Here is a 55,916-nt window from a genome sequence, read left to right on the forward strand (position 1 = left end):
TTAGGATAAAGACCACTCACAAAATAATCAAGACTTTTTACGTTATTACAACCAAAAAAACGCATACAATCGCAAAGAAAAAATTCATTATTACCATTATAAAGAGGAAAAGAAAAATCTTTAACCATCAAAGCATCAGTATCGGTGTTTTGATAAAATTGAGGTTCATTAGTTTTATAAAAATAGGGATCAGTAGTATCTGGAGAAAAAGAAAATTGAATTACATCCCCACCGATAGCAGAATTAGAACGAAGTAATTTAAGTTCATTAACAAATTTTAAATGCAACATAACAAAAACCCCTTATTTAAAATAAATCTAATTTAAATTGCTTAATAGCAAATATATACTTGCGACCATTTCGCAACGAATAACCGTGATCTTCTAAAAGCTTTTTTAAATTTGTCTGTTTAAAAAGCTCGTTTAACTCATCAAAAGCAGAATACAAAGATCGACGACTACCAACAACAATGTCAGCCCAAACAAAGCCCAACTTTTTAGCATAAAGCCTTTTAATAAAAGGGCTTTTAACATCAATGCAATAAATTTCATCGCCACCATGCAAAAGATCACTTATTAAACTACCATAAGCATTTAACTTCTTCATTGAATAACCTTTAAAGCCGTTTCAATAGGACGTTTATAATCATCATTTCTTATTTGAGAGATTGCAACAAAAAAATCATTTAAAGAAGTAGCAAAAACATCAAAAAGCGGATTATCAACATCTAAATTTTGATTTTTTATAGTCTTTTCATTTTTTAAAAAATTGCCTGCAAGCTTTGATAAACCATATTCGTGGAGAGTTAAGCCGTCCTTTTCAAGGTCTTTTAATGTTTCGGTAAATACATATAAAAAATTCTCACCACTAACACCTAAATTTGTATAAACCGCACTAACAAAAGCCTTTAAAGCCATTGTCGCTTTTTTAATATCTCTTGACTGAATGAGATCATGCATAGTAAGAGCTTTAAATTTATCATCGCCCCAAGTAGAGATAAAATCCCAAATTTTAAGCCGATTAGTATCAAGATCACATCTTTGGTAAATTTTACGAACACTTTCAGACTGAATAACCCCAGCAGTTAAGCGATTGACTTCATCATCAGTTAGATCATACCATTTACAAATACTAAGCCCTTGCGACCAGAACGCCCCTAAATGGCTAAAAATATATCTTATCTCGTTTTCTTCATTGATAGGAAGTAATCTTTTTATCGCTAAACGTCCAAATTCTGCTTCGTGTCTGAAAACAAAAAGATCGATTTTTGGATTAAAGCCGTTAATCTCCCACTTTGTGAAAATTAGAGTAGATATATTTTTGCTTTGAACTTGTTTAATTTTGTCATAAACCCTAAACATGTGCGGATTTTTACCAAAACTTACACCTTCAAAACGAGTAAAACGCATAAAATTATTTACATTTATTTCGGCGATATCGCTAAAAGTCGCCGAATTTTCATCAATTATTAAATCATCATCATCTTTTTTATATTGATCGGAGTAATTAGAAATTCTCTTTAAACTTCTAAATTTTAAGAAATCTTGTGGAGTATATTTTATCCCAGTTACGTCAGTCGCTAGATCAAGCCTTAGCACGCTTACACGAAAATTAACCCCAAATATATCATTTAAAAATTTATTTACAAACTCATAAGCCCTAATATGCCCATATTTGAGCAAAAACACACTTCTAAACTGAATTTTTAAATGATATAGCCCTTTTGGCTTAAATTTTGTGTCCGAAATAGTGCAAAATATATCATCATTTGCAAAATAACCAAAATATTGCCCCAAACCCTTACTTGATACTTTGAAATTACCATATTCAAAACCCAAATCATCAAGCACATATTTTTCGCCAAACGTGCGTAAATTTTGCGCCTGCTGTTTAAGCATAGCTATCTTGCGAATAAAAGCCGAAAATTTAGTATCAAAATATTTTTCATCGGTGCAATTAACCCCAACAACTAAAGTGTCGATACCTTGGTGAAGTATTTTAAATCTATCGTCTTTATAAATCATTTTCTTTAACCTTAAGAAAAACTTAGCTTGTCCCGCCTAACCTTGCTGATAGTCTAGGCGTGGGGCTAAGTTTTAGCCCCTATTTTTCAAGCATTCGAGCCGTTTTTAATACTCTCCATTTTTAGCATTGCCGTGACAAAGCTATCAATGGCGGGAACAAATTTGCTAAAAATTACAACTGGAGTTGAATTATATGCATCCTTATAAAGTCTATACTCGATCTTGCCACTAGCAATATATACTTCATCTTCTTTTAAGTCTAAGTATTGCTCTTGTGTTATTCTTGTTGTATGCTCGCCACCGCTATTTAAAGCCACAAAAGTAACGACATAACTATCATCCCACCTTTCAAACTCGCCAAACTCATTTACAACAGGATTATTATCCTTATCAAATTTTTGTTTGCCTTCAATCTTCTTAACCTTGAGAACCTTTATCTTTTGCTCGAAATAATCAGCACTCTGGTTAAGCGACTGGTAAATTTCGCGATAAAGTGTTTCGTTTGTGCTATCCATTAATGGAGCTGTGCTTTTTGCCATTGTTTATCCTTTTTGAAAAAATTTGATTTTTTATTAAATATCTATTACCGATGATTTGCGAAAGATAAGCCTTACTAATCTTTAAATGATCGCAAAGATCAGCCCTTGTTAAAGTTGTTTTAGTTGATAAAATTTCAAGGACTGAAAGAATAAGCTTGTAATGTATCTTTCGCACTAAATAGCCTTTATCTCAGCGTTAAACGGAAACAAGCTTTTTAAATAGCGAACTATCGCGCACATAACAGCAACAATAGCAACCATTTTCTTTTTACCATTAGCGATTAAACGATCATAACGTGCTTTAAATTTCTCATTAAAGCGAACGGCACACAAAGCAGACATAAATAAAATACGTCGAATATTAGAACTACCCATTTTATTTATCTTTTGGCTTTTATACACGCTTGAACCACTTTGAAAAATTCTAGGGCTAAGACCGAGAAAGCTAACAAACTGCTTTTCAGACTTATCACGATTAAAATGCAGTTGTGGGAATAAATTTAAAGCTAGGTCAATACCAAAACCCTTATTACTTTTAATAATTTCTTCGGTTTCAGGAATAGTTTTTTAACAAGATCGAAAGCCAATTTTTGAAGCATAGATTGAAGCTTTGCGATCTCTTTTATAAGATTTTCAATGACTTCATCAACAACGCTATTATTTACATTTTTTTGAGATTGTTTAAAATTTTTAAGTTGAGTATTAAGCTTTTGAAGTAAATTTAAAGTCGAATTATAGCTTTTGATTTGTAAATATTCGGCGTTATATTTATCAGGCAAAATTTCGCTTTTAAAAGTCCGAGCATAAACAGCCAAGCCATAGCTATCATTTACATCAGTTTTGATAGCACTAAGATGTTTTAAAAACAAAGAAGTCTTATATGGATTTGTAACGCTATATCTAATATTTAGATCAGATAGAGCTTTTTGAAGTGATAAATGATAATTTGAAGTTGCTTCAAAAACAACTAAAATTTCATCATTTTTAAAACTATTGAAATAAACTTTAATAAGATCATAATTGTTAGGAAGTGTTTCAAACTTAGCTTTTTCACTTGCAATAGAAGTTAAAAAACAAACGTCGATTTTATCTTTAGAAACATCAACACCGCAAAAAAACGCTTTTTTCATTTTGATACTCCGAAATAAAATTTAGGTTATGTTTCTTTCTTGTATTCAGTGTTAAAACACTAAGATTTTTAACCGAAACATCAACCATAAGCCCTAAATCTAAGGCACAGCGTAAAAAAAACCGCTTAATTTAGTAACAGGGACTTATGGAAAATTTTATAAAATCAAAAGAGAAAGACGAAACGAGATGTGTAAATTCTCTTTGATTTTATGGAAGTATCATACAAAATTTAGTAGTTTTTGTTAAAATCACGAAAAACTTAAGGATAAAATTTGCAAGAGCTAAACAACGAGATCAAAAAAGTCCATTTCATAGGCATAGGCGGCATTGGTATCTCGGCCATCGCTAGATTTTTACACGAAAAAGGCCACAAGATAAGCGGCAGCGACATCAAAGAGAGCAAGACGACGCTTGAGCTTCAAAATGAAGGCATCGAGGTCATCACGCCGCACTGCAAAGAGGCGATAAAAGACCAAGACTTCGTGGTCTATTCAGCCGCGATAAAAGAGGACAACATCGAGCTAGTGGAGGCTAGAAGAAAGGGCATAAAGTGCTTTTCAAGAAAAGAAATTTTGCCCTATGTGCTTGAAGATAAGTGCGTCTTTGCAGTTGCTGGCGCGCACGGCAAGAGTACTACTTCAGCGATGCTAGCAAGCCTTATTGAGGGCTCAGTCATCATCGGCGCCATATCAAAGCAGTTTGGCTCAAATATGCGCTATGCCAAAAGCGACAACGTCGTATTTGAGGCTGATGAGAGCGATTCAAGCTTTCTAAACTCAAACCCATATCTAGCCATCGTCACCAACGCAGAGCCAGAGCACATGGAGCACTACGACTATGATCTAGCTAAATTTTACGCAGCCTACAAGGGCTTTTTGGAGCGCGCAAAAGTTAGGGTGATAAACGCTGAGGACGAGTTTTTAAGCACGCTTAAGCTTGATGCGATCAGACTTTATCCAAGCAGTGATATCACCGAGCTTACGATGGTGGTAAGAGACTATCAGCCATACACCAGCTTTAACCTTAAAAATTTAGGCAAATTTGAAGCCTTTGGCATGGGCGAGCACATCGCTATAGACGCATCTTTGGCTATTCTTGCTGCGATGCACGAGACGCCGCTTAAAGATATCAGAGAAAATTTATTAAATTTTAAAGGTATCAAAAAGCGTTTTGACATACTTAGCGCAAACAAAAATTTCGTCCTAATCGACGACTACGCGCACCATCCAACCGAGATAAAAGCGACACTAAAATCAGTCTTTGAATACGCCAAAATTTTAGGCATAAAGAGCGTCACAGCGATATTTCAGCCACACCGCTACACAAGACTTAGCACAAATTTACCTGGCTTTAAAGAGTGCTTTAAAGGCGTTGATGAGCTTGTCATCTTGCCAGTTTATGCAGCCGGTGAAAATCCGATCGAAGTTGATATGAAGAGTGAATTTAGCGAGTATAATCCAATCTTTACAGACAAGGTCGAGAGGGTTGAAGAGGGGATAGAATTTACAGATGAATTTGGTGTGAAAAACCGCCTAAGTGACGGCATCGTAGTTGGCTTTGGAGCGGGCGATATCAGCGTGCAACTAAGAGGCGGATATTAATGGATCTAAACAACTTTAAGCCTCAAGATGAAAATGAAATTTTAAAAGAGATAAAAGAAAAAGAGCTTAGCGAAGAAGAAATTTCAAGCCTTATAAATTTAGGCAAAAAAGATATCTTGATCGCGCTTGCAAGGTCACAAAAGCTAAGTAGCGCCCAGATAAAAGATATGCTGCCAAATGCCCCTTATCTTGCCGTTTGCTTGCTAGTTGAAAAGCAAGATATCAGCGAGGTTAGAGCTGAAATTTTAGAAAAGATCAAGCCTCATGCTGAGCTTTACAAAGAGCTTATCGCAAAGTATAAAGGCGTGAAATGGTAAGAAATTTGATAATAATCGCCGGTGTGATGCTACTTTTTGGAGCAATCTGGGCGATAAAAGATGAAAAGATCAGCAAAGGCGTTAAAGCGCTCGTTAGCGCAGTGCTTGTAGCGATCCTTGTTTGTGTCTATTTTTACGAAGAGAATTTATCAAAAAACGAGGACGCCATCTCAAAGCTAGTGACTGACTTTAAGCAGGGCAAAACACTAAAATGTGGCGAATACAACGTGAGCGCTGAGAAATTTAACTACGAATTTGGCACGGCGTCATTTTTACCAAAACGAGAATTTAGCGATCTCTCAGGCGTCATCGTGCCTATAAAAAGTTGTGAGCAATGACTGAAGAGATATTTTTAAAGCTCGATCTTGGCGAGTATCTGGATAAATTTAACTCATTTTTAGCAAGGCAAAAACCGCTATTTTTACAAGGCGACAGCAAAATCCATTTTGAAAACATTAGCGAGCTTTCAAAGTATGATTTTAAGGCACCTGAGGAGATAAAAGAGCTTGATGACGCGCTTATGAGACTTAGCAAGCAAGCAGTGCTTCACATCAGCGAAATTTACGAGTTTGCAAAGATCATTAAGTATTTTTCATATCTAAAAAAGCAAAAATTTGAAGGTAGGCTTGGCGAGTGGATCGCAAAGGTTGAAATCCCTGAAGCGATGAGCCATATGGCAAACAGCTTTGATGAAAACGGCGAGTTTAGCGACAGCGTGGATGAGAGATTTTATGCGATAAAGCAGGCTTTTAGCGAGAAAAAGCACCAGATCGACGCCGAGCTTAAAAAGCTCATCTACTCAAAGCACATCACGCCCTATCTAGTCGATACTCAGACGCACTACATCAACGCGCAAGAGGCACTTTTGGTGCGTGGCGGCTTTAATCACGCCCTAAAAGGCACCGTGATCGCTAGAAGCTCAGGCGGCTACTTCTATGTCGCACCTGCAAGCACCGAGCGCCTAAAAAAGGAGCAAAGTGAGCTGCTTGATAGAAAAGAGGAGATCGTTTTTGAGCACTGCAAGAAATTTAGCCTACAGATGAGCAAGAGCCTACTTTTTTTGAAATTTATAAATAACGCTTTTGATCAGTTTGACGCATATCAAGCGCGTGTAAATTTGGCTAGATCACGTGATTATGAGTTTGTTTTGCCAAATAGCTCGCACGTTATAAAGCTTGAGAAATTTGCCCATCCAGCGCTAAAAAATCCAAAGAGCGTGAGTGTGGATTTTAGTAAAAAGGTGCTTTTGATAACCGGCGTAAATGCTGGCGGTAAGTCGATGCTTTTAAAATCAATAATCTCAGCCACGCTGCTTGCAAAATATCTGCTGCCTATGCGTATCGACGCAAACCGCTCAAGCATCGGCTCTTTTAAAGAATTTGATGCGATCATAGAAGATCCGCAAAGTGTGAAAAACGACATCTCGACCTTTGCTGGCAGGATGGTGCATTTTGCAAGGCTTTTTACTAAAAAATCGATCATCATCGGCATCGACGAGATCGAGCTTGGCACCGACTTTGAGGAGGCTGCGAGCTTGTATGGCGTCATGATAGAGCGTCTCATCACTCAAGATATCAAAATGATCATCACGACCCACCACAAGCGCCTTGCGATGTTGCTAGCTAAAAATCCAGAGGTTGAGCTAGTGGCGGCACTTTACGACGAGGCGGCTCAAAGGCCTAAATTTGAGTTTTTAAAGGGCACGATCGGCAAGTCTTATGCCTTTGAAACGGCGGCAAGATATGGCATATCTCAAAATTTAGTGGCGCAGGCAAAGAAAATTTACGGCGAAGATAAAGAGAATTTAAACGAGATCATCACAAAGACGCTAAATTTACAAACCAAGCTTGATGAGGGGATAAAAGAGGTCACGGCAAAAGAGGAGCGGTTGGAGCGCTTGCTTGAGGAGCAAAAAGAGCTAAAAGAGAAAAATGAGATCAAGCTAAATGCGACTATTTCGCGCCTAGAAAAAGAGTATTTTGACGCGATAAATGCGGCAAAAGCTGTTATAAATTTCAAGGACATTAAAGACAAGCAAAGAGCGCTAAACGTGGCAAATGAAAAAAAAGCTGCCATCGTTAAGCCTAAAAAAACTGAGCGCGAGAGCCTAAAAGTAGGCGATAGAGTGAAATATGAAAATATAAAAGGCACGGTTTTAAGCATCTCTAAAAATGACGCAATGATCGAGTCAAATGGCATAAATTTGCGTGTACCACTTGAGCTTTTAAGAAAAAATGGCAACGAGGTAGTCTTGCCTAAAAAAGGCGGCGTAAGTTTAAGTGTCGATAAGCCAAAAACGGCCTCGCTCTCGCTTGATCTGCACGGCATGAGAGCTGACGAGGCGATAGCTAAGCTTGATAAATTTATCTCAGATAGTCTTGTTATGGGATTTGACGAGGTTAGCGTATTTCACGGTATCGGCACTGGTAAGCTCGCCTTTGCTGTTAAAAATTTCTTAAAAGAGCATCCAAGCGTGAAAGAATTTCACGATGCACCGGCAAATCAAGGCGGATACGGTGCAAAGATCGTTAAGCTTTGAGCTAAATTTTTAATTAAAAAATGAAAGAAAATTTTTATTTAGCTTGGATATAATCCAGTAGAAAAATTTAAATTTAAGAAAGGAAGTTTAAACTTTATGCCAGGTGACGAATCGCAAAAAAAGCACTTTAGTATGGTTAAAACCGTCACTTTGGTCGTGGTTTTGCTTTTTGCATTTTTCTTAACTGAAAATTTAATCGTCTATTCGTATAAATACAACAACGCACTCTCTACAAACAACTTTGGCCTCAAAAAAAAGACCGAGTATCTAACATCTCAATATGTAAATTATCTTAAAAATATAAGTAAATTTAATATTATAGATTTTCAAAATTATATAACCGATAACGCTTTTGGCGAAGTCTTTTTGCTAAAAGAAAATGGTAAAAATGGCTTTAAGATAGAAGCGTCTTCAGAAACTAGCCTCGTAAATAAAGACTACGAAGACAAGAGCTGTGGCGACATCTACTCGCATGATTTTCAAAAGGATTATTTCAAGGCTGAAATTTTGCCAGAAAACAGCGCCAAAGTATGTATGTTTGTCGCCGTAAATGACTATATTTTAGGCTTTAAAGCGCATATCGATCAAAGGATAACTGGCACTAGCGACCCATTTTATTTTCAGTGGCTGATGAAAAACATGACTGTCACTTTGATCTTAAGCTCGATTGGTCTATTTTTAGGGCTTGCGGTCTGTCTTTGGTTTGTATTTAAGTATCTAAACATCAAATTTGACTATCTAAAAGTAAAAGAAGAGAGCACTACTAAGATCGCCCAGCTACAAGAGAAGCTATATATCGATCCGATGACTGGGCTTTTTAACAAGGCAGCACTCATAAAAGATGTGAGCGAGTATAAATATCCAAAAGTGATACTTATGGATATCGATGATTTTGGCAAGATGAACGACTACTACGGCAAATACGTGTGCGATCAGATCTTAAAACAGATGGCAAATCTCATCAAAGAATTTGCAAAAAATGAGAATATGAAGGCTTATTGTATCGAGGCGGACAGATTTGCTTTGGTCGAAGATAATAACGACTTTATCGACAGATACGAAGAGCTAGCTGAAAATTTACTAGATATCTTTAAAGGCAGGATGCTTAGTATAAAAGATGAAAATGGCGTAGAGGTCGATGATATAGAAATTCACAACACCATAGGCTTTGCGCTTGATAGTGACCAGACTTTAAGAAAGGCAACCATCGCGCTAAAATCAGCTAAGACGCTTGATAAAGACTATGTTTGCTACTTTAAAGGGCTAAGTCAAAAAGATGAATACGCAAATCAGATCGAGCGCTCAAAGCTGATCCAAAACGCTACGATAAACGACAACATTGTGCCGTATTTTCAGCCGATATTTGACGAGAAGAAGATCCCTATAAAATATGAATGCTTAATAAGAATTTTAGACCGCGACGACGTCATCTCACCAAGCGTATTTTTGGATATCTCAAAGCGTATCAAGCGTTACGCAGACCTTGAAAAGCAGCTCATTAAAAAGTGCTTTGAGCACCTCACTGAAGATCCAAATTTGGTTCTTTCTATAAATTTAAGCAGCCGAGATATGATAGATGGCGACGTCTCTGCGCTGGTTTTAAATTTACTAAACAAGCACAATGTCGCTGGCAGGATAGTCTTTGAGATAGTCGAAGACGAGGAGCTAAAGAGTGCTGAGCGCGTCTCAGTCTTTATCGAGCGAGCAAAGAGCATGGGCGCTATGATAGCGATCGACGACTTTGGCTCTGGCTACTCAAATTTCTCTTACATCATAAAGATCAAGCCAGACTACGTGAAGATCGATGGCTCTATCATCAAAGACATCGATATCAATAAAGACTCATACGCCATCGCAAGCGCGATCGTGGCATTTGCAAAGGATCTTGGCATAAAAACGATCGCAGAGTATGTTCATTCTAAAGAAATCTTTAACGTCTGTAAGGAGATAGGCATCGACGAATTCCAGGGATTTTACTTGGGAATTCCTTCTAAAAAGGCGTTTTAGTGGTAGTTAGCTTTTTAAAAGAGCTTTTAAAATTTCGTTCTATCACGCCAGATGATGCAGGCAGTTTGGAGTTTATCGCTAAATTTTTGCCTGATTTTGAGGCTAAATTTATAGAAAAAAACGGCACAAAAAATCTCATACTTTCTAAAATTTATGGAGACGGCGAACATCTAGCTTTTGCAGGACACGTTGATGTCGTGCCTCCAGGAGATGGCTGGGAGAGCGAGCCATTTACCCCGCTAGAAAAAGATGGCTACATCTACGCAAGGGGTGCGCAGGATATGAAAAGTGGCGTGGCTGCCTTTGTTTGTGCTGCTAAAGAGGCTAAATTTGATGGCAAGCTAAGTCTTATCTTAACAAGTGACGAAGAGGGCGATGGCACTTATGGCACGCCTTTGGCACTTGAATATCTGCGTGAGATAGAGGATCTGCCCAAATTTTGCGTCGTGGCTGAGCCAACTTGTGATAAGAAATTTGGTGATAGCATAAAGGTCGGCAGACGTGGCTCGATAAATGGCAAGATCGTGATAAAGGGCGTTCAAGGCCACGTGGCATACCCAGAAAAATGCGTAAATCCAGTAAATTTAATAGCTCCACTTTTAAGCAAGATAGCTGACCATGATATGGACGGAGGGAGCGAGTTTTTTAGCCCAAGTAAGATCGTGGTGACGGACATTCGTGGCGGCATGCAGGTTTGCAACGTCACGCCAAGCGAGCTTAGCATAATGTTTAACGTTAGAAACTCAAATTTAACTGACGCAAATGACGTTGAGAGCTATCTTAGAAGCGTTTTAGATGGGCTTAGTTACGAGCTTAGTATAAAGCAAAGCTCAAAGAGATTTTTAACGAACAAAGATAGCAAGATCGTAAGAAATTTAATGGCATCTGTCACAAAGATCACCGGTGTTGCACCACTTTTAAACACAAAGGGCGGCACGAGCGATGCTAGGCACTTTGCTGAATTTGGCGTAGATGCGATAGAATTTGGCGTCATAAACGACCGCATACACGCTAAAAATGAACGAGTTAGCATTGATGAAATAAATAAACTTTATGAAGTTTTTAAAGACCTCATAGAAAATTTTTACTAATCTCATTTGTTATTAAATAGTTAAATTTAAACGCCATCGCTGGTGTCTTTGTAGGACAAGTTTTTAAGAAAAATGGCTACATTTTGCCTGAGAGCAAAACCACTGCAAAGGCTATCTGGTTTTTGCCACTAATTATTGCTATTTTACTTTTGATAGCACTTATCTTTGGTCTAAAACTTGGCGAAAATAGCGCACTTATGCAAAGAAGTAAATTTTGCTCAGTGGGAGCTATCGGCAAAATTTTCGAGCGTGACTTCTCGATGTTTTATGGCATAGTCTCTATCGTTCTTTTTGTAAGCATCACAAATTTAGTGCTAAATCAATACAAATTTGGCTTTGAAGCTCAGCTCATTTTGTTTTAGGCATGGGCGCAGGTGCTGCGATAAGTCATAACTTTATCTTAGCAAGCTCAGGAGCTGGCATCACACCTTATGCCCCGTATGCCGTAGTGATAGGCTTTATTTATGCCATCTACGTTGGATTTTTCACTAAAAAAGTTTAACTGAATTTGACTGCTTTTGCAGGTTTTTGCTTATAAATTTTAAATTTAAATTTTAGAGAAATTTAGCCACCAAAGTGGCTAAATTTGAAGTTATCTTAGGATTTGAATTTTGGCTTTAGCGCGGAGTTTTTCGAAGTAATCACTCATTAATTTTTCTTGCTCGCCTTGGTAAAGCTCGTTTATAACGTTATCTTTTACATCAGCAAAGCTTGGTGTGTATGAGCCGATCTTCTCTTTTACTAAAAACATATCAAAGCTATCAGGTCCTTGCAAAGGCTGTGTGTAGTCGCCGTTATTTGTGCTTGAGATGATCGCAGCAAGTCTTGGGTCTATGCTTTGATAGTCCAAACTCACCTCTTGTGTTTGCACGCCGTCTAGTAGCTTCGGACTTGTCTTTTGAGCTTCAAGCAGATTAGGGTCTTTTGCTCTATAAACTACGACTCTAGCGGTGCTAAAAACCTTAAATTTGTCTGGATTAGCGTCAAAATACGCCTTTGCTTTTTGCTCATTTATGTTTTTGCCAGCCTCAGCAGCTATGCTTTTATAAAGCTTTTCTTGAAGCATCTTGTGCTCTAAGTTGTTTTTAAAGTCCAAAAAGTCCATGCCTTGAGCTTGGATAGAGCTTCTAAACTGCGAATTTGTCATGCCATTTTGCTTTGCGATCGCCTCGATCCTGTCGTTTAGCTCAAAAGGTGTCACGCTTAAATTTAAGTTTTTTATCTGCGCATCTTCAAGCCTATCTCTGATAAGCAAATTTAAAGCGTCCTGCTCTGTTGTCTTTAGCTGTTCCTTCAAGCTATAAACCTCGTAAAGCGTGATAGGCTCGTTCTCCACGATAGCTGCGATGCCGTTTATCATCTGAGCTGAATATAAATTTAAGGCACTTAACACGCCAGCAGCCAAAAAGAGCAATTTTTTCATAATGAAACCTTTGTTTAAGTATTTAGTAAATATAATTTTGGGCAATTATAACATAAAAATAAGGCACAAAATGATAGTTACTAGATTTGCTCCGTCGCCTACTGGATACCTACATATAGGCGGACTTAGGACAGCTCTTTATAATTATTTATACGCAAGAGCTAACAATGGAAAATTTCTGCTCCGCATCGAAGATACTGACTTAAAACGAAACTCAGAAGAAGCCACGCAAGCCATAAAAGAGGCATTTGCTTGGTGCAAGCTTGATCACGACGGCGAAGTGACCTATCAGTCAAAGAGATTTGACATATATAAAGAGTATGTTAAAAAGCTTCTTGATGAGGGCAAAGCCTACAAATGCTACATGAGCAAAGAGGAGCTTGAGGAGCTTAGAGCTAGTCAAGAGGCTAGAAAAGAGCGCCCAAAATATGATAATAGATATAGAGATTTTAAAGGCACACCTCCAGCTGGCATCGAGCCAGTCATCCGTATAAAGGCTCCGCTTAGCGGCGAAATCGTCATACATGATGGCATCAAGGGCGAGGTTAAATTTAAGGTTGAAGATATCTTAGACGACTTCATCATCGCAAGAAGCGACGGCACACCGACATATAACTTCACAGTTGTGATAGACGATGCACTAATGGGCGTAACAGACGTTATTCGTGGCGATGATCACCTCTCAAATACCCCAAAACAGATCGTTCTTTACGAGGCGCTTGGCTTTAAAACACCTAAATTTTACCACGTTGCGATGATAAACGGCGAGGACGGCAAAAAGCTTAGCAAAAGACATGGCGCGACTGACGTTATGGAGTATAAAAAGATGGGCTACTTGCCTGAAGCGCTCTTAAATTTTCTCGTTCGTCTTGGCTGGAGCCACGGCGATGATGAGATTTTTACTATCGAGGATATGCTTAAATACTTCAATCCAAACGATATCAACAAAAGCTCAAGCACCTACAACGCTCAAAAGCTTGACTGGCTAAATTCTCACTACATCAAGACCTTGCCTTACGAGAGACTAGCGCACGATATGCTCGAGTTTGGCGTGGATTTTAAGGCTTTGGTAAAGGGTGAGCTACTGCTAAATTCTCTCCGTGAGAGGTCAAAAACCTTAATCGAGATGGCAAACAGCGCAAATGCGATAATCAACGCTCCAAAAAGCTATGACGAGAAAGCTTGGGCTAAATTTATAAATGAAAATAGCAAAGAAATTTTGGCTAAATTTGCTCAAATTTTAGACCGCGACCTTGACGCAAAGGGCTACGAGGAGCTAACTAATAAATTTTTGGAGCAAAATGGCTTAAAACTAAAAGACCTGGCTCAAGCCTTGAGGATAGCGCTAACTGGCTCAAGCGTGAGCCCAAGTATCTTTGAAGTGCTTGAAGTAGTAGGCAGTAACGAGATCAAAAACAGAATACAAAATTTATTAAAGGAAGAGAAATGACACATGTAACTAAAGAAGAGGCACTAAACTACCACATCGGCGGTAAGATCGAGATCAGGGTAAAGACGCCTTGCGAGACTTCAAGAGACCTTTCAATGGCCTATACACCAGGCGTTGCTGAGCCATGCCGTGAGATAAATGCAGACACTGAACTAGCTTATAAATATACAAATAAAGCAAATTTAGTAGCTGTTATCACTGATGGCACGGCTGTTCTTGGACTTGGCGACATCGGCGCTATCGCTGGTAAGCCAGTTATGGAGGGCAAGGCGGTGCTATTTAAGAAATTTGCAAACGTTGATGCCTTTGACATCGAGCTAGATGAGCATGATCCTGATAAGATCGTTGAGATTTGCAAGGCTCTAGCTCCGACATTTGGCGGTATAAATTTAGAAGATATCCGTGCTCCAAAGTGCTTTGAGATAGAAAGAAAGCTTCAAGAAGCAGTCGATATCCCTGTAATGCACGACGATCAGCACGGCACAGCTATGATAACAAGCGCTGGCATTATAAATGCGATGGAAATTTCTGGCAAAGATATATCTAAGATAAAGATCGTAGTTAGCGGCGCTGGTGCAGCTGGCATCGCTTGCGCAAAGATGTATAAAGCACTTGGCGCAAAACACATCGTGATGATAGATAGCAAAGGCGTCATCCACTCAAAAAGAACAGACCTAACTCCAGAAAAGGTTGAATTTGCGCTTGAGACCGAGGATAGGACACTAGCTGATGCGATGAAAGGCGCTGATATGTTTTTAGGTCTTTCTAAGCCTGGCGTTGTGACAAAAGAGATGGTCGCATCAATGAACAAAGAGCCTATCATCTTTGCTTTGGCAAACCCAGTGCCTGAAATTTTCCCAGAGGACGTCGTAGCTGTAAGAGATGACGTTATGATGGGCACAGGCAGAAGCGACTATCCTAACCAAGTAAATAACGTTTTGGGCTTTCCATTTATCTTTAGAGGCGCGCTTGATGTTAGGGCTAAAAAGATCACTGAAAATATGAAAATGGCTGCAGCTAGAGCGCTTGCACAGCTTGCAAAAGAGCCAGTGCCAGCTGAAGTTTTAAAAGCAAGTGGCGTTAGTGAGCTAAAATTTGGCAAAGAGTACATCATCCCAAAACCATTTGACAAGCGCGTGCTAACAGCGGTCGCTCCAGCAGTTGCAAAAGCTGCTGTTGAAGATGGCGTAGCGAGAGTAAAAGATTTTGATGTAGAGGCTTACAAAGCCAAACTTGCAAAAGGTTTTTAATCAAATTTAGCCCAAATTTGGGCTAAATTCTTCTCTTGGCATTTTGTAAAATATAAACCTTGTAAAAATAGTAAATTTAAGGACAAAAAATGCAAAACGTGAAGCTCATCTCACACCCATTGATCGAGCATAAATTAACCATTTTACGTGATAAAAACACTCAACCTTTTCAGTTTCGCATGTTAGTTGATGAGATCAGCTATCTTATGATCTTTGAGGCGACTAGAAATTTAAAGGTAAAAGATGTCAAAGTCCAAACCCCAGTTGCGCTGGCAGACGCAAAAAGGCTTACTACAAAGGTGATGATATGCCCTATCTTAAGGGCTGCTCTTGGCATGCTTGATAGCGTCTTTACTATCATCCCAGACGCGAGTGTTGGCTTTTTGGGCTTTCAGCGAAACGAGGAGACAGCGCAGGCTGAGTTTTTCTACGCAAAGCTTCCAAAAGACGCAAAAGAGCGCATGGCGATCATCATCGACCCTATGTTTGCAACTGGCGGCACGGCGATAGATGCGGTCAAATTCTTGCGTGAAAAAGGCGTTAAAGAGATCAAATTTATCTCTATCATCGCTGCACCTGAGGGGTTAAAGAGATTTAGCGAAATTTACCCAGACGTCGAGGTCTATACGGCATCGATCGACGAGAAATTAAACGAGAAAAACTATATCGTTCCAGGTCTTGGTGACGCTGGCGATAGAGTTTTTAACACACTTTAAGGGCAAAATTTGAACAAAAGACTTTTTCCAGCCTTAGTTGCCTTTGTAATAGCTATCATCATTGGCACCTTCTTTTTTTCAAAAGAGGGCGGCGAGGCAAACAAAAACGCTCAAATTTTACTTGAGCAGCTAAACAAAGAGGGGCAAAAGAGCCAGAGCCTCGCAGAAAACGGCTCATACACCTCAAAAGATGAGGTCGCACTTTATATCTATAAATTTAACAAGCTACCAAAGAATTTCATAACCAAAAAAGAGGCAATGGCTCTTGGCTGGGACGCAAAAAGCGGAAATTTATGGCAGGTAAGTGGCGGCAAAAGCATCGGTGGAGATAGATTTTCAAACCGAGAAAAGAGGCTGCCTGAGGCTGATGGTAGAAAGTGGTTTGAGTGTGATGTGAATTATAATGGCGGCAGACGTGGTGCTGAGAGAATTTTATATTCAAACGACGGACTTATCTACTACACGCCCGATCACTACGAGCATTTTTACCTGCTTTATGAGAAGAGGATGCAATGAAAATCGTGATCTTAGATGCCAAAAAGATGGCTGAAAAAGAGAAGATGCATGAGTATTTTGCAAAGAAATTTGACCTGCCAGAGTACTACGGCAGAAATTTAGACGCGCTCTTTGACTGTCTTTGTGAGATAAATGAGCCAACGCTTATAAAGCTAAAAAACGAAGATGCCTTAGAAGCAGGGCTAAAAGAGAGCTTGGTAGCGCTATTTTACGACGTTTGTTCGGAAAACGAGATGGTTAAATTTGAGCTTATAAAAGATGAAAAATGATATTTGGAAAGATTGATTATCTAAATTTACTCCCATTTCACGTATTTTTAAAATCAGCTCCACTCAAAACTCAGGTAAAAAAGGCGATCGAGTTTAAAAAGGGCGTGCCAAGCAAGCTAAATAGAGCCCTAAACGCTAGAAAGATCGACGCTGCGGTGATCTCAAGCATAGCAAGCAAAAAGGCAAATTTAAAGAAGCTAAATTTTGGAATAGTTGCCAAAAAAGATGTAAAAAGCGTGCTTGTACGCAAAAACTCCGCTATGAAATTTGACCCAGCTTCAGCTAGCTCAAACGCCCTAGCAAATATACTTCATCTAAAAGGCGAGGTGATTATAGGCGATAGGGCGCTAAAGGCATATTTAAGCGATGGCAAAGAGTGCTTTTACGACCTTGGTAAAATTTGGCACGAAAAGACAAATTTGCCATTTGTTTTTGGTAGATTTTCTTACGTAAAAAACGGCTCGTTTTACAAAAGGCTGGTCGCAAAATTTTTACAAAAAAATGTAAAGATCCCAAACTATATCTTGGCCAAGTACGCTAAAAGCCGCGGTATAAGCGAGCAAGATATCAAGTGGTATCTTAAATTTATAAGCTACAAAATAGGCCCAAAAGAGCAAAAATCACTCCGCAAATTTTTTAAAGAGCATAGGTTTTTAAGAGAGGCAGTATCGCAAAACTAGATGAATTTAGAGTTTTATATAAATGTTTAAAGTTGTGATGCAAAAAAAATCCTCTAAGATAAGACTTTGCTTTATTTTTGACAAAATCACAAAAGCATTTTAGAGGCAAATTTCATCATATTTAAGATCTGCTCCGCCAAAATGGCTTTTGGAGCAGACTAAAGTGCTAGAGTGTGTAAATTTATCTTACGCTCTCCAGCCAAGTTTTTCTCGTTTTGCCTTCATGTCAGCTACGATATTTTCAGCAAGTGCGACAGGATCAAGATTTACTACCATTTTTGAGCCAAGGATCGGCAATGTGCCATTTGCCATAAATTCTTCAACATTTTTTGAGCCTTGAACTGGGGCAAATACGCAGTGGTAAGATGAAATTCCAAGTAGTCTAAAGCCAAGTGCGGCATCTATGCCCTTTTCATTTGACCACTCAGGGCTTGAAAATGCGTATGGCAGGTCTTTGATATTAGTGTCTAAGTTTTGACTAAGCGCATTAAACATAGCTGAAGCCCTAGCATTGTCCAGGCACTCGCCCATGTGCCAGATCGGCGGGATCTTATAAGGGGCTAAAAATTCTCTCAAGCTATCGCCGCAGTATTCAAGCGCATTTGCATTGCAAAGTCCTGTTTTTAGTAGTGGAAATGAGGCACAGCCGTTTGTCATGATTAAGACATTGTTTTTTAGAAGCGTTCTAGCTACGTTTACGACAGCTTTTTCATAAACTACGCGTGGATTTGAGCAGCCGACTAAATTTACAAGTCCAAGTATCTTGCCCTCTTTTATCGCATCAGCGATAACCTGCGTTGAGCCAAAAATTTTATTTACATTTTCTAGTGAAAAGCCCATTTTAGCTTCGACTTCGTATTGCGGGATATGCACTGGTATGCCTTTTCTAGCTTCGTGGCTCTCAAGTGCTCTATATAAAATTTTCTCTGCGATCTCGTGAATTTCACTCATATTTGAGTGATGATGATCAAAACCGATGTGTTCAGCCCCAGGAAGCCTTGCAGAGTCGCTTGTAGTGATGACTGTCGTTTTAAAGCACCTTGCTACCTCCATAACGGTAGGATAGACATCTTGCACGTCAGCTAGCCAAAGATCAAGCGCTCCTGTGCCAACAACAAGCTCTGCGCCAACTGCGTTTGAAAGCGGTATAACGCCGTCGTAGCGATACATAGCCGAAAGTCCGTTACAGCAAACACCATAAAACTGAATGCCTAACGCACCCTTTTCTTTAGCTAAATTTTGAAATTTCTCACTCTTGCCAAGCTTAACGACGACACTTACTAAAAGTGGAGAGTGTCCGTGAAGTGCGATATTTACGTAGCCTTTTTTGATAGCGCCTAAATTTATCTTAGAGTCATTTAGCTTTGGCAGGCCAAATAGACAATCCATCGCAATAGACGTGCCAAGCGTGCTTGACCAAGCGTAAGCTAGGCCTGTTCGGAAAAACTGCTTCATTACATTTCGCCAGTCGCCATCTGTGCCTGTGCTCGTTCTGTGAAGGCTCTCTGTAACCTCGTGATAGACGCCTATTGGCAAGATATCAAGCTTTTTCCACACCTCTTGGCGCTCTTTTGGAGCAAAGGTCTTTATGGCTTTGTGCTCTTGGGGCAAGGTGCGAGATAGATCTTCAAGCAAGATATCAGCGATCTGCGAGGCAAGCTCGTTTATGCTTTTGCTCTCATCAAGTCCAAAAGCCTTTGCGACTGCGCGCACTTTCTCTTCGCCTTCTATTGGGATATTTAGCTTACCAGTTGCTGCGTTTTTAAGAGCTAGCATGTTTTCTCTGCCTCTTGCGCCGTGAGCCGCAGCACCGCCAGCTACGTGACGGAGTAAATTTCTAGCTACGATGACATCTGCATCAGCGCCGCACACGCCACGAGTTGCCTTTGATGTTATCTTACATGGTCCCATAAAGCAGATCTTACAGCAAATTCCAGCCATGCCAAATGTGCATTGTGGCTTTTGCTTGTCAAATCTATCAAAAACAGTCTCGATCCCCATATCTTGCATTTTTAGGAGCATTTCGCTAACGGCTGGATCAGGTGTCTCTTCGATTACTTTTTGCTTATTTGGAAAGGTTTTTTTATAAAGTGAGATAGCATTTGAGTAGTCTGTAAATTCTGCCTCGTCTTTGTAGTCATAAAAGCCTTTTTCGTTTGGCTTAGCCTCTTTATCAAGTCCGTATTTTTGGATCTTGATGCCTAAAATTTCGTCGTTTGTTTGCATTTTTGCTCCTTATGCAAGTAAATTTTATCTTTTGGATAAGTCTTGGATTATATCATCAAAAATTTTCACAGAGATTGATTTAGGATAAATTTAGTGTAAATTTTAGCTTTGGCTACTATAATTACACACTTAAAATAAAATTCAGGAAAATTTATGACCAGGCGTTACGCTTTACAAATTTTAGGCTCTTTCTTGGCTCTTAGTAGCCAAAAAGCTCTAGCAAGCACTCCAAAGATCGGCGTAAAAATAGGCTTTGTGCCGATAAGTGATCATCTATGCATAATCGCTTCAAAGCTCTATAAAAGTGAAAATTTCATGATAGTGCCTATTAAATTTGCCAGCTGGGTTGATCTAGCTGAGGCGCTTAGGGCAGGGGCGATTGACGGGGCTTTTATGCTAGCTCCACTAGGTCTTATGCTAAGAGCAAATGGCGCAAAGATAAAGACAGTGCTATCAGCTCACAAAAATGGCTCAGCCCTTGTGGCTAGAAGCGACGTGGCCGGTCTTAAGCAGCTTGCTGGCAAAAAGATCGCTGTGCCTTCAAAATTTAGCATGCACTATTTTTTACTTGATACGATCTTAAAGCGTGAAAATATGAGTGCAGATATCATTGAGATGGCGCCACCTGAGATGCCTTTTGCGCTCCTTAGCCATCAAATAGACGCTTATATCGTGGCTGAGCCATTTGGGCAAATGGCGGTAAATTTTAAAAGCAGGGCGAAAAATTTACTCTTTTCAAAAGATATAAAGCCAAACCACATCTGCTGCACACTAAATTTTCAAGAAGAGATCCTCTTAAAGCCTTATTTTAACGAGCTTTTAGATGCTTTTAGAAAAGCAGCAAGCTTTATCACAAAAGATCACGAAAAAAGCGCACTTTTGGGCAATGAGATCTTAAGTCAAAATGCAAATTTATTAAAGCTAGTGCTTGATAAAGAGATCGTAAGCTACGACGATCTAAGCCTAAGGACAGAGGAGTTAGAGGAGCTAAAAGAATTTCTAATCAGCAAAAATTTAGGCAATCAAAAACTAGCAAATTTAGAGATAAACTCATACTTGGAGCAAAGATGAAATACCTTTTTCAAATTCTCGTTTTAGCCCTAGCTTTGCTTATCTGGCAAGCTTTTAGTGGGGACTTAGTACCAAGCGTAAAAGAGGTGGTAGGTGCATTTTTTGAGCTTGCAAGGAGTGGCAAACTGCTTCTTGGCGTCACTGACTCACTCATTAGATACGTCATAGGACTTGCCATTGGTTCGCTTGTTGCGGTTTTGGTCGGACTTATATTTGGACTTTTTCCAAAATTTGCAAATGCATTTGAGCCACTTATCGGACTTTTGCGTCCTATTTCGCCGATTGCGTGGATACCTTTGATAGTCCTTGCCTTTGGTATCGGCGATAAACCGACCATTTTCATCATCGCTTATGCGATATTTTTCCCTATGCTGCTTCTTACTATAAATGCCGTAAAAAGCGTGCCAAATGAGCTTGTTTTAGCGGCTCGTGGCTTTGGAGCTAGCAAAATGCAAATAATCACTGGCGTCATCATGCCAGCAAGTCTTTTTAGCATCATCTCAGGGCTAAAGTTAGCAGCGAGCCTTGCTTGGATAAATTTAGTAGTTGGCGAGATGGTGGGAGCGCAAAGCGGGCTAGGATATCTCATAATAGACGCTAGAAACCAGCTTAGGATAGATAGCGTAATGGCGGTGATTTTTGTGATCGGCGTGATAGGCATCGTGATAAATTTCATCTTTTCGCTCATTGAAAGATACGCAGGGGAGAGGCTTGGACGATGATAAAGATAAAAAATTTAACCAAATCTTTTGGGGACGCTAAAATTTTAAAAGGGATAAATTTAGAGATAAAGCAGAATGAATTTTGCGTTTTGCTTGGCGGCAGTGGCTCTGGCAAGACGACACTTTTAAACATCCTAAGTGGCACGAGCGAGCTAAGTAGCGGTGAAATTTCGATGCAAAATAAAATTTATACAAAGAAAATTTCACTAGACAAATCGCGCCAGATCATCACTCAGACCTACTCACTAATGCCATGGCTAAGCGCAAAAGATAACATCAAATTTGCCCTAAAATGCTCTGGTATAAAGGATAAATTTGAACAAGAAAAGAGAGCTAGTAAATCTCTAGAGCTTGTTAGCCTTTCTCATAAGGCCGAGCTCTTCCCACACTCGCTAAGTGGCGGCCAAAAGCAGCGTGTCGCTATAGCAAGGGCGCTTAGCTTAAGCCCTGAGGTGCTGTTTTTAGACGAGCCATTTTCTGCACTTGATCCAATAACAAGGACAAATTTACAAAAAAGCTTAAAGCAGATGTCAAAGACGCAAACCACTATCTTTGTCACGCACGATATCGATGAGGCGTTATTTTTGGCTGATAAGATCGTGATCTTGCACGATGGCGTGATCATAAAAGAGATAATCAATCCAAATTTTGGCGTACATGATCTAAAGTATTTTGAGTTAAAAGCTAAAATTTTTGACCTCATAAATGGCGAAGATAACGAGGTTGAATACGCTATTTAATAAATTTTAAATATATTTTTAAATTTTAAGCTATTATTAATCTTAGCGTTAAATTTATGTTATAAAGATTTACTACAATTACATACAAAGCAAATCATTTTTGTTATTCCTTTTACTGATTGAGGCCTTGGTTTTTGCCAAGGCTTTTTCTAAATTTTATAAGCTTTATGAGTAGAGTTTATAAAATTTATTTAAAGGAGATGTTATGAGAAAGACTTTGAGTTGTGTTGCACTAGCCTCTATACTTTGCTCTAGCGCTTTTGCGATAGGCGGTCCAAGCGGGGCTAAACTTGACTACGCTATAACAGGAGCTATCGGCGAAGTAGTGGTAAATCCATACGATACTGCCCCACTTACAGCAGTTATCAAAAATGGCGGCTACACACTAAGCAATGCAAAAGTAACCATCGTGCCAAAGCAAGGCGGTCAGGTGATAAGCTACAAAGTGGCTGACAAGCATCTTCGCACACATGGCGGCATCCCAGTTTTTGGTATGTACCCTGACTATCAAAACACCATTGAAGTTGAGTACGACAAGAGCTACAAGGGCAAGACTGAGCATATAAAAGAGAGCTATAAAATTTACGCCCCAGCTATCTACCTAGAGAGCGCTGGCACACCAAATCAAAAGGGCGCGCTATTTGATAAGATCGAGGTTACTAAGCCAGCAAGCGCTAAATTTGCAAACCGCCTCTACTATGTAAATAACTTTGTAAATAAAACAGGCAAGGGCACAAAGGTCGTTTGGAACAACCCAGCTGGCGGTGCGATCGAGTGGAACTACAGCCCAAATAACTTCATCCTTGATACAAAAGGTGAGGTTAGATGGTACCTTGAGCCAAGTAAAATTTACGACCTAAAACAGCCATTTCACGCTGGCGTTATGATGGGCTTTAAGCAAAATGACGACGGCGCGATGACTTGGGGATATGGCCAAAGATACGCAAAATACGACATTATGGGTAGAGAAATTTTCAACCGCGAGCTACCAGCTAGCTACAACGACTTCTCTCACTCGATGGACGTAGCACAAAACGGACACTACTTCTTGCGCGTGGCAAATGCCGACTACAAAAGGGCTGATGGCAAAAACGTAAGAACAGTGCGCGACGTCATCGTTGAACTTGACCGCGACGGCAACGTAGTTGATGACTTTAGACTATATGAAATCCTCGATCCTTACCGCGACATCGTGCTAAAAACACTTGATCAAGGCGCAGTTTGCTTAAACATAGACGCTAAAAAAGCAGGCCACACAGCAAGCTCTGATGAGCTTCAGTCTATGGATACACACGATAAATGGGGCGACATAGTTGGCGCTGGTCCTGGACGTAACTGGGCGCACGTAAATAGTGTGGATTACGATCCAAGCGACGATAGCATCATCATCTCAAGCCGCCATCAAGACGCAGTTATAAAGATCGGCCGTGACAAACAGCTAAAATGGATCATGGGCGCTCACAAGGGCTGGAGCGATAAATTTAAAGATAAGCTCCTTCAGCCAGTCGATAGCAAAGGCAACAAGATCGTCTGCGAAGATGAGTACTCAAAATGCCCAGGATACGAGAGCGACAAAGGTGGCTTTGACTGGCAATGGACGCAGCATACAGCATTTAGGATAGATAGTAAGTCTAAAAAAGGCGAAATTTATCTAAGTGTCTTTGACAACGGCGATACAAGGGGCATGGAGCAACCAGCCATCGCTGGCATGAAGTACTCTCGTGCGGTCGTTTATAAGATAGATGAGAACAAAAAGACCGTTGAGCAGATCTGGGAGTACGGCAAAGAGCGCGGCAAAGAGTGGTATAGCTCAGTTACTAGCCTTACGCAGTATCAAGATGACCTTGATAGCGTGATGGTATATTCAGCTGTTGCTGGCATGCAGTTTGACATCGCAAAAGGTCGCCCAGTAGGACTTCCTAGCCCGCACATCGATGAGTTTGAGTGGGGCGCAAAAGAGCCTAGCATCGAGATAAAGATGACAAATGCTATGGGCTATCAGGCGTTTCCATTTAGCTTACAAAAAGCGTTTGAGAAATAAAAATTTTCCTCCTTTGCTTCGGCAAGGGAGGCTTTTTAGTTTTGTTTGATTTTAAAATTTATTTGCTCTTTTATAACAACCTTTGCATTTTTCTCTTTTTTACAAAACTCTAAAAAATTTAGTCCATTTTTTATATCGTCATTTAGTCCTATGCAGCCAAAGCCCTTCTCATCATGCGGATAAAGCGCTAAATTTAGGTTTGGAAAGATAAAAAAGCACCACTCATTTAAGGAGTATGTATAGAGCATGAGTAGTTTAGCCAGATCTTTGATCTCATCAAATCTCAAAGCATCTATCCTAAGGCAGATAGCAGGCAGCAAAATCTCACTATTTAAACCAAGATCAAAGTGCTTATTTGGCTCTTGTAAGATGCCTAGCTTTTTAAATTTATCGTGCAAAGTTTTTACCTCAAGCGCTTCATCGCCCAAGTTAGTATCGTCGTAGTTTAAGGCGCTTATGACAAATGTTTCATTTTTAAATTTATAAAAATATTTATCAAAAAGCTTTAGCGCAGTATCTACGCCAGAAGCCCAATATTCATCCTCTATCTCAAAAAAGCCTATCCAGTTTTTAGAGTGGCTAAAGGAGTTGAAATTTATATCGCTAAGCTTTAGAGCCTTATTTATCAAGCTTGATGATTTTTCCATTTTGTTTAATGCACTCTTGCAAGCCTTATAAACTCAAAGCCTCTCGCATAGAAATTTCTATCCTTTTCTCATCAAGGCTGCCATTGTAAAATAAATTTAACGCTAAAACCGCTTGATACAAGAGCATATCAGCTCCGTCTTTGCATGCTAAATTTTGCCTTTTTACCTCTTTTAAAAATGGCGTCTCTTTGCCGTATATCACATCAAATGCAAATTTAGCGCTTTTTAAAATGCCATCTAAAATCTCTTTTGGTGCTGGCAAAAGATCATCTTTTAGCCCTGCTGAGGTCGAATTTACCACTAGATCAAATTTATGCTCTTTATAATCATCCCAGCTAAAGCACTCGTAGCGATCTTTAAATTTATCAAGTCTTACCTTGCTTCTATTTAGTATGCAAACATCTATGTTTTGTGATCTAAGTGCGTAGGCTATGGCGTTTGCAGTGCCTCCAGCTCCAAGGATGATGGCGCTTTTTGCCTCTTTAAAATTTGATATCGCTTTTAAAAAGCCAGGTGCGTCAGTGTTGTAGGCATAAATTTTCTCATTTTTTAGCACTAAAGTGTTTGCAGAGCCTATTTTACGTGCTGCTTCTGAGGCGTCGTCGGCTAAATTTAGAGCAAATTCTTTATGCGGGAGTGTGACATTTGCGCCGTTTAGTTTTAGGGATCTAAATTTATTGATTAGCTCATTGCCATCTTTTAGCAAAACCCTAGTATATAGGGCATCAAGAGCTAGATCGGCAATGGCTTTGTTGTGTAGTCTTGGAGATACCGAGTGAGCTATCGGATCTCCAAAAACTGCGAAGGTTTTCATTTTGCTCTAAAGACAAAAGCGTCTTTATTAACATCTTTTCTTATGTCATTTACAGCTTTTTGTAGCCCTTTTTCATCAAATGGACCAACTAAAATTTTAGTTAGCTCGCCAGCTTTTATAGTCTTATAGCTATATCCTTTGGCTGCTATTTTTTTCATATAGTCGGCATTTGGGTTAAATTTGCTAGTTGCAAATACTTGTACATAAGAGCCTTTTGCGACGCTCTCGGCTTTTGCTGGAGCTTCAGCTTTTTTCTCTACTTTTTCTACTTTTGCAGGAGTTTCAGCTTTTTTTTCTACCTTAGTTTCAGGTTTTTTCTCAGCTTTAGTTTCAGCTTTCTTCTCGGTTTTTGCCTCAGTTTTGGCTGGCTTTGCTTCAGTTTTTTTCTCTGCTTTAGCTTCGTTTTTTGTTTCAGCTTTTTTAGCTGGAGCTTCTACTTTTGTTTCAGCTTTTTTAGGTGCTTCAGCTGGATGCTCGACAGCTTTTACTACCTCTTTTGGCTCTTCAGTTTTAGGAGCTGATTTTGCACCTTCTTTATCTTTTAGCTTTTTGATCATATCTTCAAAATCATCTTGCTGCTTATTTTCAGGCACGATAGGCACTTGCTCGAAAAGCTGAGTATCGCCTTTTTTAACATCTGAATTTGTATCTTGTGCAGGCACCTGTGTATCGACTGGCTGCTCTGCTGGCACTGGAGGCAGAACTAGTCTTGAGTCAGCTTCGTTTTGTGCTTGTGTTGAGTCGCCTGAGTTTATAAGCTTCATGGCTACGATGATGATTAAAAATAGTATAACAAGAGCTGCTATAAACATAAGAAGTTTCTTTAGTTTTGCGCCCTTTGCCTCATCATCTTTTTCTAAAAGTATATCTTTTAACTCTTCGTTTTCCATTATCTCTCCTTACATATATTTTGACCAACTTGCTCCGCGCTCTTTTTGATAGAGGTTATATGGCAAAGTTAGGATGTTAAATTCTTTTGGCATATCTTGATTTGGGAACATTCTCCACTCTTTGGCTAACTTTTGTGAAAGCTTTGCGCTTAGCATATTTGCAAGCGTGCAAGCTTCATTTAGCGTAGTGTGACCTTTATGCACATAAAGGTGCAAATGTCCTGGGGTCTTAGTCTCATAGGCTGTGAAATTTATAAAGCCTTCTTCTCTTAAAAGAAGCTGCGCTCTATGCCAAAACCTATCTGGAGTTCTGCCGTTGTAGTCAAAGACTATGTTTTCGACCTTGTCACTTGCATTGATTAGCGAGTGGGCGATTATAGCTTTGCCATCCTCATGCTCTTTCATGACACTATAAGTTAGTGGTTCATTGATCTTTTCAAATTTATCAAAGAAAATTTTGCCCTTATACTCTATCTTATTGACGATCGTGTCACGTTTGATGTAGTAGTGGGTCGTTATTATCTTTATAAGAGATGTATCAATACTTTGCATCAAAATGTCGCTTTATCGTAGATTATAAATTTATGAGCTAGCTCTTTTAGCTCGCCCTTGATCTTCTCTTGTAAAGATGTGTTGTTGATGTCGCTTAGCACGTCGGCTATCTTGTTTGCTATTAGCTCAAATTCAGCCTCTTTCATGCCGCGTGCTGTAAGAGCTGGGCTACCTACACGTATGCCGCTTGTGATAAACGGACTTCTTGTCTCACCTGGAACTGTGTTTTTGTTTACTGTTATGCCAGCATTTCCTAGTGCGATGTCAGCGTCTTTTCCGCTAAAATCGCGGTTTAAGAAGCTCATTAATATCAGGTGGTTATCAGTACCGCCACTTACTAGATCAAAGCCTCTATTTATTAAAACTTCGCCAAGTTTTTTAGCATTTGCCTTTACTTGTTTAGCGTAAATTTTCCACTCAGGGCTAAGGTTGTGTTTAAAGCCAACTGCCTTGCCAGCTATGACGTGAACTAGTGGGCCACCTTGGATGCCTGGGAAGATAGAAGAGTTTATCTTTTTAGCGTACTCTTCGTTGTTTGTCATGATGATACCGCCTCTTGGGCCTCTTAGAGTTTTGTGCGTAGTTGAGCTTACGACGTCGCAGTGCGGGAAAGGACTTTGATGTTCACCAGCCACTACAAGGCCAGCGATGTGAGCTACGTCTGCAAAGAGTATCGCACCAACTGCATCAGCTATCTCTCTAAATTTCTTAAACTCGATCTCCCTTGTGTATGCGCTCGCGCCGCAAACGATCATCTTTGGTTTTACTATCTTTGCGATATCCATAACTCTATCGTAGTTTATGCGACCATCAAGCTCTACGCCATAAAAGAAGCTCTCATACATCTTGCCAGAGCTGCTTACCTTTGCGCCGTGAGTTAGGTGTCCGCCGTGGCTTAGATCCATGCCTAAAATTTTATCGCCTGGGTTAAGCAAAGCTCCGTAAACACCTTGGTTTGCCTGAGAGCCTGAGTTTGGTTGAACGTTTGCAAATTCACATCCAAAAAGCTCTTTACATCTATCGATAGCGATCTGCTCGATCTCATCGACAAATTCGCAGCCACCATAATATCTCTTTCCAGGATAGCCTTCGGCGTATTTGTTTGTTAGGATTGAGCCCATCACCTCCATAACATCTGTATATGTGAAATTTTCGCTAGCGATCATCTCAAGGTGATCACACTGGCGTTTTAACTCTAAATTTACTAGGTCGTAAATATCTTTATCGTAGCTTTGCAAACTCATTTTTCGTTCTCCTTTGTCTCAGTTTTTAGTGGCCTCATCGCTGGGAAGAGGACAACGTCGCGTATTGATTTTTTATCTGTTAAAAGCATAACAAGTCTGTCGATGCCTATGCCTTCGCCTGCAACTGGTGGCATGCCGTATCCTAGGGCTTTTACATAGTCCTCGTCCATCTCGTGAGCCTCGTCATCGCCTGCGTTTTTAGCGTCGATCTGCGCTTTAAAGCGGTTGTATTGATCGATTGGATCATTTAGCTCGTTAAAGCCATTCGCTAGCTCTCTACCAGCGATAAATAGCTCAAATCTCTCTGCCACATCAGGATTTGCGTCGCTTCTTCTTGAAAGTGGGCTAATAGAGATCGGATAGTCGATGACAAAAGTTGGGTGTATTAGCTTACTCTCTACGTAGTTATCAAAGAGTTCAGCCTGCAAGTGTCCAAGGTCAAGCTTCTCGTTTGCTTCAAAGCCGTCAGCTCTTAGTTTTGCTAAAATTTTATCCTTATCATTTACCACATCTTCAGCAAGTCCGCCTATCTCAACTAAGGCTTTTTTATAGCTTATGCGTTTAAATGGCTTGCTAAAATCAATCTCCATACCATCAAAATTTATCACCTTCTCCATACCAAGTTTTTCTAAAATGACATTAAATAGATCCTCTGTGATGCCCATTAAATCGTGGTAGTTGTGATATGCCCAGTAAAACTCGATACTTGTAAATTCAGGGTTGTGGGTTAGGTCCATACCCTCATTTCTGAAGTTTCTATTCATCTCATAAACAGCCTCAAAACCACCAACTACAAGACGTTTTAGATATAGCTCGGGAGCGATTCTTAGGTATCTCTCAACTCCAAGAGCGTTGTGAAATGTCACAAATGGTTTTGCATTTGCGCCGCCAGCTATTGGGTGAAGCATCGGAGTTTCAACCTCTAAAAAGCCCTTTTCTTCAAAAAATCTTCTAATCGTGCTTATAATCACCGAGCGCTTTTTAAAATCAGCCCTAACTTCAGGGTTCATTATCATATCAAGGTATCTTTGGCGATATCTTGTCTCAACATCAACTAGCCCGTGGTACTTCTCAGGAAGCGGACTTATTGATTTTGTAGCTAAGCTAAGCTCATTTACATGCATTGAAAATTCGCCAGTTTTTGTTATAAAAGCGTAGCCTCTAACATAGACGATATCGCCTATTTCTACATATTTCTTAACGATTTTAAACCACTCTGGATCAAGCGTCTTATTGCTAAAGTAAATTTGTAAATTTCCATTTTCGTCTTCGATGTTTGCAAAGACCGCTTTACCAGCGTCACGGATCAGCTTTATCCTTCCAGCAAGACCTACTAGCTGCCCCTCTGCTTTTTTCTCTTCTGTATCTTTTATATAGTTAAATTTAAGTCTAAATTTAGAGATATTCATATCTCTTCTAAGAAAATGTGGATATGGATTTATGCCTAAATTTCTAAGCTCATCTATGCTTTCTAATCTTTGAATTTCATGTTGGTTGTCAAATATCACCTTACTTTCCCTTTATATTATTTTTTGAACATTTTTCGCAAATTCCATAAAGCTGCATCATGTGACCAGTTAGTTTAAAGCCATGCTCTTTTGCAATGCTTATTTGCCTTTTTTCTATCATAGGATCTTCAAATTCTATGATAAGGCCGCACTTTCTGCATATCATGTGGTCGTGGTGTGGCTTTGTGGCAAGCTCAAATTTCTTACCTTGCGAACCAAAGCTGATAGATGTTACCATCTCTGATTCTTCAAGTAAATTTAGCGTTCTATAAACGGTTGCGATGCCGATATTTAGCTCAGGGTAGGTCTCTTTTATAAAAAGATATAGCCTCTCTGGCGTAAAGTGTTCGTCGTTGTTATAAAGTGTTTTTAGCAAAATTTCACGTTGTTTTGTATATTTTAAACCATTGTCGCGAAGAACTCTTTTAAATTTCTCAAGCAAGGCATCGTATTCTAAATTTTCTATCATCTCACTCCCCTTTGGTGACGTTTGTGTCGGTATTTGTGCTCGCATTTGCATCCATTGATATAAACGCGTCAGTTTTGTTTGTATCCTTTGGTCTTGCTACCATTTCATCTAGCTCATTTTTGATATTTTTCATATCGACGTTTGTTATCCATCTGCCAGTTTCAAGTAAAAGCGGATAGACTTTGCTATTTGTAAAGTATGGCTCGATCATTTTGTTTAGCGAAGTGCCTGACATTACGGCAACAACTGCAGAAAATGTGAGGAAAATTTTGCCACTTCCCATGACAAATCCACCAAGCCTGTCTAAAAAGCCAAGTCCACTTACTGAAACTATCTTTGATAAAAATTTACCAACTAGCAGACAAACTAGCCAAAAAACTAGCCAAAGTCCGATAAATGCGACAAATTGTAAAAATGAAGCATTTTCAAATTTATAGATATTTTTACTTATAAAACCCTCAGCCACATCTGAAAACCTGCTAGCAACAACTAAACCGCCGATAAGTCCGATGAGCCCAAAAGTCTCTTTTATGAGGCCATTTATTATGCCCTTTACGCCCAGCATCAAGACAAGGGCGATGACGATAATGTCAAACCAAGTTACTAAATCCATCATACAGTTCCTATTAAATTTTGAAGTTCTTGCTGGCTAGTCGAGTAGGCTAGCGCATTTTCTTTTGTAATCATGCCCTCTTTTAGCGCTTTCATCAGGGCTTGAGTCTGCGTGCTCATGCCAGTTTGTTGCTGATTTAGCTGCATTTGAGAGTAAATTTGATGCACTTTGTTTTCGCGTATCAAGTTTGATATCGCCATGTTATTTATCAAAATTTCATGTACAGCGCACCTTCCGCCGCCTATTTTTGGTATCAGACTTTGTGAGATGACGGCAGTTAGCGAAACGCTAAGCATATTTCTTACTTGAAGCTGCTCACTTCCATCGAAGCTATCAACGATCCTATTTATAGTTTGTATGGCTGAGTTTGTGTGAAGCGTACCAAAGACTAGGTGTCCAGTCTCAGCCGCCCCTATAGCTGTAGAGACTGTCTCTTTGTCTCTCATCTCGCCCACAAGTATGATATCTGGGTCTTCACGAAGTGCAAATTTTAGCGCTTTTGAGTAAGAGTGCGTGTCAGTGCCTATGTTTCTATGTGAAAATAGCGCTTTTTTGTTGTTATGTACAAACTCAACTGGGTCCTCAACGGTGATGATGTGCTTTCTATAGTTTAAATTTATCTCATTAAGCATCGCTGCAAGCGTCGTTGACTTACCGCTACCTGTTGGTCCAGTGACTAGGATAAGGCCCTTTTCACGTTTGATGATATATTTAAAAATTTGTGGCGCATTTAGCTCATCAAGCGAAGGTATATCGATAGGTATGATACGAAAAGCCGCGGCTAGATCGCCATTCATCGTATAATAGTAGTTGCCACGAAAGCGTCCGATATTTGGAAGCTCTATGGCAAAGTCTAGCTCTTTGTTGTTCTCAAGCTCGCTTTTTTGGGCGTCTGTGATAAGCGCGTAGCATAAATTTTCTATATCTTTGCCGCTTAACACGCCAAATTCAAGTGGCCTTAAAGTACCATCTATCCTTATTTGAGGCTCAGACCTTGAGACTAGGTGAAGGTCACTGGCTTTGTTAAAAACAACGGTTTTTAGAAGCGTTTGGATGTCGCCTGATAGGCTACTTTCTGGTGTTTGAACGGCGCTTAGGCCTTTTGCTTGGAGTTGTTCGATTAGATCCATATTTTACTCTATGATCTTTGGCACAGCAAAAAAGTGTCCTTCGCGTGAAGGGGCGTGCTTTAAAATTTCATCGACAACGTTACTTAAATGCGGCTCATCTTCTCTTAACGGAGTGCCACCTTTTATAGAGCTAACTACGGCCTCATCGCTGCTTAGATCAAGCTCGTTTAAAACATCGACAAAAGATACGATTTCACTTAATTGCTTCTTGATCTCTTCTCTTTTTTCATCATTAATTTGTAATGCTGATAGTTTTTCTAGTTTATTTAAAAGAGTGTCGTCTATTTGCATTATCAAGCAACCTTTTAATTGATTTTGAGGCATTATATCACATTCAAGCTTTAATTTTGGGCTACTTTTAATTTAATTATGCTAAAATCTGCAAATTAAAATTTTTCAAAAGCAAGGAAAAACGTTGGCTATAAAAGAAGACTTAACCGAGATAAAAAAAGAGATCGACGCCCAAGAGCAGTTTCTTGAGAGTATGATCAAGGGAGAGCGTTTTTTTAGGAAATACAAAACTTTGCTGATCGTGCTATGCGTGGCAGCTATCGTCGCACTCATCGGATTTTACGCTAGTAAGGTTTTAAACGACAACAGGGTTGAGGAGGCAAATTTAGCCTATTCAAAGCTTATCTTAAACCCAAATGACGCAAACGCTTTAAATGTTTTAAAAGAGAAAGAGCCAAGCATGTATGCGCTTTTCTCACTTGGACAAATGCTCGATAAAAACGATACAAAAGGCATTAGCGAGCTTGTAAATTTAAAAGTAAATCCGATTGTAAAAGATATCATTCTTTCACAAACTGTCGATGCAAATACTCAAATTTTAAGCGAATACAACGCACTTTTAAAAGGTTTTGAGCTTTTAAAACAAAATAAAATCAAAGAGGCAAATGTGGAATTTGACAAGATCGCACTTGACTCACAACTTCAAACTTTAGTTAAAAATTTAAAACACTATCAGGGAATAAAATAATGAAAAAACTTACACTATTCTTGGCCTTTGCCATGGCTTTAGTTCTAAGCGGATGCGGCACAAAAAGACAATATTTTGAGCCTGCGCAAACTTCTGGTGAGATATCTTTGTCAAAAGATCTTCCTTCTTACATCAAATCAGCAAATGCAAACGGCGCAACGCTTGATAATGGCAACATCATCACTAAAAATGGGCTAAATAAAAGCGTTACCTTGCCTGAAAATTTCAACTTCTTAAATGAAAACAACGGCTTTGTCATCTCAGCTAGCATAAATGGCGATCTAAACGTTACTGATCCTAGCGGTCACAGCGTTTATAGCGGTAAATTTCCAACTGCGATCGTAGCAGCCTCGCTTGATCAAAACCAACTTGCGGCTATCAGCGCATCAAACCACATTTACCTAATCGACATCAACACAGCTACGACACTAATGGAGTATAGCTCTTCTGACATCGCAGCGGTTGATTCAAGAGTTGTGGCACCTTACTTCATGAGCTCACTCATCGTCTATCCAGCACTAGATGGCAAAATTTACATCGTGCAAAAAGATAGTGGTAGAATTTTACGCGACGTTGTCGTAAGCTCTGAAAATTTCTTTAATAACATCATATTTTTAGGCGTTGAGGGCGATAACCTAATCGCAGCAACAGCCAAAAAACTAATCGTCATCAACCCAAGCCAGACAGTTTATTATGACGGTGAGATCAAAGACGTGCTAGTTCATAACGATGAAATTTACATCTTTAAAAAAGATGGCACGATCGTAAGAACAGACCTCATGCTAAAAGAGCAAAATAAGGTAAATTTCAAATTTGCTATCTTCTCAGCGGCTACTATCATCAACAACAAGCTCTATGTCATCGAAAAAACAGGCTATGTAATAAAGACAAATTTAGATCTTAGCGGAGCTGAAATTTATGAATTTAGCGACGAGATAAAAGATAAAAGCTTCATGGGAAATGGCGCATTTTACTACGATAACGAGTATGTTAATCTAGGGCAATGAACCAAAAAATTTGGGAGCTTTTTGAAGCTAAAAAGATCTTGCTAAGGGATCTAAAAAGGCTTGACCTTAGCGAATTTACCAAGAAACGCTCGCTTGAGGCGTTTTTTGGTGTCGATACAAAAAATTTCTACGAGATCGTTTTTTTAAGAAATGCAAAGAGTAGGCTTTTACTTAAAGAAGCCGGCGAGATAAATGAAATTTGCACTAAATTTGAAGAGAAATTTCAAACCAAGATAAAAAAACGAGTAATTTTCTACAACTCACAAATTTGCTCAAAGTCCCTAAACTACTTCAAAGAAAAAGGCTGGAGTTGTTATGATTTTGTGTGATATCGGCAACACCAACGCCTCTTTTTTGCAAAATGGCAAGATCACTCACGTAAAAACTAGCGAATTTAAAAACTACATACCAGACGAAAAGGTCTATTTTATCTGTGTAAATGAAGAAATTTTGCGCATGATAGATAACGACGAAATGTTTGTAAATTTAGAGTCTTACTTTGAGATAGACACGATCTATCAGGGGCTTGGAGTAGATAGAAAAGCGGGTTGTTATATGATAAATGATGGCGTTATAGTAGATGCTGGAAGTGCTATCACCGTTGATATAATGGCAAACTCACTTCATCTTGGCGGTTACATCTTGCCAGGCATCTCAACCATGTTAAATGCCTATAAAAGCATCTCACCACGCCTTGATGTGACACTAAATTCGCAAATCGACATCGATGCGTTGCCTCAAAAGACGAGCGATGCTGTGAGTTACGGCATCATAAAGCCAATTATCACGCTCATTTCAAAGCTTGCAGGCAGCAAAAAAGTATATTTTACTGGCGGAGATGGCGACTTTTTATCTAAATTTTTTAAAAATGCCATTTGCGACAAGATGCTGATCTTTCGTGCCATGCAAAAAATAATCGATGAGAAAAAGGAAATTTTAAAATGATAACAGTAGCCTTGCCAAAAGGCAGGATCGCGGAAGATACACTAGAAATTTTTAGAAAGATTTTTGGCTCTAGCTTTATGTTTGAGGATAGAAAACTCATCCTTGAAGAGGGAAATTTTAGATTTTTAATGGTTCGCAACCAAGATATACCAACATACGTCACCGAGGGTGCCGCAGATATCGGCGTGGTCGGGCTTGACGTGCTTGAAGAACATAAGCCAAATGTGGTGAGGCTGCTTGATCTGCAAATAGGCAAGTGCAAGGTCTGCATCGGCATAAAAAACGAAGAGGAGCTTGATTTTTCAAGGTCTGAGCTAAAGATCGCTACAAAAATGCCAAATATCACGAGAAACTATTTTGCCAAGCTTGCCGTTGGCGTCAAGATCATCAAGCTTTATGGCTCGATCGAGTTAGCACCGCTTGTCGGGCTAAGTGATGCGATCGTAGATGTGGTCGAGACTGGCTCAACCATGAAGCAAAATGGGCTAAAAGTGGCTGTTGATATCATGCAAAGCTCAGCCTATCTGATCGCAAATAAAAATAGTTTTATCATCAAAAAAGATGAAATTTTAGAGCTTTATCAAAAGATAAAAGATGAAATTTCAAAGTAAAAATTTGAAATTTCATCTTTTAAATTTAAAAACGCCTAAATTTATCTACTTTGAAGCTAGTAAATTTTAACCACATAAGATATTAAATTTGTGTGGCTTTCATATTTAAATTTGAGTAAATAAAAAGTTGTATCCGCTACTAAATTTATAAGCCAAATTTGAAAGAGGGCAGATATGCTTTGCTTTGCGGTTAGGTTTCTGGGTTGCTATGATAAATTTTAAATTTTTATTTCAGACCGACTAAATTTGATATAGATAAGCTGGTTTAAATTTAAAAAAATAGAGCTAATTTTGCGAAAACTATTTAAAGCAAAGCGTTTAAAATTTCAATGTGATTATGATATAGCTAGTTGTATCTGTGCTGGTGTTTAAAAATAAAGCGCTTAATCTCCAAAACATATTAAATTTAACTCAAAAAATTTAACCTAAATTTTCCCGCCAAACATCTCATACAACGCTTTTTCCTCGCCCCAAAGCTCGCGGTGCTTTTTGACCGATGATTTTATAGCATTTATGAGATAGAACACGTCCTCTTTTGTGTGCGTGTAGTGCATACTCACCCTTACAAAACCTGGCTTTTTCTCTAAGATCTTATTCTCTTTAAGCCCCAGCAGATCAAAAGCATAAGGCCCAGCGCACATCACGCCAGCGCGGCTTTGTATGCCGTAGTTATTGCTAAGTGTTGCGGCAAAGTCATATGGCGAAATGTCTCGCACATTAAATGAAAAAATAGGCAGTTTTTCTGCATTTTTAGGGCCATAAATGGTGATATCTTCGATACTGCTAAGCTCTTTTTCAAAGAAATTTGCCAGTTCATCTTCGCGAGCTTTGATATTTTCTACTCCGACACTTGCTTGCAGGCTGTAAGCTAGGCTTGCTCGCACTAGCCCCAAGATAGATGGCGTGCCAGCCTCTTCAAGCTGCTCGACGTTTTTTATAAAAAGGTGTTTTGAGGGCGTAGCAAGAGCGATGGTGCCGCCACCTGCAAAGCTTGGTATATCGCTTGTATAAAGCTCTTTTTTGATCGCTAAAAGACCACAACTACCAACTCCGCCAAGTAGCTTGTGAGGCGAAAAAAAGGCTGCGTCAAAGTAATCGGCATCTAAAATTTCATGCGAGCTGGTTGCTGCGCAGTCAAATGCCACCACTCCGCCAAATTTCTTAACGAGCGAGTAAATTCTCTTGTAGTCGGTTTTCACGCCTGTGACATTTGAGGCGGCGCTAAAGCAGGCGATGATCTTTCTTTTTGCGTTTAGTTTTAGCGTCCTCTCAAGCATCACGTAGTCTATCTCGCCGTTTTCATCAAGTCCGATGCGCTCGCAGTCGCAAAGTCCCTCGCGAAAGCTGATCTCATTTGAGTGGTGCTCATATGGGCCAACAAGCACGAGCGGTAAATTTACGCTTCTTAAATTTGCTTCGCCGATCAAGGCTCTTGTGGTTGGCGGTAGATAAATTCCCATTATCTCCTGAAATTTCTTTATCGCAGCCGTTGCGCCTTGACCTGTTGCTATTAGATAAAAGCTCTCATCAAGCCCCAAAAGCTCTTTTAGCTCAGCCCTTGCGTTTTCGTAGCGTTTTTGCGTTAGCACAGCACTCGAGCTGCTATCTGAGTGAGTGTTTGCGTAGGTTTTTAAAAATTTTGAAATTTCATCTTCGATAGGCGCATAGGCAAGGCCTGAGGCCGTGTAGTCAAAATAGTAAATTCCATCTTTTAAAATGATATTTTTTCTTACTTCATCTATGGTTGGCACGATTTTTCCTTTGGCTAAAAGCGCGATTATAGTGAAATTTTGTATAAAGTGAGGTTACAAGCGGGCAGGGGCGCCCACTCGCGTGTTTATTTGTTTAAGAAGTTTTTTTCTAACCACTCGTTAGCTTTTGCTTCACTCTCAAATCTTTGGCTCTTAGCAACTTGGTTTGCACCCTCATAGAAACGGATACGAATGCCGTCTTGAACGCTATCGATCTTGATTCTAGTGATCTTATCTTTGTTTAGATAAGTCCTGTCGTTTAGTTTTACATACATGTTTTCTCCTTTTAAAAATTTGGTTTATTTTTTATCGTTTTTCTTCTCATCTTGTTTTAAAAATAGCTCTTTAAAACGCTTATTTGCGTAGTCTTCAATGTCGTTTTGAAGCTGTTTATAGGCGTTTATAAGCTCGTGTGCTCTATCATTTAGCGTAGTGCCAGCGCTATCTCCGCCGCCTTGCTTGGTCGTAAAGAGATCTTCTTTTAAATTCTTTTGCAAAATTTGCAGATGCGACCAGCATTTTTTATAGTTCATACCTAAAATTTCAGCTGCCTTTGATATCGAGCCAACCTCGGCTATAACGTCTAAAACTTCGGTTTTACCCTTGCCAAATATAAGCTCGCCCTCGTCGTTTTCTATCCAAGTTTTTGTCTTTACTCTCATCTTTTTGCCTTTCTTTTCCTTAAAACAGCCTAGCTGACAGTACTTCACGTCAAAGCCGTAGTCTCTAAGCGTCGAGCGCATGGTCTTTAGTCCGCCATTAGCCGCCGCCATCTCCCTTGCATCTTTGCAAAAAACTCTACCTTTTTCGTCGCTCACTTCTTTTAGTTTTAGTGACAATGTAAATTTACCGCGGTCTTTATCCAAGCCACCAAACTGTCCAAGCTCGCAGTTATCTATCTTGATGCCAAGTCTGGTTGCCTCGTCGCTCACTTCGCCGACTTCTATGCCAAGCTTATTTGCGATCTTAAAAGCCGTGCCGCAGTCAAGTTTGCCGCTTTTATTTAGCGTTTGTTTTATTAGCTCTTCTAAATTTTTACTCATAAATTCTCTCTTCGCCGCTATAAACGTTGATATTTTCGCCCCTTGCAAAGCCGCAAAGCGTGAGCTCAAATTTACGAGCGATCACCACGCCAAGGCTAGTTGGTGCTGTCCTTGAGATAAGCGCTGGGATGCCGTGCATAACGGCCTTTGCGACCATCTCTGAACTAAGCCTGCCACTCACCATCAAAAATGAATTTGCTAAGTTAGCTCCGTCTAAAACGGCCTTGCCAACGGCTTTGTCGATCGTATTGTGCTGAGCGATATCCTCGCCTATGTAAAATTTATCTTCGCTTACAAAAAGCTTTGCAGTATGCACGCAGCCAGTCATCTCATAAAGCTCGCACTGCGTGTAAAACTCCCTCATCTGCGCAAGGATCATATCTTTGTTAAATTTAGCCTCGCTTTTTACGGCTCTTGCCGCCATCGCCTGTGGGTCGATATTTGCCGTTGAGCTTCTGCCGCAGCCACTTATTATGACCTTCTCTTCGTCAAACTGCTCTAGGCGTTTTTCATTCACTTTGGCACTTACATAGACGCTTAGCTCGTCGTTTGAGAGCCTAACTTCAGTTATGTCCTCTGGCTTTGTGATGACATTTTCGCTGATCAAATAGCCCACAGCAAGCGCCTTTTGATCTGTTGGCGTTGCCATAACGGCACCAAATTTTTTGTCATTTATGTAAATTTCAAGCTTGATCTCACGCACCAAAATATCATCAACCTGCGCTTTTTGCTCGCCTTTATATTTGATGATCTGCGTTTTATAAATCGGTTCCATCTTGCTCCTTGAAGTTTTCACAAATGATAGCCCAAAAAGCTAAATTTAATTTTGGATTGTAGTAAAAACTTGCTTAAACAAAGCAAAAAGCTTAAACGCATTTTGATACGAAATAAACGCCATTAGAGTTAAAATTTAATATGCAAAATAGGCATATTTCTTAAAGTATAAAATTAGAGAAAATAACAAATTTTATAGGTGCAAAAAGCACCTATAAATTTACGCTTTTAGTTTTAGTCTGTCGCCAGCGTAGTAAGCGATCTTCCAAACAGTAGTTTGTTTTAGGTCTTTTTCGCCATAACCTCTTGCAGCAACTCTGTCATTGTAGATTTTTTCGATCACATCTGACTCGCCAACCAACAAAGCCTTTGTAGAGCACATCGCAGCACAAACTGGCACTTTGCCCTCAGAAATTCTATCTTGTCCATATACTTCGCGCTCTTCTTCGCTATTAGTTGGTAGCGGACCGCCTGCACACATGGTGCATTTATCCATTACGCCTCTTGCACCAAACGCACCATCTTTAGGGAATTGCGGTGCACCAAATGGGCAAGCATATAAGCAGTATCCACAACCTATACAAATGTCTTTATCGTGAAGCACGATGCCATCAGCTCTGATGTAGAAACAATCAACCGGACAAACAAGCGAACAAGGTGCATCTTCGCAGTGCATACATGCTATTGACGTTGAAATTTCTTTACCTGGCACACCTTCATTTAGTGTGACGACGCGGCGTCTTCTAACGCCGATAGGCAACTCATGAGCTTCATCACACGCTACCGCGCAACCGTTGCAATCAATGCACCTATCTGTGTCGCAGTAAAATTTAAGTCTATTATTATCGTTAAATGCGCTCATATTATGCCCTTTCTATGCGGCAAAGACCGCCTTTTGTTTCTGGAATTTGAGTGACTATATCATATCCATAGTTTGTTACGGTATTTGCACTCTCACCAACCGCAAATGGCAAAGTTCCTTCTGGGAAATTTCCAGTCATATCAACACCTTGCATATATCCAGCCCAGTGGAATGGCAAGAAGATCATATTAGGCTTGACCGATGGCACGATCCTTGCACGAACCTTGATCTTAGTGCCCTCAGGTGAATAAACCCAAACAAAATCCCAATTTTTAATGCCATGTTTAGCCGCTAGCTCTGGGTGGATGTCGGCAAACATCTCAGGCGTAATGCGTGATAGATACTTACTAGCACGCGTCTCCATACCAGCACCACTGAAATTTACGAGACGAGCTGTAATAAGGTTGATAGGGAATTCTTTTGAGAAGTCCTTGCTTTGTTGCAAACTCTTATACTTCGTATAGACGCGGTAGTGATTTGGTTTATCCTCAAAGCTTGGATATTTTTGCGCAAGATCTTGACGCTGTGAGTGGATAGGCTCTCTATGCTGAGGGATCTGATCAACAAATGTCCAAACTATCGCTCTAGCACGTGCGTTGCCGTATGGAGCTATGCCTTTTTGCATACATTTTTCAGCGATTATGCCACTGCCATCAGTCGCCCATGTAGCGCCCATTTTTTCACGCTCTTCATCTGTAAGTTTTATGCCAAGAACCTCTTCGATATTTTTCTTAGTTATCTCAGGATATCCGCCATTTATCACGCCTTGCTCTGGAGCAGAGCCCATTGCAGCAAGCTGATTAACGCCGTTATGCTCTAAGCCGAAGCGGTTTCTAAATCCCATACCACCTTGCATTACTGGTTTGCTTATATCATATAAATTTGGACTACCAGGGTGTTTTTCCGTCCAGCAAGGCCATGGCAAGCCGTAATACTCACCAGCTACGTCAGTGCCCTCTTTGCCCATAAGTGTTTTTTCATCAAATTTATCCCAGTTCTCTTGGTGACGTTTTAGGCGCTCAGGTGTCCAGCCTGTAAGTCCGATGCTTTTTACGATATTTGCTATCTCGCGGGTAGCAGCTTCTGGCCACTCTATCTTGCCATCAGCGTCCCTTATAGTGCGAGTTAGCTCATCATAGAAGCCTATGCGTTTAGCTAGTTCAAATAAAACTTCATGATCTGGCATGCTCTCATAAAGTGGCTTACATACTTGGCTTCTCCATTGACCACTTCTGTTTGTAGCTACTACTGTGCCGCTAGTTTCGTATTGAGTTGCTGCTGGGAGAAGATAAACGCCATCTTTTTTATTAGTGATAACGCCAGCATCATTTACAAATGGATCCATAAGCACTAAAAGCTCAAGTCCGTCAAGACCCTCTTGAACCTTTGCTTGTTGCGCAGTAGATGTTATGCCGTTACCTATAACCACAAGAGCTTTTAGGCTATCGCCTGCGTTTTCAATAGCGTCGTTGCCATCTTTACCATCAAGCACACCAGCCCACCAGCGAGCTAGGGTAAATCCAGGCTTCATCATCCACTCTGGTTTTACAAAGTTGCCTTGTAGCCACTCGTAGTCTACTTTCCACATCTTAGCGAAGTACTTCCAAGTGCCTTCGTTTTTAGCGTAGTATCCAGGCAAGCTATCAGGTGCGTTTGCCATGTCGCTAGCGCCTTGAACGTTGTCGTGGCCTCTTAGGATGTTGCATCCGCCGCCACTTACGCCCATGTTGCCAAGAACTAGTTGCAAGATCGGAGCTATACGAGTATTTGAGCTGCCTATTGTGTGCTGAGTTAGACCCATCGCCCAAACGACTGAGCCAGGGCGGTTTTTAGCATAAATTTCTGTGATCTCTTTTAGCGTTGCAGCTGGCACTCCAGTCACATCTTCAACGACTTCTGGTGTCCATTTTGCAGCCTCTTTGCGGATCTCATCGATGCCGTATGTGCGCTCATCTATAAATTTCTTATCTTCCCAGCCATTTTCAAAGATGAGATTCATCATGCCATACATAAATGGTATGTCTGTGCCTGGGCGAATTTGTGCGAAATAATCAGCCTTTGCCGCAGTTCTTGTGTATCTTGGATCGACAACGATTAGTTTTGCGCCATTATTCTCTTTTGCTTTTAAAAAGTGCCTAAAGCCAACTGGGTGATTTACCGCTGGATTTGCGCCGATTATAAAGATAGACTTCGCGTTTTGAATATCTCCAAGGTGATTTGTCATAGCTCCATAACCCCACGTATTCGCCACACCGGCGACTGTTGCGCTATGTCAAATTCTTGCTTGGTGATCTAGGTTGTTTGTCCCAAACATCGCAGAGAATTTACTGATATAGTAGCTCTGCTCGTTGCTATCTTTTGCTGATCCTAGAAACATTACTTGCTCTGGATTTTTCTCGCGGTAAGCTTTTAGCTTTGCGCCGATCTCGTCAAGTGCTTGCGTCATAGAGATGCGTTGCCACTTGCCGCCAACTTTTTTCATCGGATATTTTACACGGCAGTGTGAGCGCACCATATCGATAACGTCTGCACCTTTACAGCAGTGACCACCAGCACTTACTGGGTGATCTTGTGCTACTTCTTGACGTACCCATGCACCATTTTCTACCTCTGCTAGCACTCCGCATCCTACAGAGCAAACTGTGCAGACAGTTTTTACTATTTTTGAGTCTGGAAATGGGTTTGCCATCTCTTGAGCTGTTGCTTCTCTTGTGACATTGCTTGCTGCAAAGCCGGCCGCTCCACAAGTACTTGCTAATGCAGCCATTTTTAAAAACGATCTACGGCCGATGTTGTTTGGCGTAGTGTTTAATCTAGCTTCAGACATTTTCATCCTTTCTTAAGTTTCTATCAAATTTTATTTTGCTTGTTTGTAGTAAAGTTCCCAGTTTTTGCTTCTTTTATAAAGCACTTCGGTCTTTTTACTCTTTCCTGATTTTAAATTTTCATTAGCATTTGCTGCTACCGCACCACTTGCTGCCACAGCGCCAACTAGACCGACTTTTTTTAGAAATTCGCGTCTATTTTGCATATGTACCCTCCGTTCTTAGTTTTCTTATCCTATTTTTTTCTCTTCTTATGCTTTCAGATCTTGAAAGACCATCGCTCTTTTTGTGGTCTATCTTGACTGGTTTTGGTGAGTTTAGTGCCACGCGCTCAAACGCGATAAATTCGTTTAGCAAAACGGCCACATCCTTGTAAATTTCACTATTTTTATGCTCATATAAATTCTCTATAAACTCATCAATGTTTGGATTTATAATATTTTTAAAAAGCTCCTCTTCGCACTCGTCAAATTTACCGATAAACTCGTTCATAAGTGTAAAGACAAAGCCTACATTATCTTCATTCTCTTTAAATTTACTCTCATCTCTTCTGATGTTTGTCTTAGCCAAAATTTTACGCACATCAGCACAAGCATGACCCACTTCATAACCCTCATCGTAAAAAGAGAGCGAATTTCGAAGCGGACTTGGCGGAGTGTGAAAAATGTCATCAAATTCGGTGATCAAATTCTCTGGATTTTTTTCATCAAATTTACTTTTTATATTAGTAGCAGCTCGCGATACTTCATCATTTAGGCTGTATTCTTCTATGAGATCAAGCATTTTACTAAGACTGTCAAATCTCTTTTCATCTTCACTAAATACGAAGAATTTAGAGAAAGTAGCGTAGTAAAGTTTTCTGCCAGCTGCAAATTCCTCTTTTGTGCTCACCTTTTTCCTTAAATAGTTTTTTAACGACACTGAAACTATACAATTAATTGCCTTATTAATGTGGCTTAAAATAAAATAAATTAGAAAAGTTAAAAAAAGCTTAAATATGCCTTAATTGCATATTTAAAAACGCCATTTTTAGGGAGTTATATAAGATATGATTTTTTAGCAGGATTATTAAAATTTAGCTGTTTATTGATATCCATTTTTAAATTTGGGCTAAATTTAAAGAGTGGGAGTAAATTTTACTCCAAAGCGAGCATCGAGCCATCTTCAAATTCTAAAAATACTCGCTCTCCGATCTTTGTAATTTCATCATCGTGGCTAAAAATTTTGATCAAAAAGTCGCCAACTTTGACCTTCAAAAGCTTTTCATCGCCCATGTAAAGCGAGGCTGAGTGTAAAACCCCTGAAATTTGACCCTCTCCACCTGTTTTAGAAATTTTTATCTTGCTTGGATTGATCGTGATCTTGCTTTTGCCTTTAAAATTTGAAGGCAAATTTAGCCGTGCGCCACCACCAAAGCTTAGCACGCCACCCTCTATCTCAAAGATATTTTTGTATTCAAACTCGCAGACCCTTCCTTTGTGTAAAAACACGCACTCGTTTGCTAGCATACTAAGCCACTTCTCGTCGTGACTTGCGATGACAAAGCCGCAGCCATATCTCTCGTGCATCAAATTTATAGCCTTGCTAAAGAGCTTTGAAGTGGCGATATCAACGCTATTTGTCGGCTCATCAAGTAGATAAAATGGCACCCTTAAAGAAAGTGCAAGTGCAAATGCGATGCGCTGCGTCTGACCAGAGCTTAGCTCAAAGTGGCGCTTGTCTAAAAATTTCTCATCAAGTCCCACGAGAGCTAGTGCTTCGCTGATTCGCTCATCAAATTCGCTTAGTAAATTTCTACTTTTTAAGATGACTTTGAAATTTTCTTTAACGCTTCTTTTTAAAAGGGCAGGCTCAGGCAGCAAAACGCAAATTTTGCGCAGCATTTCAAGGCTCGGCCTATTTTCACCCCAAAGTGAAATTTCGCCGCTATCTGGGCTTTGCAGACGCGAGAGCACTCTTATTAGCGTGCTTTTTCCACTGCCATTACTACCCATTAGAGCGGTTATCTTTTTGGTATTTATATCAAGGCTTGGGATATTTAGGATCTCGCTTTTGCCATAGCTTAGGTGTAAATTTCTTATCTTTATCAAAATTTGCTCCTATTTGTCTAGTTTTTTGAGCGCAAAGATCGCTAAATTTACTAAAAATGCGATAAATATCAAAACCATGGCAAGCGCTATACCCATGGCAAATTCACCCTTGTTCGTCTCAAGCGAAACGGCTGTGGTGATCGTTCTGGTAAAGTACTTGATGTTGCCACCTATCATCATCGCAACGCCCACTTCAGCCACGATCCTGCCGTATGCAGTGGCGATGACGACCATGAGAGCGTAGCGCAGCTCGTAAAGCACACAGCAAACTAGCTTTGCCGGCGCAAGGCGTAAATTTAGAATAGTTAGATAGTGCTTTTTCTCCATATTTTCAACCACGCTTGCAGTAAGCGAGATGATGATAGGAAGGGCGAGCACAAACTGACCCAGCATGACTGCTTTTAGCGTAAAGAGTAAATTTAAGCTGCCAAGCGGGCCATTTCTAGTGATAAACGCGTATAAGATAAGGCCGATCGCAACTGTTGGCATGGCAAGAGCCGTGTCACTTAAAAGGCGCAAAATTTTTCGGCCCCTAAAGTCATAAAAGCCAAGCATGAAACCAAGCGGAAAGCCCACAAGAACGGCAAGAAGTATCGACACGCTTGATGTGTAAAGAGTAGCCTTGATGGCTGAATATGTTTCAAGGTTGCCGTTTAAAAGTAGATTAAAGGCTTCTGCAAAGCCATTAAGTAAAAAATCCAATTATTCTTTCCTAGCATATTTCTTAAGATTATTTTAAATGTGCTATAATATCACAATTTTTTTTAAAGGAGAAAAATGAAAAAGATTATTTTAGGCTCACTAGCAGCCGCAGTTTTGGCGTTTGGCGCTGACAATGAACTAATCATGGCGACTACAACAAGTACAGATAACACTGGCTTGCTTGATGCGATCTACCCAGCTTATAAGGCAAAAACAGGTGTTGATATAAAATGGACAGCTGTTGGTACGGGTGCTGCACTAAAGCTTGGCGAAGACTGCAACGCTGACATACTTTTCGTTCACTCACCAAAAGTTGAGAAAGAATTTGTAGAAAAAGGCTTTGGCTTAAAAAGAAATGCCGTAATGTACAATGACTTCGTCGTTATCGCTGATAAATCAATCGCTGATAAATTTAAAGGTAAAGATATCAAACAAAGTTTTGAACTTATCAAAAAAGATGGTATCAAATTCTTCTCACGTGGCGACAAATCAGGCACAGACAATAAAGAAAAAGGCATCTGGAAAAAGATCGCTGGTGAAGTCCCTGAAAAAGATAGCTGGTATATGCAAACAGGTCAAGGCATGCTAGCTACGATAAATGCTGCTGCTGAGCAAAAAGGCGTCACATTTACTGACCGCGGTACTTACATTAAATATGAAGCAAATCAAAAAGGTCATCCTGAGATGGTCATCATCAATGAGGGCGACAACGACCTTAAAAACTTCTACTCTCTAATCGCAGTAAATCCAAAACACTGCCCTAAAACTGACATCGAGAATGCAGAGAAATTTATAAAATGGGCGACAAGCGAAGAGGGTCAGAAATTTATAGGCGACTTTAAACTTCTTGACAAGCCACTTTTCACTCCAGACGCAAACACACGCAAAAACTAATACAATGGGCGAGCAATCGCCCATTTTTTATAAATTTTCATAATCTTTAAATTTATTTTTTAATCATTTAAGCTAAAAACCAAATTTAAAATAAGACAAAAAATGTTAAAAAGCTCCGTAAATTCAGTGTAAAAGTAATATGCAAATTTTGCATATTACTTAAAATTTTTTTAAATAAAATAATTAATTTTAAAACTACTTTTATTTTATAAGGTATATAATAACCGAACTATTAGAAATATTACTTGAAAGGAAATCTATGCAAAAGATTGTTCAAACAACCTGTCCGTATTGCGGAACTGGTTGCGGCATAGACCTTATCGTAGAAAACGGTAGGATAGTCGATGCGAAGCCAACAGACAACCATCATGTAAATGACGGTGAGTTGTGCTTAAAAGGTATGTTTGGTTGGGAATTTGTAAATTCTCCAAAACGTTTAACAAAACCAATGATGAGAAAACTAAACGGTGAGTTTAATAAACACGGCAAACTTGAAGAGGTAAGTTTTGAAGAGGTTTATGAATTTTTAGGAAAGACTTTTAAAAATAGCGTAGAAAAATATGGTCCAAGCTCTATCATGGGCTTTAGTTCAGCTCGTTCAAACAACGAAGACAACTATGTATTTCAAAAATTCTTTCGCGCTTTAGGAAGTAACAACGTAGATCACTGCGCTCGTCTTTGACACGCTCCAACAGTGGCAGGTCTTGCCAGCACCCTTGGAAACGGAACAATGACAAACGATCTTGTTGAGTTTGCGACTGACACAGATGTATTTCTACTAATAGGCACAAATACAAGCGAATGCCACCCGATCATCGCTATGCAGATGCAAAGAGGCTTAGAGCGTGGTGCAAAAATGATCGTTGTGGATCCAAAACGCACCGATATGGCTAAAAAAGCCGATATATTCTTGCAAATTCCAGTTGGCTCAAATATCAAAACACTAAACACAATGATGAATGTCATCATCTCTGAAAATTTACAAGATACAGAATTTATCGAAAAATATGCAGAGGGTTTTGAGTACCTAAAAGAAGCGGTAAAAGATTTCACTCCTGAGAGATTTGAGCGTGAGACTGGCGTCAAAAAAGAGCTTATCACTGAGGCTGCTAGGATGTATGCAAAAGCTGGCAGTGCTGCTATTTGCTACACTATGGGTATTACTCAGTTTAGCGACGGCACATCAAATGTATTCTCACTCTCAAATTTAGCGATCCTAACAGGAAATTTAGGTAAAAAAGGCGCTGGAGTAAATCCACTTCGTGGTCAAAACAATGTCCAAGGCGCATGCGACATGGGAGCACTTCCTAACGTCATCCCAGCAGGTGCAGTAAATAGCGCTTATGCACAAGAGCAAGCTCGCAAAGTTTGGCACTTCGAGCTTAATCCAGTGCCTGGCTTTAAACTAACATACGCACCTGATAAGATGGATAGCGGCGAGCTAAAAGTGCTTTACGTTTATGGCGAAAACCCTGTTATGAGTGACCCTTGGACAGAGCACTTTGTGCATGCTACACACCACCTAGACTGCTTTATTGTGCAAGATCTATTCTTTACTGAAAGTGCTCAAAAAGCCGATGTCGTCTTACCTGCAGCTGGTTGGGGTGAGAAAGATGGAACATTTATCAACACATCTCGCCGCGTTCAAAGAACCAGAAAAGCAAGTGAGCCAGTAGGTGGTGTAGAACCTGACTGGAAAGTAGTTTGTAACATCGCAAAAGCTATGGGACTTGAGGGATTTGACTTCTTAAGTGCAGAAGAGGTTTGGGATGAGCTTAGAAAACTAATGCCTAAATTCTTTGGCGGTATCAGCTACTATAGACTTGAAAAACTAGGTGGCATCAGCTGGCCATGCCCTGATGAAGATCACCCAGGCACACCTGATCTTTATACTGATCACAAATCAATGCTACCTGATGGTAAATTCCGCCTAGCTCCAGTACTTTACGCTGACGATAAAGATAAGCGTGCAAGCATGGAGGCTGAATTTAAAGCCAAAATGCATATACCTGATGGCTATCCAGTAGGCTCAGGTGCGATGAGCGAAGTACCAGATGAGGTCTATCCTTGCTTATTTACAACAGGTAGAAAAGTTTATCACTACCATACAGGAACGATGACTAGAGAGTGCCCACCGCTAGAGTATGGTGCTGGCATCGAAGGTCCGCTAATCGAAGTAAGCCCTGATATCGCAAGAGAAAGAGAGCTAGAAGATGGCTGCTATGCAATGGTAGAGAACAAACGCGGCAGGATCGCAGCTAAGCTTCGTGTAAATCCTGACCTTAGAGAGAGTACGATATTTACGACTTTCCACTATAGTGAGGCTGACGGCAATGAGCTCGCAAACGCACAAGACCACGACCCACTCTCAGGTATCACACCTCTTAAGATCACTATAGCTAACATAAAAAAATTAAGCGAAGAAGAGTATATAGCATTTAGACAACAAAACGAGATGTCTATGCACTCTGAAAAACCTTATCTTTCACCTGTTAGATCATAATTTCAAGGGCGCAATGCCCTTGAATTTTTAATTCAAATTTTAATAGCAAACCAACTTTTATTAACTAAAATTTCCTATTGTTTTAGATGAAATTTCATAGTAAGAAAGGGCTATTTTTTAAAATTACTATGAAGTGCTATATCTATTTTTTACATCTATCAAGGCTCTTAGACTTTTAAAGCTTGTATGTGTAAAAGCTTTGTTGGCTTTAACTTTTAAATTCTGTGATCACTAGCTGGCGTGAGAGTATAGGTATTGTTTTTCTTTTAGCTTACTAAGGCAAAAGTTTTGGCTGTTTTTGAATTGTCACCAAAATGCTCAATATTCTTATGTAGTGGAATTTGCCTATATTTGCTAACGCCTCCTTTTTGCTTGGCAGTCTTAACATTTATAAATTTTATTCCATCCTGCTCACCAACATTGTCGCTATCAAGTTGCCAAATTTCATTTAGTCTTAATCCCGTATGAAGTGCAAACATCATATAATCTCTCAAATCTTTTCTTTGAGTGTCAAAAACTATCTTTAATTCATCTAGACTAAAGTTATCTTTCGGCGACTTCTCATCAGCTGAAATTTTAAAAGATGTAAGTATTTTAAAAGGATTGGTCGTGAGCTTGCCCATCTTTATGGCATAGTCAAAGAGCCTTTTTGAGTAAGATGTGTAGTTGTTGATGGTCTTTTTGTTGAGTTTTTTGTTTGCAAGAGTTGTTTGAAAGTTTTCGGCATCGCTGTAGCTAAACTCTTTACCTTGATGACCTTTAAAAAACTCATCTAAGAGCTTGCCAGCCTTAATATAATAGCCCTTTGTCTTATCACTGGATTTTAGTTTTAAACACTCGGTTTGCACATATCTTTTAGCTACTGCTTTAAAAGATAGCGGTGTGGCTTCTTTTGGACTTAAAGATGCATCCAATAATGTTTTGAGCTCTTTTTAAAGCTTTTCTTCTGGCGCTATTAGATTATAAAATTTAGCTATTACCTCTTGTGACAGCTCTTTATATTCGCTAACATCTAAAAATATGCCATTTTGTTTAATGCGCCGTTCATTTTGCATTTTGATATTTATTAAGACTCTTAGGTTTTTAGAGTTGGTATGTGTTGTGGTTATCTTTTTAGCAAGAGCTTCGTTGGCTGCAGCTTTTATAGAATTTGCCAGTCTTACTGCCTCATCTATATCTTTTGTGAAAAGGCAAAATTTAACAGTTAGCTTTTTACCATCTTTAAGAGCAGTATCAAAAAAGTAGAAATTTGGTCTGTTGAGAACCTTTGTGATCAATCTAGAGCTCATAGAATGATCCTAGTTTCTGTAACAAAAGTGCAAATTTTCTGTAACAAAGCTGATTTGTCTGAAATTTAGGACAAAAATATCTGCTAATAAATGCAGTTAAAACACCTAAATTTAGGGGAGTTGGAAAGAAAAACATTGTGTTGGTGGCGGACAGAGAGGGATTTGAACCCTCGAGCCCCGATTAAGAGCTGCACCCTTAGCAGGGGTGTGGTTTCAGCCGCTCACCCATCTGTCCGTGTCCATGAAAAAAGTTTATGAAAAAGAAATGGTGGTTAGAGGCAGAATCGAACTGCCGACACGCAGATTTTCAGTCTGCTGCTCTACCGACTGAGCTATCCAACCACGTTGATAAAAGAAATTGGATTATACATTTTAAATATTTAAACTAAGTTTAAAAATCTAAAAGATGCTTTATTTTTAAAATTAGGCTATAAATTTATAGCCTAATGAGATTAAATTTAATGTAAATCTACTACACTTACATCTTTATCTATCTCGATAAAAAATGTTTGTGCGCTTGCTCCGCTACCATATACGCCTTTATAGACTTGATTTACCGCGTGACCACTTGCATCAACTGCTACTTTGTTGTACTCATCTCCGATAACGCTATGTTTTGAATTTAGCATCGTTACTTCACTATCTGTTGCTTGTGTAAAGATAGTTCCTTTGCCTTTTAGGGCTACTATGTCATCGCTGTCGCCAAAGATTTTTAGCACTGTGTTGATATTTTCTGTGCCAGCCTTGCCTGTTATCTTTGTGACCCTTGAGTCTATGATATCAAGCACGCTTTTGGCGTCTAGTCCTATAGAGACTGCTTGATCGCTTGTGCCTAGCTGTATGCGCTCAAAGCTTTCTAAATTTTTATCAAGGTTGGCTACTTTACTAAGATCAACATCATCTACAAAGATAAGTGTATCTATGCCACCTTTGCCATCCATTGGCTTGCCATTATAGACAAAGGCATCGTTTAGGTTGCTTCCTACGGTCTCTGTTGCGTCATGTTTTAACTGCACAATGTTGTTAAAGTCATTTGTATCATCTCCGTAGTATTTGCCATCTCTTTGGAGTATCTTGTGAAATTTATTGGCTTCATGATCTATAAAGCCATTTTGCTCTAGTGCTTTTACATAGTTATCGCTAAAAAGATGCGTGCCACTGCCAGCAGAGCCTAAGGTTTTATACTCATTATCTGGCTTTGCTTTCTCTTTTATGGCTATATTTAAATCAACATCATTATTGTCATCTACATAGGTTGCACTTAGTTTATAAAAACCTTTATTCAAAACAAAATCTTTCTCAACTTTTAAATTTGTTGCATTGTTTGCGTTCCAAGGTTTATGCTCAAATGATCCGTCTCCTATATCTAAGCGCACCATGCTTTGATAATCAGTAGCTCTTATAGTGTAAGTGCCATCTTTTGCGATATATATCCAGCCTTTCATTTTCATTATAAGGTCAGTGCCTATTGGTTCTGCTTCACGCAAGACATAGTTTCCTGTATGATTTACGTTATATGTTTTGCCAGTATAATCTTTCTCTTTTGCATTTGGTGAGTGTCCGACCCTTGCCATATCTTCTGGATTTAACTCTCCTTTTTTTGGCTTTGTAGCTGGATCTAGATAATTCTTGCCAGATTTAAATGAAATTTCATTAAAAAGTTGTTGTAGCACTTACTTCTCTCATTAGATGCCATTTATCATAACCAAGTTTTATATGCATTATATTGGCGCCATGATTATATTTATTTGCAAATTCTTTGTCATCCCATTTATAAAAATACATATCCACATCAAGACCGCTATTTGAGATCATAGCGACGGTTTGGACTGACATATTGCCAGCGTCATCTAGTCTTTTTACGATGAAATTTTTACTACCGCTGGTTAGTGTAGTTAGAAATTCGCCTTCATATTTTAGGTCAGTTAGTGGCAAAATTTGTTTAGATGAGTTATTTACATCGACGACATCTACTTTTATAGATGTCTTGTCGTCTGCTCTGTTTGGTGCATCTGCCTCGCCACCAAAGGTTACTTTGTAACTTTGCCCTGAGCCAGTCTTTGAGCCACCAAAGCTTGGCTCTTTTAGTCCATCTGGCGTCGCATCAAGATCGACTGTGATGGTTAAATTTTCACTTCGTTTTTCTACACCATTTTTATCTACATATGTGGCGTCTATGATGTGGTGCGTCCTATCTAGCTTTACGCCAGCTGCTTCAAAGTCAGCTACTACGATGTTGTCCTTTATATCTGCATAAAAACTACTTTTCACGGTGCCAGCTTGGTCTTTTACCTCTATAAGAACCTTGCCACCATCTCCACCTGTGGCTGTGTCAGTATCTTTTTGCGCGATACCAAATTTGATCATCGGACTTTCGTCGTTTGTAAGGGCGATCTTGTAGTTTATGCGCTCGTTAAATGTATCGTCAAATTTACTTGTTGAGATGATGTGCTCGTAATCTTTTTCGAGTAGGTATTTGGCTGGGTTGCTCACTCCGCCATCTACTGAGGTAACTAGCTTAACGTCATCTACATAGTCAAGAATGCCAAATTTAAACAATCTACCACTAGAAGAGCCAGTGAAAATTTTGGTGCCATCTCTTACAAGGTCTATATCAACAAGGGTTGGCTTGCTGGTATTTACTGGCACATCTTTGAGCAAGAAACGACTGCCATTTACTAGCTGAACATCTGTTGGATCATCTTTATTTACTACTTTGATGTATTCGTCTGTAAGTGTTTTGGTCTTGGCTTCATACTCGATGTCTGGGTCTGGCTTTTTCTCGTATGTGGTGAGAGTTTCGCCTGGTTTTGCCTCTTTTATGATGTAGGTTTTTATCTCTTGTTTGTTTGTATTTGGATTTAGCACGGAGACTTTTAGCTCGTCGCCTACTTTAGCTGTGCTCGGGATCGAGGCTAGGACATCTGAACCTGTGATGGTGACGCCGTTTGTGCCATCTATCAAGCCGTCGCCATCTATATCTTTTATAAATTTAGCCTTTGGCTTGTCGTCAAATACTATAAACTGGCTGTCAGTTGCGCCTTCGTTGCCAAACTGGTCGATAACTGTTGTGTCTATGCTAGTTTTTGCTCCATTTTTGATAGGAACGTTGATCTTAAATTTCCCACTGCTTGCGTCTATCTCGTTGCCATCAGGTGCTATGACCTTGCCATTTTTGCCGATAGTAAATTCTTTTGTTTCTGTGTTCCCATCTGGGTTTGTTATGGCTACTCTTATCTTTTCGTTTGGTTTGCTTTGAGTTGGGATACTTATGGTTACTTCAGTTTTGTCGCTATCGTTGCCGTAGCCATTTTCAAATGTATCAAGCTTGTTGTCGCTCTTGCCATCCACGTTTGGGAGGTTTTTGCTAAATTCTATCTTGGCTGATCTTGTAGGTGGTGTGATGTCGGTAGCTGCGGTGTTTTCGTTGGATTCTACTGTGCCATCGTTTTTGGTGATTTCAGTTTTTATAGTGGCATTTGTGCCCTCGCTGATAGGTATCTTTACGCCTGGGACTACAAATTTACCATTTTGGATAGATATAGGTGTATGGCTTGGATCATGTGCGTCATATACGCTTTTTTTATCAGGACTTAGGATAAATTCTTTTGGCGTTGGTGTGCCACTGCCTGTATCTATGGTGACTTTTACGCTCTCGCCTGGCTTCATAGTGTTTGGTAGATGGATATCTACGCTTGATTCGCTATTTTTTAGCTCGGACTTGCTTATAACGCCATCGTTATTGGTATCAGCGCTTAGTGTCGCTTCGGCTTTGTTGCTTATGGTGTTTGGCTTTTGCTTGATCACGCCTTCGTTGCCAAAGCGGTCTATAAACTGAGTTTTGATCTCAGTGCCTGGCGTGATAGTGGCACCATTTGGCACGTCAAATTCCATAGCGCCTTTGCCATTTGGTTTTAGTGGATAGACATTGCCAGCTTCGTCGGTGGCAGTGTTGTTTGCTTTGTTTATGGTGTAAATTTTAGTAACCGTGTCGCCGTTTGCGTCTGTGACTATAGACTTGATCTTATCACCACTTTTCATATCGTCAGGCACTAGAAATTTCACGTCAGTTTTTACAGAGTCCTCTCCTACGCCCATTTCGGTAGCGTCTATCACGCCGTCGCTATTTTTGTCTATGCTAAGTGTCGCGCTTACTTTTGATGCTGGTGGGACGTCATTTGTCTCAACCTTTAAATTTGAACCACTTTCGTGTCCGTTTTTATCAACTAAATTTACAGCGATATCTATAGGCTTGCCATTTGGGATCTCGACATCTGGGATATTTGCTTTGCCATTAGTAAGTGGCACTAAGTTAAAAGTAGGTGCTGTTGGGGTTGAGGTAGGCGCTGGCACTGGCGATCCGTTATCATCTACTTGAACGAGTTTGCTACTTGTAAGATCGATCTTGTATTTTTAGAGTTTGTGAGCCGCTTTTTATCTTGATGATATCGCCATCTTTAGCAGCTGGTGGCAAAGTGACAACCACAGGAGTGTAAAATTTATTCCCTCTTTTTGTAGTTTCAGGTGAAGCTAAAATTTCATTTTTGTCCAAAAGACCATCTTTGTTTGTGTCGGCATCTAGGAAAAATTTAGGGACATTGTCGATAAATGGCACACTTGGTTTTGTAGCTTGTGCTGGAGCACCTTTTACAGATGAGACTGGAGCGTTAAAAAACTTTTCAGAATTTATGATCTCACGTAGTGCGTGCTTTACGTTATCAAAGATGTTTGTATAGTGACCGCTTTTGCTAAAGCCTGCATTATTTAGCGATGCTTGACTAGATAAATTTGATCCGCCGTGGTGAACGTTGCTCTTATGTTCGCTATCTTCGTGTTTTGCATCTTTTTCATCTTTTTGTAAGCCAGGGATGACAAGCTCGCCGTTTTGCTCGGCAAAGACATTTGTTGTCCTAAAAGTAGAGTTAAAGCCGATGTTCGCAACCTCGCCATCATCAAAAACTATCCTTACTTTGGCATTGATAGCTGTTTTTATAATATCGCCCAAAAATATTTCGTCGCCTTTGTGAAGCACTCTTACGCTTCCATCTGGTGAAATAGCAACAACTTCGCCTACTATTTGTTTAACGATGGCTATTTTTAAGGCTACGATATGCATTTTATCCCTTTGTGATATTTTCAAATTTATTTTAAATCGACAAATTTCATTAAAAGTTTATAGTTTTAAGATTAATTATTTTATTTAAGTTTTATATAAAGGCTTTGATATATTTATAATTGATTAAATTTAGTTTTATTTGCCTTATTTTAGGTTATTTATAGATATTTTTTATAGTAAAAATTTATTTTAGTATATGATAAAAATTATTATCTATAAAGCATTATTTTTAGGGATGCTTATGAAATTTAAGCTAAATAGCACAAAAAAGCGGATTTTAGAGCATAATTTTTAAAATTTATGAT

The 55,916-nt window shown here is 39.6% G+C and carries 55 protein-coding genes, 2 tRNA genes and 2 pseudogenes; 25 read left to right on the top strand and 34 right to left on the bottom strand.

Going from position 1 to position 55,916, the window contains the following annotated elements:
• The 5 genes and pseudogenes from FZ945_RS09880 to FZ945_RS06950 form a co-directional block, all read right to left on the bottom strand.
• On the bottom strand, positions 1 to 290 hold a 290-nt coding region (locus tag FZ945_RS09880; RefSeq protein ID WP_187424177.1), incomplete at its 3' end, for a hypothetical protein.
• Between the two features lie 16 nt (positions 291 to 306).
• On the bottom strand, positions 307 to 606 hold the full coding sequence (locus FZ945_RS06935) for a hypothetical protein (RefSeq protein WP_148803484.1): 300 nt from the start codon (positions 604 to 606) through the stop codon (positions 307 to 309).
• Positions 603 to 2,024: a hypothetical protein gene (locus FZ945_RS06940; protein WP_148803486.1), complete on the bottom strand. Its 1,422-nt coding sequence runs from the start codon at positions 2,022 to 2,024 to the stop codon at positions 603 to 605. Before FZ945_RS06940 ends, FZ945_RS06935 begins: the two co-directional genes overlap by 4 nt.
• Before the next feature lie 86 nt (positions 2,025 to 2,110).
• Positions 2,111 to 2,563 (bottom strand): hypothetical protein, encoded by a 453-nt coding sequence (locus FZ945_RS06945; protein WP_148803488.1) that lies wholly within the window; start codon positions 2,561 to 2,563, stop codon positions 2,111 to 2,113.
• 174 nt (positions 2,564 to 2,737) lie between these two features.
• Positions 2,738 to 3,693: pseudogene (locus FZ945_RS06950) on the bottom strand (IS110 family transposase).
• A 294-nt stretch (positions 3,694 to 3,987) separates the two neighbouring features.
• Between FZ945_RS06950 and murC the strand changes: the two are divergent.
• The 8 genes and pseudogenes from murC (at position 3,988) to FZ945_RS10300 (ending at position 11,751) form a co-directional block, all read left to right on the top strand.
• Positions 3,988 to 5,295 carry a UDP-N-acetylmuramate--L-alanine ligase gene (gene murC, locus FZ945_RS06955; RefSeq protein ID WP_103612873.1) on the top strand — a complete coding sequence of 436 codons (1,308 nt, stop codon included), beginning with the start codon at positions 3,988 to 3,990 and terminating at the stop codon, positions 5,293 to 5,295.
• Positions 5,295 to 5,612, top strand: coding sequence for a hypothetical protein (locus tag FZ945_RS06960; RefSeq protein ID WP_148803490.1), 318 nt, complete (start codon positions 5,295 to 5,297; stop codon positions 5,610 to 5,612). Before murC ends, FZ945_RS06960 begins: the two co-directional genes overlap by 1 nt.
• Positions 5,606 to 5,950: a hypothetical protein gene (locus tag FZ945_RS06965; RefSeq protein ID WP_103611668.1), complete on the top strand. Its 345-nt coding sequence runs from the start codon at positions 5,606 to 5,608 to the stop codon at positions 5,948 to 5,950. Before FZ945_RS06960 ends, FZ945_RS06965 begins: the two co-directional genes overlap by 7 nt.
• Positions 5,947 to 8,151 (top strand): endonuclease MutS2, encoded by a 2,205-nt coding sequence (locus FZ945_RS06970; RefSeq protein ID WP_148803492.1) that lies wholly within the window; start codon positions 5,947 to 5,949, stop codon positions 8,149 to 8,151. The genes FZ945_RS06965 and FZ945_RS06970 overlap by 4 nt, the downstream gene beginning before the upstream one ends.
• A 96-nt stretch (positions 8,152 to 8,247) precedes the next feature.
• On the top strand, positions 8,248 to 10,158 hold the full coding sequence (locus FZ945_RS06975) for an EAL domain-containing protein (protein WP_148803494.1): 1,911 nt from the start codon (positions 8,248 to 8,250) through the stop codon (positions 10,156 to 10,158).
• Positions 10,158 to 11,249, top strand: coding sequence for a succinyl-diaminopimelate desuccinylase (gene dapE, locus FZ945_RS06980; RefSeq protein ID WP_148803496.1), 1,092 nt, complete (start codon positions 10,158 to 10,160; stop codon positions 11,247 to 11,249). Before FZ945_RS06975 ends, dapE begins: the two co-directional genes overlap by 1 nt.
• Before the next feature lie 38 nt (positions 11,250 to 11,287).
• Positions 11,288 to 11,590: pseudogene (locus tag FZ945_RS10295) on the top strand (YedE family putative selenium transporter); the annotation flags it as partial.
• A 23-nt stretch (positions 11,591 to 11,613) separates the two neighbouring features.
• Entirely contained in the window at positions 11,614 to 11,751 is a 138-nt protein-coding gene (locus FZ945_RS10300; protein ID WP_262367185.1) for a hypothetical protein, read from the top strand.
• 90 nt (positions 11,752 to 11,841) lie between these two features.
• On the opposite strand, the gene FZ945_RS06990 is transcribed toward FZ945_RS10300, so the two are convergent.
• Positions 11,842 to 12,672 (bottom strand): peptidylprolyl isomerase, encoded by an 831-nt coding sequence (locus FZ945_RS06990; protein ID WP_021087484.1) that lies wholly within the window; start codon positions 12,670 to 12,672, stop codon positions 11,842 to 11,844.
• Positions 12,673 to 12,742: 70 nt separating this feature from the next.
• Between FZ945_RS06990 and gltX the strand changes: the two genes are divergently transcribed.
• The 6 genes from gltX to FZ945_RS07020 all read left to right on the top strand — a co-directional run bounded on the left by gltX (position 12,743) and on the right by FZ945_RS07020 (position 17,553).
• The gene (gene gltX, locus FZ945_RS06995; RefSeq protein ID WP_148803498.1) at positions 12,743 to 14,122 is read left to right on the top strand and encodes a glutamate--tRNA ligase; all 1,380 of its coding nucleotides are present in this window, start codon (positions 12,743 to 12,745) and stop codon (positions 14,120 to 14,122) included.
• Positions 14,119 to 15,372 (top strand): malic enzyme-like NAD(P)-binding protein, encoded by a 1,254-nt coding sequence (locus FZ945_RS07000; RefSeq protein ID WP_109146553.1) that lies wholly within the window; start codon positions 14,119 to 14,121, stop codon positions 15,370 to 15,372. Before gltX ends, FZ945_RS07000 begins: the two co-directional genes overlap by 4 nt.
• A gap of 89 nt (positions 15,373 to 15,461) precedes the next feature.
• Positions 15,462 to 16,088 carry a uracil phosphoribosyltransferase gene (gene upp / locus FZ945_RS07005; protein WP_012140343.1) on the top strand — a complete coding sequence of 209 codons (627 nt, stop codon included), beginning with the start codon at positions 15,462 to 15,464 and terminating at the stop codon, positions 16,086 to 16,088.
• A gap of 9 nt (positions 16,089 to 16,097) precedes the next feature.
• Positions 16,098 to 16,604 carry a ribonuclease domain-containing protein gene (locus tag FZ945_RS07010; RefSeq protein ID WP_148803500.1) on the top strand — a complete coding sequence of 169 codons (507 nt, stop codon included), beginning with the start codon at positions 16,098 to 16,100 and terminating at the stop codon, positions 16,602 to 16,604.
• Positions 16,601 to 16,873, top strand: a complete 273-nt coding sequence (locus FZ945_RS07015; protein WP_148803502.1) for a barstar family protein — start codon at positions 16,601 to 16,603, stop codon at positions 16,871 to 16,873. The genes FZ945_RS07010 and FZ945_RS07015 overlap by 4 nt, the downstream gene beginning before the upstream one ends.
• Positions 16,870 to 17,553, top strand: a complete 684-nt coding sequence (locus FZ945_RS07020) for an MqnA/MqnD/SBP family protein (protein WP_148803504.1) — start codon at positions 16,870 to 16,872, stop codon at positions 17,551 to 17,553. The genes FZ945_RS07015 and FZ945_RS07020 overlap by 4 nt, the downstream gene beginning before the upstream one ends.
• A 186-nt stretch (positions 17,554 to 17,739) precedes the next feature.
• Here the strand turns inward: FZ945_RS07020 and cooS are convergent, their stop codons facing one another.
• On the bottom strand, positions 17,740 to 19,779 hold the full coding sequence (gene cooS / locus FZ945_RS07025) for an anaerobic carbon-monoxide dehydrogenase catalytic subunit (protein ID WP_107930066.1): 2,040 nt from the start codon (positions 19,777 to 19,779) through the stop codon (positions 17,740 to 17,742).
• A gap of 153 nt (positions 19,780 to 19,932) precedes the next feature.
• Here cooS and FZ945_RS07030 point away from each other — a divergent pair, with 153 nt between their 5' ends.
• From FZ945_RS07030 to FZ945_RS07045, 4 genes are all read left to right on the top strand, one after another.
• A complete protein-coding gene (locus FZ945_RS07030; RefSeq protein WP_148803506.1) occupies positions 19,933 to 20,850 on the top strand; it encodes an ABC transporter substrate-binding protein in 918 nt (305 codons plus the stop codon).
• Positions 20,847 to 21,572: an ABC transporter permease gene (locus tag FZ945_RS07035; protein ID WP_103633680.1), complete on the top strand. Its 726-nt coding sequence runs from the start codon at positions 20,847 to 20,849 to the stop codon at positions 21,570 to 21,572. The genes FZ945_RS07030 and FZ945_RS07035 overlap by 4 nt, the downstream gene beginning before the upstream one ends.
• Positions 21,569 to 22,312 carry an ABC transporter ATP-binding protein gene (locus tag FZ945_RS07040; RefSeq protein ID WP_148803508.1) on the top strand — a complete coding sequence of 248 codons (744 nt, stop codon included), beginning with the start codon at positions 21,569 to 21,571 and terminating at the stop codon, positions 22,310 to 22,312. Before FZ945_RS07035 ends, FZ945_RS07040 begins: the two co-directional genes overlap by 4 nt.
• 205 nt (positions 22,313 to 22,517) lie before the next feature.
• Positions 22,518 to 24,353, top strand: coding sequence for an aryl-sulfate sulfotransferase (locus FZ945_RS07045; RefSeq protein WP_148803510.1), 1,836 nt, complete (start codon positions 22,518 to 22,520; stop codon positions 24,351 to 24,353).
• A gap of 35 nt (positions 24,354 to 24,388) precedes the next feature.
• On the opposite strand, the gene FZ945_RS07050 is transcribed toward FZ945_RS07045, so the two are convergent.
• The 10 genes from FZ945_RS07050 to gatC are packed head-to-tail and all read right to left on the bottom strand — an operon-like array spanning position 24,389 to position 32,511.
• Positions 24,389 to 25,000, bottom strand: a complete 612-nt coding sequence (locus tag FZ945_RS07050; RefSeq protein WP_148803511.1) for a hypothetical protein — start codon at positions 24,998 to 25,000, stop codon at positions 24,389 to 24,391.
• 25 nt (positions 25,001 to 25,025) lie between these two features.
• Positions 25,026 to 25,814, bottom strand: coding sequence for a shikimate dehydrogenase (locus tag FZ945_RS07055; RefSeq protein WP_148803513.1), 789 nt, complete (start codon positions 25,812 to 25,814; stop codon positions 25,026 to 25,028).
• Complete coding sequence (locus FZ945_RS07060) at positions 25,811 to 26,704, bottom strand: SPOR domain-containing protein (protein ID WP_148803516.1); 894 nt, start codon at positions 26,702 to 26,704, stop codon at positions 25,811 to 25,813. The genes FZ945_RS07055 and FZ945_RS07060 overlap by 4 nt, the downstream gene beginning before the upstream one ends.
• Positions 26,705 to 26,713: 9 nt before the next feature.
• Complete coding sequence (locus FZ945_RS07065; protein WP_103566701.1) at positions 26,714 to 27,256, bottom strand: DUF1882 domain-containing protein; 543 nt, start codon at positions 27,254 to 27,256, stop codon at positions 26,714 to 26,716.
• Positions 27,256 to 28,500, bottom strand: a complete 1,245-nt coding sequence (locus FZ945_RS07070; RefSeq protein WP_148803518.1) for a serine hydroxymethyltransferase — start codon at positions 28,498 to 28,500, stop codon at positions 27,256 to 27,258. Before FZ945_RS07070 ends, FZ945_RS07065 begins: the two co-directional genes overlap by 1 nt.
• Positions 28,497 to 30,005 carry a lysine--tRNA ligase gene (lysS, locus tag FZ945_RS07075; RefSeq protein ID WP_262367189.1) on the bottom strand — a complete coding sequence of 503 codons (1,509 nt, stop codon included), beginning with the start codon at positions 30,003 to 30,005 and terminating at the stop codon, positions 28,497 to 28,499. The genes FZ945_RS07070 and lysS overlap by 4 nt, the downstream gene beginning before the upstream one ends.
• A gap of 4 nt (positions 30,006 to 30,009) precedes the next feature.
• Entirely contained in the window at positions 30,010 to 30,477 is a 468-nt protein-coding gene (locus tag FZ945_RS07080) for a Fur family transcriptional regulator (protein WP_002941362.1), read from the bottom strand.
• 1 nt (position 30,478) lies between these two features.
• The gene (locus FZ945_RS07085) at positions 30,479 to 31,090 is read right to left on the bottom strand and encodes a CvpA family protein (RefSeq protein WP_148803562.1); all 612 of its coding nucleotides are present in this window, start codon (positions 31,088 to 31,090) and stop codon (positions 30,479 to 30,481) included.
• Positions 31,090 to 32,220: a type IV pilus twitching motility protein PilT gene (locus FZ945_RS07090; RefSeq protein ID WP_148803522.1), complete on the bottom strand. Its 1,131-nt coding sequence runs from the start codon at positions 32,218 to 32,220 to the stop codon at positions 31,090 to 31,092. Before FZ945_RS07090 ends, FZ945_RS07085 begins: the two co-directional genes overlap by 1 nt.
• 3 nt (positions 32,221 to 32,223) lie before the next feature.
• Positions 32,224 to 32,511, bottom strand: a complete 288-nt coding sequence (gene gatC, locus FZ945_RS07095; RefSeq protein ID WP_002941258.1) for an Asp-tRNA(Asn)/Glu-tRNA(Gln) amidotransferase subunit GatC — start codon at positions 32,509 to 32,511, stop codon at positions 32,224 to 32,226.
• A gap of 124 nt (positions 32,512 to 32,635) precedes the next feature.
• On the opposite strand from gatC, the gene FZ945_RS07100 reads away from it, so the two are divergent.
• From FZ945_RS07100 to hisG, 5 genes are read left to right on the top strand one after another with little or no spacing between them, the layout of a single operon-like run.
• Complete coding sequence (locus FZ945_RS07100) at positions 32,636 to 33,199, top strand: hypothetical protein (protein WP_148803524.1); 564 nt, start codon at positions 32,636 to 32,638, stop codon at positions 33,197 to 33,199.
• Positions 33,199 to 34,206: an L-seryl-tRNA selenium transferase gene (locus tag FZ945_RS07105; RefSeq protein ID WP_148803526.1), complete on the top strand. Its 1,008-nt coding sequence runs from the start codon at positions 33,199 to 33,201 to the stop codon at positions 34,204 to 34,206. The genes FZ945_RS07100 and FZ945_RS07105 overlap by 1 nt, the downstream gene beginning before the upstream one ends.
• A complete protein-coding gene (locus tag FZ945_RS07110) occupies positions 34,203 to 34,535 on the top strand; it encodes a hypothetical protein (protein ID WP_148803528.1) in 333 nt (110 codons plus the stop codon). Before FZ945_RS07105 ends, FZ945_RS07110 begins: the two co-directional genes overlap by 4 nt.
• Positions 34,522 to 35,151 (top strand): type III pantothenate kinase, encoded by a 630-nt coding sequence (locus tag FZ945_RS07115; protein WP_148803530.1) that lies wholly within the window; start codon positions 34,522 to 34,524, stop codon positions 35,149 to 35,151. The genes FZ945_RS07110 and FZ945_RS07115 overlap by 14 nt, the downstream gene beginning before the upstream one ends.
• A complete protein-coding gene (gene hisG, locus FZ945_RS07120) occupies positions 35,148 to 35,762 on the top strand; it encodes an ATP phosphoribosyltransferase (RefSeq protein ID WP_148803532.1) in 615 nt (204 codons plus the stop codon). Before FZ945_RS07115 ends, hisG begins: the two co-directional genes overlap by 4 nt.
• A 425-nt stretch (positions 35,763 to 36,187) precedes the next feature.
• On the opposite strand, the gene FZ945_RS07125 is transcribed toward hisG, so the two are convergent.
• The 10 genes from FZ945_RS07125 to tupB form a co-directional block, all read right to left on the bottom strand.
• Positions 36,188 to 37,513 carry an aminotransferase class V-fold PLP-dependent enzyme gene (locus tag FZ945_RS07125; RefSeq protein ID WP_148803534.1) on the bottom strand — a complete coding sequence of 442 codons (1,326 nt, stop codon included), beginning with the start codon at positions 37,511 to 37,513 and terminating at the stop codon, positions 36,188 to 36,190.
• A gap of 86 nt (positions 37,514 to 37,599) precedes the next feature.
• Entirely contained in the window at positions 37,600 to 37,788 is a 189-nt protein-coding gene (locus tag FZ945_RS07130; protein WP_002941192.1) for a hypothetical protein, read from the bottom strand.
• A 24-nt stretch (positions 37,789 to 37,812) separates the two neighbouring features.
• Positions 37,813 to 38,556, bottom strand: a complete 744-nt coding sequence (locus FZ945_RS07135; RefSeq protein ID WP_002941311.1) for a winged helix-turn-helix domain-containing protein — start codon at positions 38,554 to 38,556, stop codon at positions 37,813 to 37,815.
• A complete protein-coding gene (gene fdhD, locus FZ945_RS07140; RefSeq protein ID WP_148803544.1) occupies positions 38,549 to 39,331 on the bottom strand; it encodes a formate dehydrogenase accessory sulfurtransferase FdhD in 783 nt (260 codons plus the stop codon). The genes FZ945_RS07135 and fdhD overlap by 8 nt, the downstream gene beginning before the upstream one ends.
• 219 nt (positions 39,332 to 39,550) lie before the next feature.
• The gene (fdh3B, locus tag FZ945_RS07145; protein WP_103636027.1) at positions 39,551 to 40,192 is read right to left on the bottom strand and encodes a formate dehydrogenase FDH3 subunit beta; all 642 of its coding nucleotides are present in this window, start codon (positions 40,190 to 40,192) and stop codon (positions 39,551 to 39,553) included.
• Between the two features lies 1 nt (position 40,193).
• Complete coding sequence (locus FZ945_RS07150; protein WP_080656674.1) at positions 40,194 to 43,019, bottom strand: formate dehydrogenase subunit alpha; 2,826 nt, start codon at positions 43,017 to 43,019, stop codon at positions 40,194 to 40,196.
• Positions 43,020 to 43,049: 30 nt separating this feature from the next.
• Positions 43,050 to 43,223, bottom strand: coding sequence for a twin-arginine translocation signal domain-containing protein (locus tag FZ945_RS07155; RefSeq protein WP_002941238.1), 174 nt, complete (start codon positions 43,221 to 43,223; stop codon positions 43,050 to 43,052).
• Positions 43,213 to 43,908: a TorD/DmsD family molecular chaperone gene (locus FZ945_RS07160; protein ID WP_148803546.1), complete on the bottom strand. Its 696-nt coding sequence runs from the start codon at positions 43,906 to 43,908 to the stop codon at positions 43,213 to 43,215. Before FZ945_RS07160 ends, FZ945_RS07155 begins: the two co-directional genes overlap by 11 nt.
• 245 nt (positions 43,909 to 44,153) lie before the next feature.
• Entirely contained in the window at positions 44,154 to 45,107 is a 954-nt protein-coding gene (tupC, locus tag FZ945_RS07165; RefSeq protein WP_148803548.1) for a tungstate ABC transporter ATP-binding protein TupC, read from the bottom strand.
• A gap of 9 nt (positions 45,108 to 45,116) precedes the next feature.
• A complete protein-coding gene (gene tupB, locus FZ945_RS07170) occupies positions 45,117 to 45,809 on the bottom strand; it encodes a tungstate ABC transporter permease TupB (protein WP_103581934.1) in 693 nt (230 codons plus the stop codon).
• Positions 45,810 to 45,884: 75 nt separating this feature from the next.
• On the opposite strand from tupB, the gene tupA reads away from it, so the two are divergent.
• A complete protein-coding gene (gene tupA / locus FZ945_RS07175) occupies positions 45,885 to 46,703 on the top strand; it encodes a tungstate ABC transporter substrate-binding protein TupA (protein ID WP_002941321.1) in 819 nt (272 codons plus the stop codon).
• 259 nt (positions 46,704 to 46,962) lie between these two features.
• The gene (locus FZ945_RS10650; protein WP_410369047.1) at positions 46,963 to 49,206 is read left to right on the top strand and encodes a molybdopterin oxidoreductase family protein; all 2,244 of its coding nucleotides are present in this window, start codon (positions 46,963 to 46,965) and stop codon (positions 49,204 to 49,206) included.
• Positions 49,207 to 49,472: 266 nt separating this feature from the next.
• Here the strand turns inward: FZ945_RS10650 and FZ945_RS10315 are convergent, their stop codons facing one another.
• The 7 genes from FZ945_RS10315 to FZ945_RS07215 all read right to left on the bottom strand — a co-directional run bounded on the left by FZ945_RS10315 (position 49,473) and on the right by FZ945_RS07215 (position 55,611).
• Complete coding sequence (locus FZ945_RS10315; RefSeq protein WP_187424179.1) at positions 49,473 to 50,120, bottom strand: tyrosine-type recombinase/integrase; 648 nt, start codon at positions 50,118 to 50,120, stop codon at positions 49,473 to 49,475.
• 18 nt (positions 50,121 to 50,138) lie between these two features.
• Positions 50,139 to 50,495, bottom strand: a complete 357-nt coding sequence (locus tag FZ945_RS10320; RefSeq protein ID WP_187424180.1) for a hypothetical protein — start codon at positions 50,493 to 50,495, stop codon at positions 50,139 to 50,141.
• Between the two features lie 144 nt (positions 50,496 to 50,639).
• Positions 50,640 to 50,730: transfer RNA gene (locus FZ945_RS07195), tRNA-Ser, on the bottom strand.
• A 31-nt stretch (positions 50,731 to 50,761) separates the two neighbouring features.
• A tRNA-Phe gene (locus FZ945_RS07200) sits at positions 50,762 to 50,837 on the bottom strand.
• 116 nt (positions 50,838 to 50,953) lie between these two features.
• Positions 50,954 to 52,168 (bottom strand): hypothetical protein, encoded by a 1,215-nt coding sequence (locus tag FZ945_RS07205; protein ID WP_148803554.1) that lies wholly within the window; start codon positions 52,166 to 52,168, stop codon positions 50,954 to 50,956.
• A complete protein-coding gene (locus tag FZ945_RS07210) occupies positions 52,149 to 54,848 on the bottom strand; it encodes a hypothetical protein (RefSeq protein ID WP_148803556.1) in 2,700 nt (899 codons plus the stop codon). The genes FZ945_RS07205 and FZ945_RS07210 overlap by 20 nt, the downstream gene beginning before the upstream one ends.
• Before the next feature lie 34 nt (positions 54,849 to 54,882).
• Positions 54,883 to 55,611 carry a retention module-containing protein gene (locus tag FZ945_RS07215; RefSeq protein WP_148803558.1) on the bottom strand — a complete coding sequence of 243 codons (729 nt, stop codon included), beginning with the start codon at positions 55,609 to 55,611 and terminating at the stop codon, positions 54,883 to 54,885.
• Between the last annotated feature and the right edge of the window lie 305 nt (positions 55,612 to 55,916).

This window comes from Campylobacter concisus, assembly GCF_902460535.1.
GTDB lineage: Bacteria > Campylobacterota > Campylobacteria > Campylobacterales > Campylobacteraceae > Campylobacter_A > Campylobacter_A concisus_AS.

Bases quoted from the DNA above. Each gene is read 5' to 3' on its own strand.
- FZ945_RS06935 (WP_148803484.1), bottom strand. From the start codon at position 606: ATGAAGAAGTTAAATGCTTATGGTAGTTTAATAAGTGATCTTTTGCAT.
- FZ945_RS06940 (WP_148803486.1), bottom strand. From the start codon at position 2,024: ATGATTTATAAAGACGATAGATTTAAAATACTTCACCAAGGTATCGAC.
- FZ945_RS06945 (WP_148803488.1), bottom strand. From the start codon at position 2,563: ATGGCAAAAAGCACAGCTCCATTAATGGATAGCACAAACGAAACACTT.
- FZ945_RS06960 (WP_148803490.1), top strand. From the start codon at position 5,295: ATGGATCTAAACAACTTTAAGCCTCAAGATGAAAATGAAATTTTAAAA.
- FZ945_RS06965 (WP_103611668.1), top strand. From the start codon at position 5,606: ATGGTAAGAAATTTGATAATAATCGCCGGTGTGATGCTACTTTTTGGA.
- FZ945_RS06970 (WP_148803492.1), top strand. From the start codon at position 5,947: ATGACTGAAGAGATATTTTTAAAGCTCGATCTTGGCGAGTATCTGGAT.
- FZ945_RS06975 (WP_148803494.1), top strand. From the start codon at position 8,248: ATGCCAGGTGACGAATCGCAAAAAAAGCACTTTAGTATGGTTAAAACC.
- FZ945_RS10300 (WP_262367185.1), top strand. From the start codon at position 11,614: ATGGGCGCAGGTGCTGCGATAAGTCATAACTTTATCTTAGCAAGCTCA.
- FZ945_RS06990 (WP_021087484.1), bottom strand. From the start codon at position 12,672: ATGAAAAAATTGCTCTTTTTGGCTGCTGGCGTGTTAAGTGCCTTAAAT.
- gltX (WP_148803498.1), top strand. From the start codon at position 12,743: ATGATAGTTACTAGATTTGCTCCGTCGCCTACTGGATACCTACATATA.
- FZ945_RS07000 (WP_109146553.1), top strand. From the start codon at position 14,119: ATGACACATGTAACTAAAGAAGAGGCACTAAACTACCACATCGGCGGT.
- upp (WP_012140343.1), top strand. From the start codon at position 15,462: ATGCAAAACGTGAAGCTCATCTCACACCCATTGATCGAGCATAAATTA.
- FZ945_RS07015 (WP_148803502.1), top strand. From the start codon at position 16,601: ATGAAAATCGTGATCTTAGATGCCAAAAAGATGGCTGAAAAAGAGAAG.
- FZ945_RS07020 (WP_148803504.1), top strand. From the start codon at position 16,870: ATGATATTTGGAAAGATTGATTATCTAAATTTACTCCCATTTCACGTA.
- cooS (WP_107930066.1), bottom strand. From the start codon at position 19,779: ATGCAAACAAACGACGAAATTTTAGGCATCAAGATCCAAAAATACGGA.
- FZ945_RS07030 (WP_148803506.1), top strand. From the start codon at position 19,933: ATGACCAGGCGTTACGCTTTACAAATTTTAGGCTCTTTCTTGGCTCTT.
- FZ945_RS07035 (WP_103633680.1), top strand. From the start codon at position 20,847: ATGAAATACCTTTTTCAAATTCTCGTTTTAGCCCTAGCTTTGCTTATC.
- FZ945_RS07040 (WP_148803508.1), top strand. From the start codon at position 21,569: ATGATAAAGATAAAAAATTTAACCAAATCTTTTGGGGACGCTAAAATT.
- FZ945_RS07045 (WP_148803510.1), top strand. From the start codon at position 22,518: ATGAGAAAGACTTTGAGTTGTGTTGCACTAGCCTCTATACTTTGCTCT.
- FZ945_RS07050 (WP_148803511.1), bottom strand. From the start codon at position 25,000: ATGGAAAAATCATCAAGCTTGATAAATAAGGCTCTAAAGCTTAGCGAT.
- FZ945_RS07055 (WP_148803513.1), bottom strand. From the start codon at position 25,814: ATGAAAACCTTCGCAGTTTTTGGAGATCCGATAGCTCACTCGGTATCT.
- FZ945_RS07060 (WP_148803516.1), bottom strand. From the start codon at position 26,704: ATGGAAAACGAAGAGTTAAAAGATATACTTTTAGAAAAAGATGATGAG.
- FZ945_RS07065 (WP_103566701.1), bottom strand. From the start codon at position 27,256: ATGCAAAGTATTGATACATCTCTTATAAAGATAATAACGACCCACTAC.
- FZ945_RS07070 (WP_148803518.1), bottom strand. From the start codon at position 28,500: ATGAGTTTGCAAAGCTACGATAAAGATATTTACGACCTAGTAAATTTA.
- FZ945_RS07080 (WP_002941362.1), bottom strand. From the start codon at position 30,477: ATGATAGAAAATTTAGAATACGATGCCTTGCTTGAGAAATTTAAAAGA.
- FZ945_RS07085 (WP_148803562.1), bottom strand. From the start codon at position 31,090: ATGGATTTAGTAACTTGGTTTGACATTATCGTCATCGCCCTTGTCTTG.
- FZ945_RS07090 (WP_148803522.1), bottom strand. From the start codon at position 32,220: ATGGATCTAATCGAACAACTCCAAGCAAAAGGCCTAAGCGCCGTTCAA.
- gatC (WP_002941258.1), bottom strand. From the start codon at position 32,511: ATGCAAATAGACGACACTCTTTTAAATAAACTAGAAAAACTATCAGCA.
- FZ945_RS07105 (WP_148803526.1), top strand. From the start codon at position 33,199: ATGAAAAAACTTACACTATTCTTGGCCTTTGCCATGGCTTTAGTTCTA.
- FZ945_RS07110 (WP_148803528.1), top strand. From the start codon at position 34,203: ATGAACCAAAAAATTTGGGAGCTTTTTGAAGCTAAAAAGATCTTGCTA.
- FZ945_RS07115 (WP_148803530.1), top strand. From the start codon at position 34,522: ATGATTTTGTGTGATATCGGCAACACCAACGCCTCTTTTTTGCAAAAT.
- hisG (WP_148803532.1), top strand. From the start codon at position 35,148: ATGATAACAGTAGCCTTGCCAAAAGGCAGGATCGCGGAAGATACACTA.
- FZ945_RS07130 (WP_002941192.1), bottom strand. From the start codon at position 37,788: ATGTATGTAAAACTAAACGACAGGACTTATCTAAACAAAGATAAGATC.
- FZ945_RS07135 (WP_002941311.1), bottom strand. From the start codon at position 38,556: ATGAGTAAAAATTTAGAAGAGCTAATAAAACAAACGCTAAATAAAAGC.
- fdhD (WP_148803544.1), bottom strand. From the start codon at position 39,331: ATGGAACCGATTTATAAAACGCAGATCATCAAATATAAAGGCGAGCAA.
- fdh3B (WP_103636027.1), bottom strand. From the start codon at position 40,192: ATGAGCGCATTTAACGATAATAATAGACTTAAATTTTACTGCGACACA.
- FZ945_RS07155 (WP_002941238.1), bottom strand. From the start codon at position 43,223: ATGCAAAATAGACGCGAATTTCTAAAAAAAGTCGGTCTAGTTGGCGCT.
- tupA (WP_002941321.1), top strand. From the start codon at position 45,885: ATGAAAAAGATTATTTTAGGCTCACTAGCAGCCGCAGTTTTGGCGTTT.
- FZ945_RS10320 (WP_187424180.1), bottom strand. From the start codon at position 50,495: ATGAGCTCTAGATTGATCACAAAGGTTCTCAACAGACCAAATTTCTAC.
- FZ945_RS07215 (WP_148803558.1), bottom strand. From the start codon at position 55,611: ATGCATATCGTAGCCTTAAAAATAGCCATCGTTAAACAAATAGTAGGC.